Annotated in this window: 53 protein-coding genes, 1 tRNA gene, 2 pseudogenes and 1 other annotated feature (1 of these 57 running past the window's edge); of the genes and pseudogenes, 16 read left to right on the forward strand and 40 right to left on the reverse strand. The window is 60.9% G+C overall.

Features of this window, described 5'->3' with window-relative positions:
- Positions 1-478 precede the first annotated feature (478 nt).
- Positions 479-1,436, forward strand: a pseudogene (locus FHS31_RS11640) (IS3 family transposase).
- Positions 706-862: a sequence feature (AL1L pseudoknot), on the forward strand. (Overlaps the previous pseudogene by 157 nt.)
- A 73-nt stretch (positions 1,437-1,509) precedes the next feature.
- Here the strand turns inward: FHS31_RS11640 and FHS31_RS16735 are convergent.
- The 16 genes and pseudogenes from FHS31_RS16735 to FHS31_RS11720 all read right to left on the reverse strand — a co-directional run.
- Positions 1,510-1,842, reverse strand: a pseudogene (locus FHS31_RS16735) (IS6 family transposase); the annotation flags it as partial.
- 156 nt (positions 1,843-1,998) lie between these two features.
- The gene (locus FHS31_RS11650; protein ID WP_167073693.1) at positions 1,999-3,177 is read right to left on the reverse strand and encodes an acetyl-CoA C-acyltransferase family protein; all 1,179 of its coding nucleotides are present in this window, start codon (positions 3,175-3,177) and stop codon (positions 1,999-2,001) included.
- Between the two features lie 221 nt (positions 3,178-3,398).
- On the reverse strand, positions 3,399-4,241 hold the full coding sequence (locus tag FHS31_RS11655) for a sugar phosphate isomerase/epimerase family protein (RefSeq protein WP_341786348.1): 843 nt from the start codon (positions 4,239-4,241) through the stop codon (positions 3,399-3,401).
- 97 nt (positions 4,242-4,338) lie between these two features.
- A complete protein-coding gene (locus FHS31_RS11660; RefSeq protein WP_167073697.1) occupies positions 4,339-5,160 on the reverse strand; it encodes a crotonase/enoyl-CoA hydratase family protein in 822 nt (273 codons plus the stop codon).
- The gene (locus FHS31_RS11665) at positions 5,157-6,113 is read right to left on the reverse strand and encodes a PDR/VanB family oxidoreductase (RefSeq protein WP_243843436.1); all 957 of its coding nucleotides are present in this window, start codon (positions 6,111-6,113) and stop codon (positions 5,157-5,159) included. The genes FHS31_RS11660 and FHS31_RS11665 overlap by 4 nt, the downstream gene beginning before the upstream one ends.
- An 8-nt stretch (positions 6,114-6,121) precedes the next feature.
- Positions 6,122-7,387, reverse strand: a complete 1,266-nt coding sequence (locus FHS31_RS11670; protein WP_167073701.1) for a Rieske 2Fe-2S domain-containing protein — start codon at positions 7,385-7,387, stop codon at positions 6,122-6,124.
- The gene (locus FHS31_RS11675; RefSeq protein WP_167073703.1) at positions 7,374-8,297 is read right to left on the reverse strand and encodes an amidohydrolase family protein; all 924 of its coding nucleotides are present in this window, start codon (positions 8,295-8,297) and stop codon (positions 7,374-7,376) included. The genes FHS31_RS11670 and FHS31_RS11675 overlap by 14 nt, the downstream gene beginning before the upstream one ends.
- The gene (locus tag FHS31_RS11680) at positions 8,297-9,796 is read right to left on the reverse strand and encodes an AMP-binding protein (protein WP_167073705.1); all 1,500 of its coding nucleotides are present in this window, start codon (positions 9,794-9,796) and stop codon (positions 8,297-8,299) included. Before FHS31_RS11680 ends, FHS31_RS11675 begins: the two co-directional genes overlap by 1 nt.
- A complete protein-coding gene (locus FHS31_RS11685; RefSeq protein ID WP_167073707.1) occupies positions 9,793-10,935 on the reverse strand; it encodes an acyl-CoA dehydrogenase family protein in 1,143 nt (380 codons plus the stop codon). Before FHS31_RS11685 ends, FHS31_RS11680 begins: the two co-directional genes overlap by 4 nt.
- Positions 10,936-11,814: an alpha/beta fold hydrolase gene (locus FHS31_RS11690; protein ID WP_167073709.1), complete on the reverse strand. Its 879-nt coding sequence runs from the start codon at positions 11,812-11,814 to the stop codon at positions 10,936-10,938.
- Positions 11,815-11,838: 24 nt separating this feature from the next.
- A complete protein-coding gene (locus tag FHS31_RS11695) occupies positions 11,839-12,774 on the reverse strand; it encodes a VOC family protein (protein WP_167073711.1) in 936 nt (311 codons plus the stop codon).
- Positions 12,771-13,739: an NAD(P)-dependent oxidoreductase gene (locus FHS31_RS11700; protein ID WP_167073713.1), complete on the reverse strand. Its 969-nt coding sequence runs from the start codon at positions 13,737-13,739 to the stop codon at positions 12,771-12,773. The genes FHS31_RS11695 and FHS31_RS11700 overlap by 4 nt, the downstream gene beginning before the upstream one ends.
- A gap of 42 nt (positions 13,740-13,781) precedes the next feature.
- Positions 13,782-14,897, reverse strand: coding sequence for an aromatic ring-hydroxylating dioxygenase subunit alpha (locus FHS31_RS11705; RefSeq protein WP_167073715.1), 1,116 nt, complete (start codon positions 14,895-14,897; stop codon positions 13,782-13,784).
- 182 nt (positions 14,898-15,079) lie between these two features.
- Positions 15,080-15,850: a sugar phosphate isomerase/epimerase family protein gene (locus FHS31_RS11710; protein ID WP_167073716.1), complete on the reverse strand. Its 771-nt coding sequence runs from the start codon at positions 15,848-15,850 to the stop codon at positions 15,080-15,082.
- A gap of 1 nt (position 15,851) precedes the next feature.
- Positions 15,852-16,754: a LysR family transcriptional regulator gene (locus FHS31_RS11715; RefSeq protein WP_167073718.1), complete on the reverse strand. Its 903-nt coding sequence runs from the start codon at positions 16,752-16,754 to the stop codon at positions 15,852-15,854.
- Positions 16,751-17,764 carry an amidohydrolase family protein gene (locus FHS31_RS11720; protein ID WP_167073720.1) on the reverse strand — a complete coding sequence of 338 codons (1,014 nt, stop codon included), beginning with the start codon at positions 17,762-17,764 and terminating at the stop codon, positions 16,751-16,753. Before FHS31_RS11720 ends, FHS31_RS11715 begins: the two co-directional genes overlap by 4 nt.
- A 149-nt stretch (positions 17,765-17,913) precedes the next feature.
- Between FHS31_RS11720 and FHS31_RS11725 the strand changes: the two genes are divergently transcribed.
- Positions 17,914-18,570, forward strand: a complete 657-nt coding sequence (locus FHS31_RS11725) for an alpha/beta fold hydrolase (protein WP_208408696.1) — start codon at positions 17,914-17,916, stop codon at positions 18,568-18,570.
- 4 nt (positions 18,571-18,574) lie between these two features.
- Here FHS31_RS11725 and FHS31_RS11730 read toward each other — a convergent pair whose 3' ends face one another.
- Both FHS31_RS11730 and FHS31_RS11735 read right to left on the reverse strand, forming a co-directional pair.
- Entirely contained in the window at positions 18,575-19,414 is an 840-nt protein-coding gene (locus FHS31_RS11730; RefSeq protein ID WP_167073724.1) for a sugar phosphate isomerase/epimerase family protein, read from the reverse strand.
- Positions 19,415-20,161: an SDR family oxidoreductase gene (locus tag FHS31_RS11735; protein ID WP_167073726.1), complete on the reverse strand. Its 747-nt coding sequence runs from the start codon at positions 20,159-20,161 to the stop codon at positions 19,415-19,417. It lies immediately after the preceding gene.
- Positions 20,162-20,407: 246 nt separating this feature from the next.
- Here FHS31_RS11735 and FHS31_RS11740 point away from each other — a divergent pair, with 246 nt between their 5' ends.
- The 9 genes from FHS31_RS11740 to dmpG all read left to right on the forward strand — a co-directional run bounded on the left by FHS31_RS11740 (position 20,408) and on the right by dmpG (position 31,400).
- Complete coding sequence (locus FHS31_RS11740) at positions 20,408-21,637, forward strand: acyl-CoA dehydrogenase family protein (protein ID WP_167073728.1); 1,230 nt, start codon at positions 20,408-20,410, stop codon at positions 21,635-21,637.
- A 45-nt stretch (positions 21,638-21,682) separates the two neighbouring features.
- A complete protein-coding gene (locus tag FHS31_RS11745; protein WP_167073730.1) occupies positions 21,683-22,162 on the forward strand; it encodes a flavin reductase family protein in 480 nt (159 codons plus the stop codon).
- A 222-nt stretch (positions 22,163-22,384) separates the two neighbouring features.
- Complete coding sequence (locus FHS31_RS11750; protein WP_167073732.1) at positions 22,385-23,770, forward strand: FAD-dependent oxidoreductase; 1,386 nt, start codon at positions 22,385-22,387, stop codon at positions 23,768-23,770.
- A gap of 419 nt (positions 23,771-24,189) precedes the next feature.
- A complete protein-coding gene (locus tag FHS31_RS11755) occupies positions 24,190-26,364 on the forward strand; it encodes a TonB-dependent receptor (RefSeq protein ID WP_167073734.1) in 2,175 nt (724 codons plus the stop codon).
- Positions 26,365-26,394: 30 nt separating this feature from the next.
- Positions 26,395-27,657 carry a cytochrome P450 gene (locus FHS31_RS11760; RefSeq protein ID WP_167073736.1) on the forward strand — a complete coding sequence of 421 codons (1,263 nt, stop codon included), beginning with the start codon at positions 26,395-26,397 and terminating at the stop codon, positions 27,655-27,657.
- 93 nt (positions 27,658-27,750) lie between these two features.
- A complete protein-coding gene (locus FHS31_RS11765) occupies positions 27,751-28,503 on the forward strand; it encodes an SDR family NAD(P)-dependent oxidoreductase (RefSeq protein ID WP_279587902.1) in 753 nt (250 codons plus the stop codon).
- Positions 28,504-28,624: 121 nt separating this feature from the next.
- Positions 28,625-29,419, forward strand: a complete 795-nt coding sequence (locus FHS31_RS11770) for a 2-keto-4-pentenoate hydratase (RefSeq protein WP_167073740.1) — start codon at positions 28,625-28,627, stop codon at positions 29,417-29,419.
- On the forward strand, positions 29,416-30,369 hold the full coding sequence (locus FHS31_RS11775) for an acetaldehyde dehydrogenase (acetylating) (protein WP_167073742.1): 954 nt from the start codon (positions 29,416-29,418) through the stop codon (positions 30,367-30,369). Before FHS31_RS11770 ends, FHS31_RS11775 begins: the two co-directional genes overlap by 4 nt.
- Complete coding sequence (dmpG, locus tag FHS31_RS11780) at positions 30,366-31,400, forward strand: 4-hydroxy-2-oxovalerate aldolase (protein WP_167073744.1); 1,035 nt, start codon at positions 30,366-30,368, stop codon at positions 31,398-31,400. Before FHS31_RS11775 ends, dmpG begins: the two co-directional genes overlap by 4 nt.
- 178 nt (positions 31,401-31,578) lie before the next feature.
- Here dmpG and FHS31_RS11785 read toward each other — a convergent pair.
- Positions 31,579-32,729 (reverse strand): IS3 family transposase gene (locus tag FHS31_RS11785; protein WP_167073747.1). Its coding sequence is split into 2 segments (ribosomal slippage): positions 31,579-32,477 and positions 32,477-32,729, totalling 1,152 coding nucleotides; the frame shifts between segments, so codons are not numbered across the junction.
- Positions 32,730-32,831: 102 nt separating this feature from the next.
- Here FHS31_RS11785 and FHS31_RS11790 point away from each other — a divergent pair.
- Positions 32,832-34,658: an EAL domain-containing protein gene (locus tag FHS31_RS11790; RefSeq protein WP_167073749.1), complete on the forward strand. Its 1,827-nt coding sequence runs from the start codon at positions 32,832-32,834 to the stop codon at positions 34,656-34,658.
- 228 nt (positions 34,659-34,886) lie between these two features.
- On the opposite strand, the gene FHS31_RS11795 is transcribed toward FHS31_RS11790, so the two are convergent.
- A tRNA-Ser gene (locus FHS31_RS11795) sits at positions 34,887-34,976 on the reverse strand.
- Positions 34,977-35,094: 118 nt separating this feature from the next.
- Between FHS31_RS11795 and FHS31_RS11800 the strand changes: the two genes are divergently transcribed.
- Positions 35,095-35,853 carry a DUF1134 domain-containing protein gene (locus FHS31_RS11800; RefSeq protein ID WP_167073751.1) on the forward strand — a complete coding sequence of 253 codons (759 nt, stop codon included), beginning with the start codon at positions 35,095-35,097 and terminating at the stop codon, positions 35,851-35,853.
- A 60-nt stretch (positions 35,854-35,913) separates the two neighbouring features.
- Here the strand turns inward: FHS31_RS11800 and pgeF are convergent, their stop codons facing one another.
- The 10 genes from pgeF to FHS31_RS11850 form a co-directional block, all read right to left on the reverse strand.
- Positions 35,914-36,675, reverse strand: a complete 762-nt coding sequence (gene pgeF / locus FHS31_RS11805) for a peptidoglycan editing factor PgeF (protein WP_167073753.1) — start codon at positions 36,673-36,675, stop codon at positions 35,914-35,916.
- On the reverse strand, positions 36,672-37,718 hold the full coding sequence (locus tag FHS31_RS11810) for an SAM-dependent methyltransferase (RefSeq protein ID WP_167073755.1): 1,047 nt from the start codon (positions 37,716-37,718) through the stop codon (positions 36,672-36,674). The genes pgeF and FHS31_RS11810 overlap by 4 nt, the downstream gene beginning before the upstream one ends.
- A complete protein-coding gene (gene lgt, locus FHS31_RS11815; RefSeq protein WP_167073757.1) occupies positions 37,715-38,584 on the reverse strand; it encodes a prolipoprotein diacylglyceryl transferase in 870 nt (289 codons plus the stop codon). The genes FHS31_RS11810 and lgt overlap by 4 nt, the downstream gene beginning before the upstream one ends.
- A 134-nt stretch (positions 38,585-38,718) precedes the next feature.
- Positions 38,719-39,390 (reverse strand): Fe2+-dependent dioxygenase, encoded by a 672-nt coding sequence (locus FHS31_RS11820; RefSeq protein WP_167073759.1) that lies wholly within the window; start codon positions 39,388-39,390, stop codon positions 38,719-38,721.
- Positions 39,387-40,118: a tetratricopeptide repeat protein gene (locus FHS31_RS11825; protein WP_167073761.1), complete on the reverse strand. Its 732-nt coding sequence runs from the start codon at positions 40,116-40,118 to the stop codon at positions 39,387-39,389. Before FHS31_RS11825 ends, FHS31_RS11820 begins: the two co-directional genes overlap by 4 nt.
- The gene (locus tag FHS31_RS11830; RefSeq protein ID WP_167073763.1) at positions 40,115-42,634 is read right to left on the reverse strand and encodes a TonB-dependent receptor domain-containing protein; all 2,520 of its coding nucleotides are present in this window, start codon (positions 42,632-42,634) and stop codon (positions 40,115-40,117) included. Before FHS31_RS11830 ends, FHS31_RS11825 begins: the two co-directional genes overlap by 4 nt.
- A gap of 121 nt (positions 42,635-42,755) precedes the next feature.
- Entirely contained in the window at positions 42,756-43,004 is a 249-nt protein-coding gene (locus FHS31_RS11835) for a ribbon-helix-helix domain-containing protein (protein WP_167073765.1), read from the reverse strand.
- A 3-nt stretch (positions 43,005-43,007) separates the two neighbouring features.
- On the reverse strand, positions 43,008-43,730 hold the full coding sequence (gene phbB, locus FHS31_RS11840) for an acetoacetyl-CoA reductase (RefSeq protein ID WP_167073767.1): 723 nt from the start codon (positions 43,728-43,730) through the stop codon (positions 43,008-43,010).
- A gap of 44 nt (positions 43,731-43,774) precedes the next feature.
- On the reverse strand, positions 43,775-44,782 hold the full coding sequence (hemH, locus tag FHS31_RS11845; RefSeq protein WP_167073769.1) for a ferrochelatase: 1,008 nt from the start codon (positions 44,780-44,782) through the stop codon (positions 43,775-43,777).
- Entirely contained in the window at positions 44,779-46,974 is a 2,196-nt protein-coding gene (locus FHS31_RS11850; protein WP_167073771.1) for a xanthine dehydrogenase family protein molybdopterin-binding subunit, read from the reverse strand. Before FHS31_RS11850 ends, hemH begins: the two co-directional genes overlap by 4 nt.
- Positions 46,975-47,078: 104 nt before the next feature.
- Here FHS31_RS11850 and FHS31_RS11855 point away from each other — a divergent pair, with 104 nt between their 5' ends.
- Complete coding sequence (locus FHS31_RS11855) at positions 47,079-47,834, forward strand: energy transducer TonB (RefSeq protein WP_167073773.1); 756 nt, start codon at positions 47,079-47,081, stop codon at positions 47,832-47,834.
- Positions 47,835-47,874: 40 nt separating this feature from the next.
- The gene (purH, locus tag FHS31_RS11860) at positions 47,875-49,464 is read left to right on the forward strand and encodes a bifunctional phosphoribosylaminoimidazolecarboxamide formyltransferase/IMP cyclohydrolase (RefSeq protein ID WP_167073775.1); all 1,590 of its coding nucleotides are present in this window, start codon (positions 47,875-47,877) and stop codon (positions 49,462-49,464) included.
- Positions 49,465-49,489: 25 nt separating this feature from the next.
- Here the strand turns inward: purH and FHS31_RS11865 are convergent, their stop codons facing one another.
- The 7 genes from FHS31_RS11865 to FHS31_RS11895 all read right to left on the reverse strand — a co-directional run bounded on the left by FHS31_RS11865 (position 49,490) and on the right by FHS31_RS11895 (position 53,418).
- The gene (locus FHS31_RS11865; protein ID WP_167073777.1) at positions 49,490-49,867 is read right to left on the reverse strand and encodes a MerC domain-containing protein; all 378 of its coding nucleotides are present in this window, start codon (positions 49,865-49,867) and stop codon (positions 49,490-49,492) included.
- A gap of 69 nt (positions 49,868-49,936) precedes the next feature.
- Positions 49,937-50,644: a lysophospholipid acyltransferase family protein gene (locus FHS31_RS11870; protein WP_167073780.1), complete on the reverse strand. Its 708-nt coding sequence runs from the start codon at positions 50,642-50,644 to the stop codon at positions 49,937-49,939.
- A 6-nt stretch (positions 50,645-50,650) separates the two neighbouring features.
- A complete protein-coding gene (locus FHS31_RS11875) occupies positions 50,651-51,073 on the reverse strand; it encodes a Fur family transcriptional regulator (RefSeq protein ID WP_167073782.1) in 423 nt (140 codons plus the stop codon).
- 3 nt (positions 51,074-51,076) lie between these two features.
- Positions 51,077-51,613 (reverse strand): GNAT family N-acetyltransferase, encoded by a 537-nt coding sequence (locus FHS31_RS11880; protein ID WP_167073784.1) that lies wholly within the window; start codon positions 51,611-51,613, stop codon positions 51,077-51,079.
- On the reverse strand, positions 51,610-52,215 hold the full coding sequence (gene tsaB, locus FHS31_RS11885) for a tRNA (adenosine(37)-N6)-threonylcarbamoyltransferase complex dimerization subunit type 1 TsaB (RefSeq protein ID WP_167073786.1): 606 nt from the start codon (positions 52,213-52,215) through the stop codon (positions 51,610-51,612). The genes FHS31_RS11880 and tsaB overlap by 4 nt, the downstream gene beginning before the upstream one ends.
- 3 nt (positions 52,216-52,218) lie before the next feature.
- Complete coding sequence (locus tag FHS31_RS11890) at positions 52,219-52,809, reverse strand: malonic semialdehyde reductase (protein ID WP_167073788.1); 591 nt, start codon at positions 52,807-52,809, stop codon at positions 52,219-52,221.
- Between the two features lie 39 nt (positions 52,810-52,848).
- Complete coding sequence (locus FHS31_RS11895) at positions 52,849-53,418, reverse strand: NifU family protein (RefSeq protein WP_167074038.1); 570 nt, start codon at positions 53,416-53,418, stop codon at positions 52,849-52,851.
- Between the two features lie 264 nt (positions 53,419-53,682).
- Between FHS31_RS11895 and FHS31_RS11900 the strand changes: the two genes are divergently transcribed.
- Complete coding sequence (locus FHS31_RS11900) at positions 53,683-54,999, forward strand: DEAD/DEAH box helicase (RefSeq protein ID WP_167073790.1); 1,317 nt, start codon at positions 53,683-53,685, stop codon at positions 54,997-54,999.
- A gap of 165 nt (positions 55,000-55,164) precedes the next feature.
- Here the strand turns inward: FHS31_RS11900 and FHS31_RS11905 are convergent, their stop codons facing one another.
- From FHS31_RS11905 to hslU, 3 genes are all read right to left on the reverse strand, one after another.
- On the reverse strand, positions 55,165-55,809 hold the full coding sequence (locus FHS31_RS11905; RefSeq protein ID WP_167073792.1) for a DedA family protein: 645 nt from the start codon (positions 55,807-55,809) through the stop codon (positions 55,165-55,167).
- 104 nt (positions 55,810-55,913) lie between these two features.
- Positions 55,914-57,005, reverse strand: coding sequence for an alpha/beta fold hydrolase (locus FHS31_RS11910; protein WP_167073795.1), 1,092 nt, complete (start codon positions 57,003-57,005; stop codon positions 55,914-55,916).
- A gap of 20 nt (positions 57,006-57,025) precedes the next feature.
- Positions 57,026-57,050: the 3' portion of an ATP-dependent protease ATPase subunit HslU gene (gene hslU / locus FHS31_RS11915; protein ID WP_167073798.1), read on the reverse strand. The gene runs 1,274 nt beyond the window's last position; 25 of the gene's 1,299 nt are visible here — the last part of the coding sequence; the start codon falls outside the window, past its right edge — the gene reads right to left on this strand; the stop codon is at positions 57,026-57,028.

The raw sequence follows: 57,050 nt of genomic DNA on the forward strand, positions 1-57,050 counted from the left end.
CGGACCGCTTACCCGGCAGCAATGGCTCGATCCGAACCCACTGCACGTCACTCAACTCGTAGCGCTTGATACCCATGATGCCCCCGCAAATCGCGTACCTCATGAATCAGACATCACGCCAAATGGAAATCCTGAATGTCGATACAGCCTAGCTCATGAGGTTTTCCCACTCGGCCTGGGCAGCTGACCGGCGTGCCTTGTAGACGGTTCGATCGATGAGGTGACGTTCAAGAGCGAAGAGATGTGGACGTTGGCGTGACCTTATGGCGGTCTAGTCACGCTCCCTATAAAGGCGCTTATTGCGTCTTCGGTGCCCACACGACGAGCGCACAATCCCTTAAGGTAGTCCGCCGGCATCATAGATCAACGTTTGAACCGCGCCGGGTTTGTCGGAGGCTCCAACTCCTGAGAAGGTGGAGCCATGACGAGCAAGACAACGAACAAGTTTGCGCCGGAAGTCCGCGAGCGAGCGGTGCGGATGGTTTTCGATCACGAGCGGGATCACCCGTCCAGATGGGCGACCGTGGTGTCGATCGCGGAGAAGATCGGCTGCGTTCCGCAGACGCGGCATGAGTGGGTGAAGAAGGCGGAGGTCAACAGCGGCGAGCGCGCCGGTGTCCCGACCGAAGTTGCCGACAAGGTGAAGGCGCTGGAACGCGAGGTCCGTGAGTTGCGGCAAGCCAACGAGATTCTGCGCAAGGCGTCAGCATATTTTGCTCAGGCGAAGTTCGACCGCCCGTTCCGGCGATGATCGCGTTCATTGACGGTGACGAAGATAAGAAACAGCCTGGGAGGTATTTTCCTGAGGCACCGCGATGCCTATGGGGTCGAGCCGATCTGCCGCGTCCTGCCGATCGCCCCATCCACCTACCACGAGCGCGTCGCGCAGCGACAGGATCCGACACGCCTGTCGGCGCGGGCGCGGCAGGATGTGGCTCTGAAGCCGAAGATCGCATGCGTGTTCGCCGAGAACTTCGCGGTCTACGGCGGGCGCAAGGGCGGGGTTCGTCTACGTTGCCTTCGTTATCGACACCTATGCTCGGCGGATCGTCGGCTGGCGGGCCAGCCGGACGGCGCACGCCAGCTTCGTGCTGGATGCGCTCGAGCAGGCGCTGCATGATCGCCGACCGGCGCATCGCGGCGGCCTGGTGCACCACAGCGATCGCGGGTCGCAATACGTGTCTATCAAGTACACCGAGCAACTAGCCGAAGCTGGGATCGAGCCGTCGGTCGGCAGCGTCGGGGACAGCTACGACAACGCTTTAGCCGAGACGATAAACGGCCTCTACAAGGCCGAGGTCATCCATCGCCGTGGACCATGGCGATCCTTCGAAGCGGTGGAATACGCGACCCTCGAATGGGTCGACCGGTTCAACCATCGCCGCCTGCTCGAACCCATCGGCAACATCCCGCCTGCCGAAGCCGAAGATCAATAGTATGCTGCCGCGAACAACATCGATATGGCAGCGTGACTCACAACCCAACGCCTCCGGCAGACCCGGCGCAGTTCACTTCGCCCTCATGGTCGACCGCTCGCCAAAGGTAATGCATCTCACCGCCGATTTTCACGTAGACCTCGTCGAGGTGCCATCGCCAATGGCGAAAACCGCGCATCGCGCTCACACGCTGCCGACGAATGTCACCGGCGAAAAGCGGCCCAAACCTGTTCCACCAGAAGCGTATCGTCTCATGGCTGAGATCAATGCCGCGCTCGAACAGCAGGTCCTCGACGTTTCTCAGCGACAGGGGAAAGCGGACATACATCATCACCACGAGGCGGATCACCTCAGGTGATGAATTGAAGCAGCGAAACGGGCTTTGAGGTTTGCGGTGTCGGGGCATGCGCCTCGGCTAGCGCTGACATCCTAACGGCCGGTGCATTTGCTCTGACAATGCCTTGAACCGCTTGTACGGGCTGTCGGGCTTTGGCTCGTAGCGGCGCATCAGGGGCGGCTCGCAGGGCTTGAGAACCCGGGGCAACTTGCTCGGACAAAGCCCTCAGATCCGTTCGAAGATGGCGGCGATACCCTGGCCGCCGCCGATGCACATGGTGGCCAACCCATAGCGGCCGCCTGTGCGGTGCAGTTCATGGACGAGCTTGGTGGTGATGATCGCGCCTGTCGCCCCCACCGGATGACCAAGCGAGATACCGCTGCCATTGGGATTGACCTTGGCTGGATCGAAATCGAGCTCGCGCGTCACCGCGCAAGCCTGGGCTGCGAATGCTTCGTTGGATTCGATCACATCCAGGTCGGCAACAGTCAACCCGGCCTTCTTGAGCGCGCTGCGCGTCGCCGGCACCGGGCCAATGCCCATATAGGCGGGATCAACGCCCGCATGGCCGTAAGCTACAAGCCGCGCCAGAGGCTTCAACCCGCGCGACTGCACCGCTGCTGCACTGGCAAGAACAACTGCGCTCGCGCCATCGTTGATGCCAGAGGCGTTGCCTGCTGTCACCGTACCGTCCCTTTGGAAGACAGGCTTTAACGTTCCAAGATCCTCGGCCGACACATTGGCGCGAACGAACTCGTCGGTATCGAAGGCTATCGGGTTGCGACGGACCATAACCTCAACCGGGACGATCTGATCGCGAAAATATCCTTCCGCGACGGCACGGGAAGCCCGAAGCTGGCTTTCCAAGGCCAGCGCATCCTGATCCTCGCGGGAAATGCCGTAACGCGCCGCGACATTCTCGGCGGTAACGCCCATGTGGATCATCTGGAAGGGATCGGTGAGGACTCCGGTTAGGCCATCCTGCAGAGCGCCTTCGCCCATCTTCAGGCCCCAACGGGCGCCCGGAACAAAATAAGCCGCGCGACTCATGATTTCCGCGCCCGCGCCGATAGCGATCTGGACGTCGCCGAGCAGGATGGATTGTGCCGCGCTGATGATCGCTTGAAGGCCCGATCCACAAAGGCGGTTGACCGTGAGCGCGGGGCTCTCCTGAGGAAGGCCGGCACCAATAGAGGCGATTCGAGCCGCATATGCGTCGCGCGGCTCGGTATGAATGACGTTGCCGAGGACGAGCGCCTCCACGCTATCCGCGGTGATGCCTGCGCGCTGGATCGCAGCTTTGGCGATATGCGCGGCAAGTTCACCGGGCTTCTGGTCTCTAAGCGAACCACCAAAGGAGCCGATCGCGCTTCGCGCTGCGGACACAACAAAAACGTCGGTCATTTGATCTCCATTCGAATATTGGCGCGCAAACAGTCAATTCATTCATCTGCGCCGCTTGATTTATCGCAACGTCCGTGACGCGCTGGAACAATTGCTCTTGATGTTTCGCAGTCACGGCCGAGGAGGTACTTTACAACCGGTTGAATGACTGTCGGATTGGCTCAATATCCATCGCCCAATTAGCGTAACTCAGAGCACTTTGTGTGACGCTCCGGTCACCATCATGAAGGCGCAAAGCCCTCGCCGATTGGGCTGATCAAGGACCGCTCAAGAACGGATTTTGCCCCACGGATTGCTTGACGGATGCGCTCATGGGCAGAAACATTACTTTTCATGGCGGGGTGCTGAGGGACTTCCACCTCGATAGGCGTGCCTTTCGGAACGCTGCGCAACATGGCGACAAGCGGAAGATCACCGCTGCCCGGCGGCAAACGGTTCGTCAGCGACTCAACACGCAGCTGATCGGGCGCCATATGGGCTGGACCGTCGCATATCTGGACAGTGCCCAGAAGGCTGCCGTCGATCGCCGCTATCTGTTCAACGGTTACGCCGGTACGAGCGGCATGAAGGAGGTCGAGGGTAAGGACGGCGTTGCCCTCACCGGCTGTTTCGATCAGATGGAGCGCGTCCTTCAGTGACTTTATCTTTGCGGTCGACGTAAACTCCAGCGCCAGCAACAACCCATATTCGGCGCAAAGATCGCTGAAAGCCTTGAAAGCATCCCGCTGCGCTGCCGCATCCTCTATCTGAACATGCGTCGTTGCCTGACGCGCTCCAAGGCCGGCGGCTCTCGACAATCCGGGTCGATAATCTTCGAGGCAGACGCCGGTTGTTAACGGGAAATATTCCGCGTTTAGCAGCGTCAAATTTCCTGCCGTCATCCGGCTCCTAAGCGCCCTAACCGATGCTTGATCGGAGACACGGGGAAAGTCCGCCGGAAGGACGGCCGGTACGTGTGTAAATGTGGATATTGCCTGACAGCCCTGTTTCGCTGCCTCATCCGCTAATTGGCAAGCATCAAGATCGGTCGCCGTCATGTGGTGAAGTGACAGTATTTGTGTCATGTTTGACCTGCGACGAAGCTTTCTACCCGTATGTCGCAGAATATATTTGCGGATTTGCTCTGAATGGATGGATGATTGCGATATATCGTTATCACTATCACGCTCCAATGAAGGTAGGCGGCCTGCGGTCGATTAGTGCTTCAATTCCTTCCTTATGATCGGCGCTGTAGTGGGCGAGTGCCTGCGTAGTTGCGGACATTTCAAGAAGCGTGTCGAAGCTCGCAGACTGGCCTGCACGCATTAGGGACTTTGCGATCCGAAGGGCGTGTGGCGGCATTGACGCAATCTTCTGCGCCAGTCGCTCGGCTTCCGCCGTCAATCTACCGAGTGGGACGACCCGACTGACCAAGCCCCATAAGGCTGCCGTTTCCGCATCGATCGAGTCTCCCGTGAAAAAGAGTTCTGCGGCACGGCTCATTCCGATAGCCCGAGGCAACAGCCAAGCACCACCATCGCCGGGAAGCAGGCCCAGCTTCAGAAAGGGCACGGAGAAGGTCGCCGTGGCGGCCGCGATGCGAATATCCGCGAGGCAAACGATATCGCAGCCAAGACCGACGGCCGGCCCGTTTACCGCCGCGATCAACGGCATATCGAGGGCGTAAAGCGCCCGGACTATTCCATGGACATTGTTTCTATAGGCTTCCCTTAAAGCCATGCCCGATCCTGCGAACATGCCCTCTTTCGAACGCATGGCATGGATATCGCCACCCGCGGAAAAGGCGCTGCCGTCGCCGGTCAGGATTGCGCAGCGGATCGCGGGATCGCCGTTAAGTTCATCGCACATTGCTTTCGCAGCGTGGCCATCGCCGGCTAGAGCCAAGGGATTACGCCGTTCCGGCCTGTTTAACCAAATGCGCGCAATGTTTTGCTCCACCTCCCATCGAAAGGGTGGAGGCGTGGCGGATGTCCCTGCACTCATAGGTCTAGAACCAGCAGGGCGGACTCAGCGCGGGAGCAACACGGCAAAAACTGATCGTTTTTAGCCTTCTCCTCATCGGTCAAGTAAACGTCACGATGCTCCGGAATGCCGTCCAATACTCGGGTAAGGCAAGTGCCGCACACACCGCTTTCGCAGGAAATCGGGATTTCGATGCCTTCTGCCGCCAGCGCTTCGGAGACGCTTTTTTCCGCGGGAATATGAATGACGCGATTGCTCGAAGCGAGCTTGACGTCGAAACTGCCATCGGCGGATTTATCGATCACGCCGCTAGAAAAATATTCCATATGAAGGCGGGAACTGTCCCACCCCGAGCTTCGGGCTCCATCCAATATCCAGTCCATGAAGCCTTTCGGGCCGCATATATAAAGATGGGTTCCCTCGGGAACCGAAGACAGAACCTTATCGCGATCGAATCGCTGTTCAGCGGGGCCGTCATCGTGATGTAGGCTGACCTGCGCCGCAAATGGCGCTGCGGCTATCCGCGCGGCAAAGGCCGTTCGTTGGAGATTACGCGTGCAATAATGCATCTCGAAATGCGTACCGATCTGCGCAAGTCGCTCTGCCATACAAAGGATCGGCGTGATCCCGATGCCGCCCCCCAACAGCAGATAATGGGGCGCGTTTGGCATAAGCGGAAAGTGATTCCGCGGCATGCTGATCTCTAATGCGTCGCCTTCGCCAATGTCGTCAGCCAAGGCCCGGGAACCGCCCCGCGACTCTCCTTCGCGCTGGACGCACAATAGATAGCGATGACTTTCGGCAGGGTCATTACAAATGGAATATTGCCGAATCATGCCGCCCGGAAGGGCGACATCGACATGAGATCCGGCGGAAAACGGAGGTAGTGCTTCTCCAGCTCGTGAAACGAGTTCAAAGCTGAAAATATCCTCCGCTTCAACTTGCTTACGCGCGACGATCACTGGCAGACTCATGTGCTGGCTCATTCAGTCGGGACTGGATCGGTAATATTCTCGGGCGGATTGAACGCATCTATCGTCGACCAGTCTATTCCCCGATACCGCAGTGAAATTCCGCGGATATGGGCATAATCGATGCGATCGGCGGGATCCCGCGAGAGCGTGCCCTCTTCTTGTTCACGCAGCATTTCCAATAGGCGGCGGCGCGTCTGGGCGATTACGACATCGCTCGTTCCCAGATGCTCTTTCGATCGATCGACGATCGGACCCATGGATTCCGCAATGACGACATCTTCGGTCGGCACCGTTCCGGGCAGACCCGACCAATGCCCCTGTTCCATTCGCGCCCGATCTTGCCGCCACATGTTTTCGAAGCCGCCGAGACCTGCTGCGAAATTATCATAGGTTCCTGGCAGCATGGGTGCGATCGTTTCACCCTCTTCAAGAGGACGATCCGAATGATAATAGAACGTCCACAGTATATGATTATAATCATCGATGGGAACGTAACAAAAGGTCTGGCTCACCGCCCCAGGCCGCATTGGGATAAAGCTGAAAAACGGCAGCACAATTTCACGAACACGGGTATATTCCGTACCATCATTGAATCCCCGGATGGCACCTTCTTTCAGGCCGTATGGAACTCGAACGACTTTAAATACGGGAGGCATATCGAGTGTCAGTCTCAGTTCATCCATGGAGCTCACATTGGATGCCAAGATCCCACTCTTGTGCAGGATACCAAGATGTGCGGAATCCAGAACCGTCTCAAAGCCTTGTAGCCAATTTGACTTGCACTCGCCGCGGATCGCTTTGACCTGATTCGCCGGGAGCGAATTGAATTCCCAATCCGGGAATTTAGGCGTCTCACCGCCACCAAAATAGGCCCAGATAACGCCCGCCGCCTCACGCACGGGAAAATGGCGCACGGGAATATTCTTTATGAACTTTTCTCGGCGCTCGATCGGTTCGGATGGGGCATCCAGCAATTGACCTTCGACGCCGACCTTCCAACCGTGATAGAGGCAGGTGAGCGCGCAATCTCCGTTACGGGCCAACGCCATCGAAACGCCGCGATGCGGGCAGGCTTCATCGATAAGGCCAACCCGCCCATCGGTGGCGCGAAACGCGACGAAATTTTCTCCCAGAACACGGATACGTTGCGGCGCTCCGTCGGCAAGAAGCGTTTCGGAGCGCAGGAGGGGCAGCCAGTAGCTTCGCGCCAGCTTTCCCATCGGCGTCCCCGGTCCAACGCGACAAAGCAGCTCATTTTGTTCATGCGTGAGCATCGGCCTCTCCTTTGATTTCGTTGGGATCGAACCCGGCCTCGCGAGGAAGACCGTAAAGCCGGGCGGGATTCTCTACAAAGATCGCATGGAGCGCAGCATCGCTTGATGTCCATTGACCTATCAGTTCGATCAGCGCTTCTGTGCGCGGCATGAGCGACGGATCGGAAATGGCGACATGAGGCCAATCGCTGCCCCATAGAAGGGATTGGCGGTGATCTTCGATCAGAGTGGACGCGACCGGGATGGTATCGCGCCAAGGCTCCGCACACAGACGATAGGCGCCAGAAAGTTTTACATAACGATCGCGTTGATCAAGAATGGCGCGCAGCGCGGCGAACTGAGGGCCATGAATACCCATTGCCATGTCGCAGTCGCCGAAATGCGCGAGGACTACGGGGACCGGCAGAGCGTCAATGATCGGCTTCAGTTCGGCGAGCATGTGTCCGGGCACGCCAAACTCGATGTGCCAGCCATAGGGGGCGATGCGTTCGGCGAGCGCCATCGCCGCTTCCGGTGCCACGCCGCCGCGTGTCAGCGTCAGCAAACGGACCCCGCGGACGCCTGCTTCATGCATTTCGGCCAGCTTGGACTCGCGGATGTCCGGCGCGATCGCGGCGACGCCTCGGAGCCGATCCGGATGAAGACGCAGGCCTTCGAGGAGCAAATCATTGTTTGTCCCATGCACGCTCACCTGCACAAGCACGCCATATTTGAGCCCGACCTCGTCGAGCATCCCGATATAGGCGCCGATATCGGCGATCGGTGGATCGTAGTTGCGCGGCGATACCCAGGGAGCCGCCCCGACGACATGGGCATGGCAATCCCAGGCCTTTGCCGGCAGACGGAGTGCAGGTGTCCGCACAGGCCAGGGCGAAAGGCACGGTATCGGAATGTCGGTGCCGATCTGCATCAGCGAAGATCCGCCACCGATGCATCAAGCGCGGTCAATTCGCCGCGCTGGATCTTCTGTGTCGCCGTTTTCGGGATGACGTCGATGAACCTGACGTAGCGGGGTAACATATAAGGGGGGAAATGATCCGCCAGGAAGCTGCGGATAGCCGCCGGCTCGATCGGCTCGCCCGCCACGACCACCGCCTTGACCTCCTCTCCCATGACGGCGTCCGGGACGCCGACGATGGCGCAGTCTTCGACGCCGGGCATGGTTATGAGGCGCGTTTCCATCTCCACCGGTGAAATCATCTCGCCCCCCCGCCGGATCAGTTCTTTGATGCGGCCATGGAAATACAGATATCCATCGGCATCGAACGATCCGATATCGCCGGTATGAAACCAAAGATTGCGGGTCGCTTCCACAAACTTGTCGGGTTTGTTCCAATATCCGGACATGACCGCAAAAGGCTCGCGTGGGCGGGCGACGATCTCGCCGCGAACGCCTGGGGGGACAGGACGGTCCTGCGGATCGACTACGCGCAGCTCGATATCCTCCCGGACCCGTCCAACGGAGCCGAACCGCGTATCCTTGAGCGAGTTGGAAGAGGTCCACCCGCCGATCTCGGTCATGCCGTAGCTCTCGTTGATCGGAAAACCGAAACGCTCCTCGATGGCGCTCCAAACTTCGGGGGCGGCGCCTCCGCCGATACAGAAACGCAGCCGGTGATCTTTCTGCACGCCGGGATGGCGGTTGACGAGCAGGGCAAGCACCGTCCCTACGAAGGTGCAGCCCGTTGCATCGAACCGGCGGGCATCGTCAAAGAAGGTCGATGCGTTGAATTTCGGCCGGATGATGATGCTCGCGCCCACAGTGATGGCGCCCATCACCGCAAACATTTGCGGATTGACGTGGAAGAGCGGCAGGAAAACCAGAATGCGATCTTCGGAATGGAGTCCGACAAGATTAGCGGTGGCCAGCCCGGTGGCCTCATAGGCGTGATAGCTATTCATCACCCCCTTCGGCAGCCCGGTCGTTCCCGACGTATAAAGGATCGTGGCCGTATCCCATGGCTCCGGGCTCACGGCTTCGATCTGTTCAAAGGGACTCAAGCTTTCGAAAAAATCCTCATCGCTGCCGATCAGCACCAGCGGTAATTTGCGCTGATCTTCGGTAAGTTGATTGCCGAGCTTTTCATGCCATGCTCGATCCGCGACGATGATCTTACTCTCGGACTGATCGACGGTGTAGCGCAGTCCATCGGCGAGCAGCTGGTTGTTCAGCGCGACGAGAACGGCGCCCGTCATGCTGATACCGAACCAGGCGACGATATAGGCGGCGCTATTGCCCGCCAACAGCGCCACATGATCACCGCGCTGCACGCCTTTCGCTTGAAGGAGCGATCCAAATCGAGCTGCACGATCGGCGATTTCCGCATAAGTATGGGTGCCGTGATCCGTGATCAAAAACGGCCTATCGCCAAATTTCGCAAGGCGATTGAAGAGCGATTGATCACTCACTTTGGCATTCTCCCGATAAGAAATTTGGCTATCGTATTTTTAAGAATTTCCGAGGATCCGCCGCCAATTTCGTAAGTCTTGGCGTCCCGAAAGTATCGGCCGAACGGCGTGTTCACCGAAGTGCCCCAAGCCCCGCCGATCTGAATGGCCTTGCTTGCCACCTCCGTGGCCACACGGCTTGCGATGAGCTTGGCGGTGCTGGAATGACGAGCGATATCTTCGTGATCGTCCAGAGCCCGCGCAGCGCGGTATACGAGCAATCTGGCGGCATCTATGTCCGCCAGCATCTCAGCGAAATACCATTGGATGCCCTGGAAGCTCGATATCGTCTGATCGAACGCCGTCCGGCCCGTAGCCCGTGCCAACGCACCATCGAAAGCAGCGCGGCCAATTCCGACACTGATGGCGGCTGCGAAGGTGCGTGAATAATCGAGAACGGTAACCGCCTGACGAACGCCCTTGCCCTCGGTTCCGATCAAATGATCGAGCGGGAGCCGCACATCATTTAGCCGCATGTTGACATGCGGGCCGTTGCGAAGCCCGATCGTTGCCGAGAATTCGCCGACATATTTCTCGCACCCAGGCAAGCCATAGGGCAGCGCAAATGCCGAAACCCCGATGTCGGTCTCCGCAAGAATGATCAGGAACTCGGCCGCCGAGCCGGACGTGATGAAGCTCTTTTCGCCGTTTAGAATCCAGCTCTGTCCGTCGCGCACAGCTTTGGTGTCCAGCGATCGAATATCACTGCCATGGTTCGCTTCCGTCAGCGCATAAGACGCGATCAAGCCCTCGCGGTATTTGGGCCTATATTCGCTGATCAGGCTGTCCGAGCCAAAAAGGCTGAGCATCGTCAGCGACTGGAATATCGAAATGAGCGACACACCCGTCGCTGCACTGGCGTAGCCCACCTCCTCAAATAGCGCGGCGACCAGTTCGAACCTGCCCTCACCTCCGAAGTTCTTCGGTAGAAGGATTTCTATAAACCCAGCTTTGGCGAGGCCTCGAATGATGTCGACGGGATAAAAATCGTCTTTATCGATCGCGTCGGCATGCGGCAAAATCTCGCACGATACGTGATGTCGTATGCGGTTTACGAAGTCCTCATCAACTAATGGACGCCATATATCAGGAGAAGACATTTATTCGCTGCTTTTGAGGAAATCGATATGGATCCTATCGAAGAGATCCGTTTCCTCCCACTGTGGCCAGTGAGCGCTATCGTGCATCACGATGAACTTGCCATTTTCGATATAGGCCATCGCTTCCTTTGCATTGTGCGATTTCAGGCCCGGATTGTGATCTGACCAGAGAACGAGCACAGGGCAGCGGATGCGTCGAAGATCTTCTTCATTCGAATATTTCTTACGCCAGTCGGCGTCGAGGAGGCCACCGGCGGACATGAACATGATCCGACGCATGGCTTCCGCTCGAAACGGCTGCCTGTATATATTGTATCGGACGTCGACGAGTTCGTCGGTGACACTCTTGTCCGGATCGAGCATCAGCCATGCCAGTCGGCTGCGTACCGCATCCTTGGTGACTTCGCCGGTGACCTTCTTGGTACGCTCGAGAAGATCGCGGATGCCGACAAGATCTTCCTCTTTTCGATCCATGAGCATACCGGTATTCATGACAATGGCGCGCGTTCTATCCGGAAAGCGGATAGCAAAATGAGCCGCGATCATGGCGCCCAGCGACTCACCGGACAGCGAAACCTTGTCGATCCCCAAAGTATCCACAAAAGCTTTGAGATGATCGATCAACTTATCGAATGTATATTCGATATCCGGTGCATCTGTGTAACCATGACCCAGCATGTCGAGAGACATGGTTCGAAAATGCGGCATGTGCGCCCGAAAGTTGCGCGTGAAGGCTTCCGCATGGCCGCCGGTGCCGTGGAGAAATATCAGCGCTTCTTTATCAGGATCGCCGCCTTCGATAACACGAGTCCGAATGCCACCGATATCATAGAAGCTCTGACGAACATCAAGATCGGCGAAGTCAGTCCAAATCGACATTTCAGGATCCTCAAATCAATAACTTTAGTTTGTCGGGACTTCCGAAACTAATATCAGTTCTTCACTTGCAATATCCACGGGGTTAAATCGAGGTGGTGGGCAATCCCAATCGTCAATTGAGGAAGGTATCGGCTCCAATAGCCGTGGTGGGCGTGCGTTTATCTCGGGGAACTCCTCCATACCGAAGCTGTACTCACAGGTTATCCCGTCCGGATCCGTGAAATACAGGAAGATACTGTCCGATGGCGGATGGCGGCCGGGGCCAAAAACGATCGGCACATCGTTCTTCTGCATTCTCCAAAATGCACGACCGATGTCATCGATGTCGCTCACCATGAAGTTGACATGATGCAATGCGCGATTGGGCCCGAGCCCGATACCGAGCGAGTGGTGAAACGGATTGGGGAAGCAGCGCATGAACGTCGTGCGGCCATCGATCGTATCGGAAATCGGGAAATTCAAAACATCCCGAAAAAATCCCACTGCGCGTTTATAATCCGGCGTGCGCAGGACGACGTGGCCCAGGCGCTGGATCTTTGCGACGGTCGGCTCGAAAGCCATCGTATCCTGATCGCGCCGACGGCAATAGTACTCCATATGCGCCGACGTGAGCGGTTCCGTGAACCGAATGGTACGGCCTTGACCAAGGTCCTCACATTCGGCCGCGGAAACCTCCTTCACCGGGAATTGCCAGGCACGAGCGATTTCTACGATCCGATCGATGTCCCGCTCGCTCTCCATTTGCCACGCTAATCTGCGCAGGCCCGCTCGAGGCGATGGATGAAGGACGATGTTATGGTGATCCGCGCTGCATCTCAGGAAGACTTCGCCATCAGAACCAAGCCCGTTAAACTCCAACCCAAGGATTTTTTCATAAAAATTCCTTGAGCGCGTAACGTCGGTCACGTTCAGCGAGACGTAGCCAAGCTTGGAATAGCGGAGCGCCGGACCGTCCATCATGGCGCCTTGTCCGCATTCCCTGCCATGGCGGCGCTTAGTTCGGGATGCTCCTCGGCGTAGCGCTCGGCTGCCCGGCGTGCGCTCGGATGGCCTGCGTCCAGTCGCGGTGAGATCAGGTCGGCATAGATTTGCGCACCGAGCGCGGCGAGGGGCATCGGCGTGCGCTCGACCTCGGCCGCAGCGAGAGAATCCACTATGTCCTTGCGAAAATGCAAATGGACGAGCTCGTCGGAGCCGGCTCGAGTGTGGGACATCATGAGATCGTCCATGTAGCCCCAGTGACGAACCATCCAATTCGTACCGGTACTGACACGCGCGATATCAATCATCTTGAGCTCATCCACGCCGTAGGCGCGGGCGAGCGACAGTGCTTCGAGAGTGGCGAGATAAGCCATGTGGTACATCGTACCATTGACGAGCTTGCCCACCTGACCGAGGCCGACGCCGCCCATATGGAAGACGTTCGCACCCATCGTATCCCATAAGGGCTGCAGCTCTTTGATGAGCGCCTCGTCTCCACCCAATATGAAGCTGAGCGTCCCGGCGGCGGCCGCGATATTGGCACCGCTCACAGGCGCGTCGATAACGAGGACGCCGCGTTCGGCTGCTTCCTGCGCATATTTTTGAACGAGTTTGGGCGGCAGCGTACTGTGAAAGAGAAGAACGGCCCCGGGTCGGGAATGCGCCAATAGCCCTTCGTCGCCATAATAGATGCTGTCGATCTGCCGCTCGTGAACGAGAGCGATGCTAATGATGTCGCAGCTTGACCCGACCTCTGCGATCGAGCGGGCAACACTCGCCCCCTTTTCGGCGGCCTTGCTCGTCGCATCCGAGCGCAGATCGAAGACTGTCAGATCGAAGCCAGCTTCGGCCAAGTTGTTGAACATAGGCATTCCAATATTGCCTAGTCCAATGAAGCCGAGCTTCTTCCCGAAATCCCTATATTTTCCCGGTTGTGCAGGCAAGCGGGCTCTCCTTTAATATTCTGTTGAATGTAGAGTCTTGATTTAGCCGTTGACGAGCTGACCTGCCCCAAATTTGGCCTCGATCGCATCGTCGCCGGCTTCCTGCCGAGCGGCCTCGGCCACCAAACGGCGCCAACGGATCACCCCGGTATCTGTCTGAGACAAACGCTCCGGTGCAGAATAATCCTGTTTTTCAAAGACGATTTTGTCCTGGCCGATGAAGAAACGCAGGAAGATCCATGACGCGATGAAGGCATAGTATAGCCTGTAAACGAAGCCGTTGAGTCCGGTGGCATGCCGACTGGTGAACAGAAACGCACGCACATGGTCCGCGTCTACCGGCACCGCCCAGCGTACGTACATCAAATCGGAAAACCCGATCCGAACGACGCCGGGGAGACGCAATTCCGTTTTTGGATATTGCCCGGGGCGCGGCGAATTTATCTTGAAGCGTCGCCACCAGACTTGCCGCGGATATTTGCCGACAGTCTCATATTCGGCTTGGGCAGGGCCCATTTTGTCGTAGCGTATATCGACGCCCCGACCATCATCAGTCAGCGAAACACCGACCGTCGCCCAAGAGGGGAGCTTCCGGAAGAGATAGAATAGCGAGCGCCGGTGCACGAAGATATCGTGGGAATCTTGGAGATTCTCAAGGGCCGGCATCCAGCTGCAGTTCCACTCCTCAATATGAGTATGGACGATATTTGAGGTAGTCATGAGCTCCTCGGGAATATCCTCTTCAAGAGGACGTGGCTCCTTATTCCCCATATATACGAATATTACGCCGTTGATTTCGGCGGTCGGATAAGACCTGACCTTGACCCGACCCGGAATGCTGGACTGAGGCCCTTCGTTCAAAGCCGCCACGCACTCGCCGGCGGTATTGAACGTCCATCCATGGTAAAGGCAGGTCAACGTCCCCGGGAATTCGCGGCGCCCGCACGACAAGGGCAAACCGCGATGGGGGCATCGATTATAGAGCGCGTAAACCTTGCCGTCATCGCGGAAGAAGGCGATCTCTTCTCCCAGCATCTTTATCGGGACGGGCTTCTTTCCCACTTTTTTGGAAAGGAGTGCCGGATACCAGAATTCCCGTAGACCAAGGGTAGGCAGCGCTGCCTTTGAACCGGGCAAAGCTTGTTGCGGCGCGTTCATATTCTCTCCTGTTCCACGAATGGCGATGATTTCGGACGTAGACCAAGGTCTCGCCACCGCCTTAACTGGGCGGAACAGTCACCATTCGCGATATCTTCCCCGATATCGTCTCCTCAATCTTGCTGGGCAAATCCGTTTTGACGAACGATGCGTACTGTGCCGGCAAACAGCGAGGCCGGCTGTCAGGCGTCGCTGTAATGGCGCGCTAAAAAGGCGCGGGTCGCTTGAGCGACGCGGCATGCCCTCCGCAGGGGATCAGGCTCTGCCGCGTAAAGCGTCGGCGATCTGAGTTCCACGCTCAGCGGGATGCCGGGCGGTAGTGCAGAAAGAAAGTCGCCCAGTGGAAGTACTCCTTCACCGGGCAGCGCGCGATCAATAAGACCCAGTCCATCCGGACCCACCATCGCATCGCAGATTTGCGCATAGGAAAGCTTTTCCTTGGCAGTGGATTGCACGTCCGCCAGCACCCCACCTGTACGGAACAGATGATAAGGATCGAAGAGCAACGCCGCTTCCGGTTGTCGCACCTCCGCCAAGATCGCTCGCGCCTGTTCGAACGTCGAAATATCGGCAAACGGGCCGAATTCCAGGTTGATACGGATCGGTGCTCCCGCGGCGTGATCGCAGAGCTCGGCAAATTTATCCGCTGAGGCGGAGATATCAGGATCCGAGCTCACCACCAGCGCATTGGCGGCGCCGAGTCTGATGCCGATATCGACGGCGCGGCGTGCCGTATCGGGTAATCGTCCTGGTCTCAGCCAAATCGCTTCGACATCGATAAGACCAAGGCCGGTATCGCGCAGCGCTGCGGCCGCGTTCCGCTGAAGCGCCGGATCCCAATTCTGTGGCTCTATCCAAAGGCCGACGGCGTCAAAACCGGCGGCGGCGGCGGCCGAGATCGTTGCGAGCGGGTCTAATTCCGGAACGACGCCGGAAGCCATTGCGAGCGTCATATCAGCTTTCGTCCTCGTCTTTCACAAGCAGCTCATTGACGAAGTCGCGCGCAAATGCGGGGAGTGCCTTGAAGCGCCGGGCAACAATTCGCTCCGTCAGCTCCATCGCAGGCCCCTCAAGCGGTATGATGCAAATATTGGCGGACCTGGCGATCCTTCGCGCAGAAGGCTCCGGCACAAGACCGACGCCCACACCCGCTTCCACAAGGCGGCAGCAGGCATCAACATTCACCGCCCGCACACGAGTCCGGATTGGGGTATGCAGTTCGAGGGCGGTCCGATGAAGCAGCGAGTGGGTCGGACTGGTCTCATGAAAGTCGACAAAGTCATATTGGAGCGTTTCGCCCAGCGTCGTCTTTTCGATGGATGCGAGCGGGTGGTCGGGTGCGGTAATGACGACCAAAGGGATAGTCCGATGTTCGATTGTCTCGAGATCTTCCATCCGAAGCTCGCCGGAAACAATGCCGAGGTCGGCTGTACCCGCTAGCACATCGCGAACGATTTCGCCGCTGAACCGTTCGCGCAAACCTAGACTTACATCGGGGTGACGCGGGAGATATCGCGCGAGCACGGACGGCAAGAATTCCGTCATAGCGGTAGGGTTTGCCGTCAGCCGCAGATGCCCTTTGACGCTCTTGGCATATTCTTCGAGATCGCTCTTCAATTCCTCCAGTTGGCCCAATACGAGTTTAGCGTGGTGGAGGAAGGCCTGACCCGATGGAGTCAAACTAACACCCCTGCTGCTTCGCATGAGTAATTTGGTGCCCGTTCGAACTTCGAGATTGGCGATGCGCGCGCTGGCGGCCGGTGCCGAGAGACAGGCTCTTTCGGCACCCTGTCGCAGACTGTTCGCTTCCGCGATTTGCACGAACAATCTGAAATCCACCATATCAAGATGCGTCATGCCTCACCTTCCAGATCAATCCCGAGGTAGCGACGGGGATTTATACGTTCGACCATGCCGATGTCGGAAGCGGAGAGGCCCGCTCTTTCCAAGAGGCCGGTGGGATGACGTTCGTAGCCGCCGAAGGGAAAATCCGATCCCAGCATCAATCGTTCGATGCCGAACGTCTCTGCAATAAGATGAATCAAGCCTGGCTCGAAGACTGCGGAATCAAAGTAGAGGCGGCGGGCGGTCTCGATCGGGGACTCGACCAGCGTTTCGGCGAACTTCGGCAACGCCGACCAAAAATGCTGCATTCGCGCGCAAATCGCCAAGACCGATCCTCCTCCATGGCTGAAGGCGATGCGAAGCCTGGGGCGGCGCGCCAGCGTTCCGCTCGCGATGAGCCCTCCGATGGTCAACCCTATTTCGCCGGGAAATGCGATAATCTGTTCCAGCATCGGCAGCCCGATCAGCCGATCCTTGCCCACAGCGCGAATGGCGTGAACGAAGATCGGGATATCAAGCGCTTCCGCCGCCTCGAAAAATGGCTCGAAACGGGGATCTGCCAGAGGCACTCCGTTGATATTGCTGCCGATCTCTACGCCTTTTAGGCCGAAATTCTCTACCGCGTAGCGCAGTTCGGTGACGGCCTTGCCGACATCTTGAAGGGGAATTGCGGCCAGTCCGATCATGCGATCAGGCGCCGCGGAGACCATGACCGCAATCTCGGCGTTCACATGGCGTAATAAATCGACCGCGGCGGCCGTCGGCAGCCAGTAAGACAGCAACTCCGGCATCGGTGAAATGACCTGAATATGGGTCTGCATTTCCTCCATGGCGGCCAGGCGGCAGCCGACGTCCCACGCCGCTTGTTGAACAGTCCGGAATGGCTTTCCGGCAATGTTGATCATGGCGTGCCCGCAGCCGTCATGGACCATCTGCGGCCAAGGAACATCCGCGATCGTACCGGAATAAGCCGGGAACGACCCCGGCACGATGTGGGTGTGAACGTCTATCGAGCCTATCATCTAAATATACCACTTGACGTTGAAGATAAGCTTTTCCAGGCCTGTGTCATCATCGTGCCTTGTGAAGGAGTCTAGAAGTGCCATACCATCAAAGAGGCGATATAAGCATATATTATGAAATTCACGGTAGTGGATATCCATTGCTATTGATGCCGCCGGGAGGAATGGATGCAACGATAGACTTTTGGCAGCGTACCGCCTTCAATCCCGTTTCTATCTTCTCCGAAGACTTCCGTGTCATAGCAATTGATCAACGTAATTCCGGTAAATCAAAAGGTCCTATAAACGAAAACGACCCTTGGGCTGATTATCTGAGCGACCATATTAAACTTCTTGATCATCTAGGGATTGATCGATGTCTTCTGTTGGGATGTTGTATCGGCGCCTCTTATGCTCTGCGCCTGATGGTGTCTGCTCCGGAGCGAGTGGCCGCGGCTGTTCTGGAGCAGCCTGTGGGTGTGGATGAATCCAATCGCAAGTCGATGCCGAACAACTGGGAACCTTGGGCCAAGGCGCTCTCGGATACCCGTTCCGACCTCGATCCTGAGAGCTTGGCGGCCTACGGTCGGAGAATGTGGGAAAAAGACTTTGTCCTGAGCGTGAGCCGCGAGGATGTGGCGGCATGCAGCGTGCCGATGCTCGTGCTGCCGGGCATCGATAGCTTGCATCCGACGGAGATCGGGAACGAAATCGCCGCGCTTGCGCCACATTCTCAACTCCTCAGCCCATGGAAAGAACCAACAGAATTGGTGCCAAAGACTGTAAAACGAATTCGGGAGTTTCTACTGCACCACGCTTCAAATTGATGATTCAGAGGCATGCGTCGAAATCGCGCAAGGCTTGCAGGGCCGCTTTCTCGCCTTCAATACCTGGTTTGCTCGGGAATATCTCATATTCGATCAAACCAGGAAATCTTTGGTCAGAAAAATGCCGGAGCACGGTTCGCCAGTTCACCTCACCAATTCCGATCTCGGTTCGATTAGGAACGTCGGCGATCTGAGCGATGGCGACATTATCCCAGACCTGAGAGAGATTATAAAGGATGTTGCCATCCATCATCTGGACATGAAACACATCGAGCAGAAGCTTCACCGCTGGGCTGTCAACTGCCAAGGCGATGGTGTTCGCATCGGCGATATGATGGAGCAACTGACCCGGTAAACGCGGTTCGCTCGTCATCTCGATGCACAGGATCATACCTTCGCGCTCAGCCAGCGGGGCGAGCCGTCGCATATGCTTGATCAGCGCCGCCATTTGATACGACACAGGAGCTCGAAGGTCGCGGGGAGGCGCAACGACGATATAACGTCCGCCCGCTCGCTTCACAGCCTCGATCGAGCATGCGATTTCGGCATCGACCGCGGCGCATGCTTCCGCATCATCACGGATCCAGGCGGTATTCGGTACGACCGAACTCAAGACGCACCCAAGTTCAAGACCGAAGCGTGCGAACGCATCTCCCATTCGGCTCTGCTCGCTGGGATCCCGGGTCTTGAAAAAATTATCTTCGACGCCTGCGAAGCCCTGCTCAGCCGCAAAGGCAATATGGTCGATCGGGTCGAGGCTGCCGACAGTGGCGGCAAACAAAGGTTCGTGCGTGCCGCGGATGCCGAGATGGGAGGCGTAGCGTAACTTGAATCGACCGCCCATTTACCGTCCCTCGACAGGGGGACCCACCAAGCCATAACCGCCGTTTGCCTGCAAAATCTCGCCGGTGATGAAGCAATCGTCACTTGCCAGGTAGGCAACCGCCGAGGCGATCTCGTCCGTCCGCGCCAGCCTCCGCATCGGACTACGCTGGGCCGCGCGATCCAGCAGCGTCTCGAGGCCGACCATCATCGGCGTCGGCGTCGGTCCGGGTGCGACGGCATTCACGCGAATGCCCCGCGATCCGAATTCAGCAGCAAGGCAGCGAACAATCTGGTCGATACCCGCTTTGGTGCCTTGGTACACGGCATGATCGTTGATCACGATTTTGGCGGTAACCGAACTCAAAGTGATGATCGAGCCGCCATCCTTCATGGCGGCGATCATCGTCTGAAAAAAATAGATCGGACCGATGAACTGGAGGCGGACTATTCGCTCGATGTCCTCAACGCTGTTGTTGAGAAACTTTTCCAAATATCCTTCGCCGGTTGATTGCACCGCGATGTCGATTTTACCGAACTCGCGAAGCGCCTCGTCCGCCAGCGCGGCAACGGATCCTTTTTGGCTAATATCGCATGCCGCGGCGGTAGCGCCGATCTCTTCGGCGAAAGCAGTCACTCGTTCTTTCGATCGCGCGGTGACCATAACGTGCGCGCCTTCGGCGCGTAGCCGCCGTGCAATCGCTCGGCCGATATTCCCATCGCCGCCGCATCCCAAAACTAGTGCGGCCTTTCCTTGCAGTGAAGGCATCGATGATCCTCTCCGGCAGTTTATCTTTCGTTCTTGACCGGATTAGCTTACCGTCAATGCGCTGCTCCAGCGTTCAAAACTGCAATACACGCTGTTCGATCGCGCTGTTCTGCCGTTTCACGCGATCGCACGCCGCATTCCGAACTTTGGAATTGAGCCCCGGCGGCGCTTGGCGCACCATCATCAAAATTCCTGCCGATGGCATAAAGCAAATTGCGCACAGGGCAGGCTGCTGGAGAGATCTGAATGAGTATAGCATCGTCCGCGCATCTGCTACAGGACAACACGCTGGCAGATCTTCCAAATTCGCCCGATGAGGCGGTTGCGCGTGCAGCTTATCTGCACGCCGGCATCGCGAAACGAACTGTTGAGAATGAGACTCAACGCCTTGTCTCGCCCGATTCCATTTCCGAGCTTATGAGCGCCGGCCTGTTCGGGGTTATGGGCGCGCGCCGTTATGGCGGCAGCGACCTCGGGCTGGAAGCGCTGGTGCGGACGACGATCGAGATCGCAACCGCGTGCGGCTCCACCGGCTGGGTGTACGGTGTGCTGGCGGGCCATAGCTGGATGTTGAATCTCTTTCCCGCCGAAGCGCAGGAAGAGGTCGCGAGCGACCCTCAGGCGTTAACCGCTACGGTGTTTCGTTTAGGCGGCGACATCGTGCCGGTCGACGGTGGCTATCGGCTTACTGGCGGCACCGGGAAGTTCTGCAGCGGCATTGACCACTCCAAATGGATCATCGCCGGTAACGCCGTCCAGCGGGAAGGCGAGCCGCCGGAGCCGAGATTCTTTCTAATTCCGAGAGAAGATGTCGAAATCGTCGACGATTGGTTCACCGTCGGCATGCGCGCGACGGGCAGCCGGTCGGTTCGCGTGGATGACGCCTTCATCCCGGAATACCGTACCGTGCGCGTCGCAGATATGCTCGCGGGTACGTCGCCGGGCGCCAAGCATCACGGCGCGCCATTCCTGCGAATGAATTTCTATGAGATCACTCCCTATTCGATCGTTGGTGCTCCCTTGGGAATGGCTCGCGCCGCCGTCAGCCTTTTCACCGCCGATTATCGGAAGGCTATCCAGGCGGGCGCCAGTGACACTGAGGCGAATTTGCTGCGTCTGACCAAGGCGGCCACAGCTATCGAAGCTGGTATTGCACTCGTGCTGTCGGACGTGCGTCGCATAGACTATCTGGGCGCCCCCGAACGGTTTTCTTTGGCAGATCGCAAGGAATGGGTGAGAAATTGGTGTTGGGCGGTGCAAACCGCTCGAAATGCCGTCAACTCGATTTACGAGATCGCCGGTGGATCTACGATATACAATTCGTCGTCCATTCAGCGGATTTGGCGTGATATCAATTCGGCCGCACAGCATTTTGCCCTTACCGAAGATAAGGCGATGCTGGACTATGGTCGTGCGCTTATGGGGCTGGATACCGCGACCTTCAATATCAAAAAGCCGACACCTCTGCCGAAGTGAGGCATGCCGAACGGTCCAACAATTTGACTGTCTCATTGTTTCGATATGATCTCTGATCCGGCCACCTTCCGCCATGTCTTGGGGCATTATCCAACGGGTGTCTGCGTGGTCACGGCGCGCGAGGCGGATGGCTGCCAGATCGGCATGACCGTAGGCTCTTTCACGTCGGTTTCCCTTGATCCGCCGCTTGTCGGCTTTCTGCCAAGCGCGCGGTCACATCGGTGGGCACGGATTTCAAGCGTCGGGAAGTTCTGTGTGAATGTCCTCGCCCATGATCAAGTCCTGATCTCCCGCGCATTGGCGGCAGCGGGCGAGCTGGACGATCTCAGTACAGGCAGTTCGCCGGCAGGATCGCCAATCCTGGAAGGGGTTGTGGCATGGATCGATTGTGATCTGCACGGGACGCACCCGGCCGGAGACCATATCTTCGTGACGGGCCTGGTTCGCGCAATGGAGGTGGAACGACCGCACGGGCCGCTTCTTTTCCTTCAGGGAGATTATGGCACGTTCGCCCCACCTTCATAGCAGCCTTTGGACCGGAGGGACGATGGCGGAGGCAGCGGCAGTGGGCTGTTGCTGCCTTTAGTTTGAGATGGCGTAGCTCGCTCGATCTTGTTCAGGAACGAAGACTGGTTCTGACAATATCTGAGACCTTACGGCCTCGATTTTGTCCTTTTCGCATCAAACTAGCAAATATCAACGCCTGCCGGAGGCTAGACTGGAGCCTACGATTAATCGGGGTAAATCATGAGGGACATATCAGACAAGGACTATGACGTCATAGTCGTTGGCGGTGGCGGCGCCGGCCTCGCTGTGGCCAATGAAGCCAGTAGCCGCGGCAGGTCTGTTCTCTTGTTGGAAGCGGCGGACCGGATCGGAGGATCGACCGCATTATCACATGGCGTTTTCTATGCTGCCGGATCGCATGTTCAGGCGGCGGCAGGCATCGACGATAATGGCGACGCCATGTTCCGATACGCCATGGCGCTCAATCAATGCAGAATGGAATCGGCGGTTGTACACCGTTATTGCAAGTCTTGCGGAAGTGCTCTTGATTGGCTTAGCCAATTGGGCGTCGAATTCCCGCGATTGGCGTGCGTGGACGTATCGGGGGTCGCGCGATCCCACTTCGCCGAGGGGCGAGGCGTTGCTATCGTAGATGCGCTGCATGCGGCCTTATCAGGTAGAGAAGTCGATATTGCCGTCCGGTCTCGGGTCGACGGATTATGCGTTGAGGACGGCCAGGTTACAGGCGTGCGCGTGGGTGGCGAAACCGTCTCTGCTCATTCCGTTGTGATCACCACCGGCGGCTTTGGTGGGAACCCAGATTTGGTAGATACTCTGATTCCATCCACGCGCCGTAAGCGAGACCGATTATGGTATATCGGCGCCAAGCAATGCGTCGGTGACGGTTTGCTGATGGCTCAGCAAGCCGGCGCGGCAATCGCGGGCTTTGATCGGGCGCTTTTTCAACCCACGCCCGGCTTCCAGCAAATCCTCGAGCAACCGCCGGCATGGCTGATTTTGGTCAACAAGGACGGGCGCCGGTTTTGTGACGAATCGGTCGCCTATTGTGTTTTGGACAGCCTCATCGGATCACAGCCCGATCAAGAGGCCTACGGCATCTTCGACGCCGATACGTTTGCAAATCCCCCGCGCGATTTGAGATACGCCGCAGCAATAGCGGCGGGCCACTCTTCGACAGCCTGGACCAACGATGTTTTGCGATCGGAGGTCAATGGAGAACGGTTGAAGTCAGCTTCCACAATTGAAGAGTTGGCCGAAAATCTCGGAATAAACAAGGAAGCTCTCAGATTTACCATTGAACAACAGAACATCTGGTGTGAGAAAAAGCAAGACAGGTCTTTTGGAAAACCCGGCGAGTATTTGCGAGCGATAACACAGCTGCCTTTCTTTGGCGCCATCTTCCGCAACGAGACCCTGTGCATCACTTTGACAGGCCTTAAAATAGACGAGAGCTGCCGTGTGCTGCAAAACGATGGCAGGGCAATCCCCGGCCTTTTTGCAGCTGGAGAAGTGACCGGCAGCGTGATGGGCGAGCGCTATATCGGCTCGGGAAATTCGATCTCGCAGGGTATCACCATGGGCCGCATCGCCGGCCAAATCGTTTGATTGCTTGCCATGCGGCGTCTGGATTTGCGCTCCGGATTGAGTCTCTGCTTCCTGACCAATCGCCCGGTAAGACATACCGTTTCGATGCGGGGTCTGGTGAGACGGCGCTTGTGATGGCCCCAGGACAGAGGGTACGAACCAATCTCTCGGCCACATTGCGCAAGCTCGACGTCAAGTTCCCACGCGACACTCCGCAACGGGAGAGATAAGTCGGCAATATAATGCAGAAATGAACGCGCTTTGGCGCCGACGATGTGAAGCACTGTTTGGAAGTGCCGAACGCGCCATTCGGGTAAATTCGATTGTGAAGAGACCGGAAGCCCATCATCAGCGAACATAAGAACCGAAAGTGTTCTAGCTGTTAGAGGGAGGGGTTTATGATCTCGCAAAAGGGTATACTGTTGTGCTGCACGGCATCGATGGCGACGATGGCTACGTCTGCGCTTGCGCAAGCTAGTCCACCGTCCGATCCGCCATCGGCCCAAGCAGGTGCAGCCGTCTCCGCCACATCAAAGCCCGGCGTAAATGATACCTCCGCTCTTGAGGATATTATCGTAACTGCACAGCGGCGTTCCGAGAACGTCCAAAAAGTCCCGATCTCTATCACAACGCTGAGCGCCAAGACGCTCTCTGTCGCTGGAGTGGCGTCAACCGATGCTTTGGTCACGGTCACACCCGGCCTTACCTTCACGCAACAGATCAGGGGATCGGCTCCCTACATCCGCGGCGTCGGGTCTCCGACCGCTCAGCCAGGCCTAGAGAGCCCTGTCGCCGTATACGTCGACGGCGTATATTATCCCTCGCCCACCGGATTGATTTTTCAGTTCAACAATATCGAGCGCGTAGAGGTGATTAAGGGGCCGCAAGGCACGTTGTTCGGCCGCAACGCCACCGGCGGTCTTATCAGCGTCGTTACACGGACACCTAAGGCAGACCCTTCAATCGAGGGATCGATCTCATACGGCAACTACAAGACGGTCGATGGTTCGCTCTACGCCACAGGAGGTAACGACAAGATAAAGGCCGATATTTCGCTTAAATATACTAAGCAGAACGATGGCTATGGGATAAACCTGAATTCAGGAGCGGATGTCAATCGGCAGAATACGTGGGGCGTTCGTTCGAAGTTGCTATGGACCCCAAGCAGCCTGGATACCTTCACGCTCGGTTTTGATTATGTCAAAGACCGTTCCGATTTGGGTGTCTCACGAAACGTGGTCAACGGATCGAAGCTCCTCGGGGGGGTAACCTTTAAAGGCACGATTTATGACACGCAGGCAGGAAGCAACCCGGACGTCAATCACGACAGCTATGGCGCAAATTTGCGGTATGAACGTGATCTTGGCGACGCGCGGCTGTCATCTTTGACCGCTTTTAGGTCTCAAAACCTTTATACCTTCTTTGATCAGGACAATACCCCGGCAAGGATTGTCGATGTCACCTTGACGGAAAAATACCGCAGCCTGCAGCAGGAAATTGTACTCGTCGGAAAAACAGGACGATTGGATTACACGGCGGGCGTCTTTTACCTGGACATCAGCGCCAAATACGATCCATCGTTCATCGGTAGTTCGGTAATACCTGCTCAGAACTACGAAAGACAGGCCGATCAGGAAACACAGTCTTATGCAGGCTTCGCGCAAGGCACCTATGCGCTGACCAATTCGACAAAATTCACGGCGGGCTTACGGTATACCGTGGACAAGCGCAATTTCAGTGGCCTTCAGACGGCAACCGCGGGAAATTCCGTACCTGTGGGTACGATATTGATAAATGCCTATGGGTCACGGACGTACCCAAAGCTGACTTGGAGATTTGCTTTGGATCAGCAAATCACTTCAAGCATATTGGCTTACGCAAGCTACAATCGAGGCTTTAAGAGCGGATCGTTCAACAGCGCCAACATTAATCAGGCACCCGTCAACCCCGAAGTGATCGATGCTTACGAAGCGGGCGTCAAGTCCGAGCTCTTCGATCGTCTTGTTCGCATCAATGTGGCGGGATTTCATTACAATTACTCAGGCATTCAGTTGACTAGGCTGGACGGCCCAACCGCAATTCTTTTCAATGCCGCGAAGGGCCGCGTTAACGGTGCGGAAGCGGAGATCCAAGTCGCCCCCCGGCTCGGCACGGGAGAGCTGCATCTGGGCAGCGGACTGGCGTATACCGACGCCAAATATGTCAGCTTTCCCAATGGTCCGATTTCCGTTCCTTCGGCGGCCGGCGGAAATGCGTCGGTGCCGGGCGATCTCGCCGGCAATCGTATGATCCGGACTCCAAAGTTCACCATTTCCGCCACAGCTGATTATGCCGTTCCCGTAGGTGCCAACGAGTTGGAGCTCAGCGCCACTTATTATCACAACAGCGGCTTTTACTGGGATCCGGATAACAGGTTGAAGCAGACCCCTTACGGCCTGCTAAGTGCGCAAGCCTCTCTGCACTTTGGACGGCTGCACAATTATACGGTGCGCGCGTTCGGCAAGAATCTGACCAATCAGCACTACTTTTCTTACGTGACCGCCGGCTCGCTCGGCGATGTTGCTGCCGCCGCTCCCCCGCGGACCTACGGCGTGGCTTTTGATTTCAAGTTTTAGGATGATGAAAAGCCCTTGCGGAGACCCAAGATGAACGCGCCGGTCCAAATAAATCCTGATCTCTTCTCAGACGAAATATTGTCGGAGCCTAATCCCTTTTATAGCGAGACCATTCCGCACTCGCCGGTCGTTTATGTGCCGTCGCGGCAGTTATATGCGGTGCTTTCTTACGATCTTGTCGTTCAGGTGGCTGACGACCATATCAACTTCTCAAGCCAGTTCGGCGAGCTTCTGAAGGGATTAGGCGCGACCGACCCGGAGATCATGGCGGTTTTGAGCGAGGGCTGGCCTCTCACCGACTCCCTCATTTCAAATGATCCACCGCTTCATGGCCGGTTTCGCCGCCTCGTCAGCCGGGCCTTCACGATGCCGCGTGTCGCGGCGATGGAAGCGGAAATCCGTAACACCGCCCGTGAGCTGGTTGACGCAATCGAGCGGAGAGGGGCCTGCGATTTCGTAACGAACTTCGCTATTCCCCTGCCGATCCTCGTCATATCCCGGCTTTTGGGCAGCGGTGAAGTGCCTGTTCAGACCGTTAAGGAATGGTCGGATGCTTTTGTCCATTTGTTTGGTGGTAAGGCGTCGCGGGATGTCCAGCTTGCGAGCGCTCACCTCATAGTGGCCTTTCAGCGTCACTTCATCGGAAAGATCGCAGAGCGCCGGGCGGATCGCACGATCGAAGATATCATCGCCAGCTTGGTGCACGCCCGAACAGAAGATGACGAGCCATTGTCGGACGCTGAAATTCTTTCGGTGATCCAGGCTCTGCTTATTGCGGGAAATGAAACGACGACGAGTACGCTTGCGGAAGGGATGAAGCTTTTCATCGAGCATCCGCAGCAGGTTGAGAAGGTACTCCGCAATCCAAAACTTTTCGGCGACATGGTGGAGGAAATCCTCAGGCTAACGTCGCCGGCGGCAGGGCTTTGGCGCATCGCTGCGAACGATACTCAGCTGGGGGAAGTCGCCATACCCAAAGGCGCACTGCTCAATCTGCGTTTTGCTGCAGCCAATCGCGATCCAGGCCATTTCCCGGATCCCAACAAGTTCGACGTCGAGCGGCCGAACGCAAGAACCCATCTCGCGTTCGGACGCGGCATCCATATGTGCATCGGCAATATGTTGGCCCGCAAGGAACTGGTTATCGGGTTTGAAGAACTGCTCACTCGGTTGACCGATTTCCGGATAACTGATCGAGCGGCCTTAAACTACCCACCTAATATGGTGACGCGAGGCTTATCAGCCTTGCCAATCAGCTTCCGGCGCCAGTTAGAGCGTGCCGATGCACTCTAGTATCGTAGAGCGTGCGACGATTACGGCTAATCCCGGCTTTTAAGCAATCACCGAGCCATCGACCACGATCGTATCGGTTGAAGAGGACATAATATGAGTAGATTGCGCGGCAGAGTCGCGATCGTTACCGGATCTGCGGCGGGCCTCGGGAAAGCGATGGCCGTGCGGTTCGCGGCTGAAGGCGCCTCTCTGGTATTGGCCGATCGCGACGATGCAGGTTCCGTCGTAGAAACGATCGAAGCCAGTGGCGGCGTTGCAATAGCTACGCGCACCGACGTTTCCCGTCCTGAAGACGTCGATTCTATGATCGAAACCGCCATGCAGCGGTTCGGCAAGATCGACATCTTGGTAAATAATGCCGCGATAGCAAGCACTCTTGTCCCGCGGCCTTTTGAGGAAATTGACCTTTCAGAGTGGAACCGCGTTCTTAACGTCAACATCATGGGGACCGTGCTGCCGTGCCGAGCAGTGTCACCCATCATGCGCGGTCAGGGTTACGGCCGTATCCTAAACTTCGGTTCCAACACCGCAGTGCGTGGCGCACCCAATCTTCTTCAATATGTTGCGAGCAAAGGTGCGGTCCAGGCCCTTTCGATGTCGCTGGCGCAGGAATTGGGCGGCGACGGCATAACGGTAAATGTTATTGCGCCCGGTTATATTGAAACCGATAACAATTTGGCCAACTCGGCCATGGTCGACAATATCCGCGAATTGGCGGCGCGCCGCCGTGCAATATCGCGGGCGGCGGTTCCGGAAGATGTCGTAGAAACTGCGCTCTTTTTGATATCCGAAGGTGCGGGTTTTGTATCGAGCCAAGTGATTGTTGTTAATGGTGGACCAGCTTGAGCTCCGGAGTATCCGCCGGTCATTCTGACATGGCTGCGCGATACCGTCTCGGATGGCTGCGGCGTTCCATTGGCGAAGTCGCGACATGGTTATCCTCAAACCGAGCATTGGACGATCATCGATGACCCGGACGACGCACGAGCAGCTCGCGCGTCGCCTGCGCGACGCTTACTCGCGTGGGCCGGTGTCCCCGTTGCGCGACGGGCTCGATCCTCTTGATGCCGACGGCGCCTATGCGGTGCAGATGATCAACAATCGCTATTGGGAAGCGCAAGGTCGTCGGATGGTCGGCCGCAAGGCGGGGCTGACGGCAAAGGCGGTCCAGGCCCAACTCGGTGTCGATCAGCCCGATTTCGGCGTGCTGTTTGCCGACATGGAGATTGCCGACGGTGGCCGGCTTGATCCCCACCGCGTGCTTCAACCCAAGGCGGAGGCTGAGATCGCCTTCGTGCTCGGTGCCGACCTGCCCGATCCCGATACTTCGCCGGAACAAGCCGCCGCCGCCGTCAAGACCGTGCATGCCGCTATCGAAATCGTCGACAGCCGGATCGCCGATTGGAAGATAACCTTCGCCGACACAGTCGCGGACAACGGATCATCGGCTTTTTTTGTTCTCGCCGAAACGGGGAGGCCGCTTGACGGAATTGATCTCGAAGGCGCCGCGATGACGATGCGGTTCAACAACGAAACGGTTTCGACGGGCGTCGGCGCGGCGGCGCTCGGAAACCCGCTCAATGCAGCGGCCTGGCTCGCGCGGACACTGGCCGGACGCGGCGAACCGCTGAAGGCTGGTGATGTGCTGCTTGCCGGTGCGCTGGGGCCGATGGTCGCGCTGAAGGCCGGGGACAATGTTCGCGCCTCGATCGACGGGATCGGTGAAGTTGGCTTTGCTTACGCGGAGGTATCAGAGGCATGAGTAAAACGCGCGTCGCCATTATCGGATCTGGCAACATCGGCACAGACTTGATGATCAAGATCATGCGGCTCTCCAATATTCTAGAGATGGGCGCGTTCGTCGGGATCGATCCCGATAGTGACGGACTCAAGCGCGCCGCGAGGATGGGAGTGGCGACCACGGCCGAAGGTGTGGAAGGGCTGATCAAGTTACGGGAATTCGCCGACATCTCAATTGTCTTCGACGCCACCTCTGCCGGAGCCCACAAGCGCCACGATGCGCTGCTGCGGCAGCATGGAAAGCGCGTGATCGATCTTACCCCTGCCGCGATTGGTCCATACACTGTGCCGCCGGTTAACGGCGATGCGAACCTAGATGCAGCAAACGTCAATATGGTGACATGCGGCGGCCAGGCGACAATCCCCATCGTGGCAGCCGTCGCCCGCGTGACGAAGGTGCATTATGGCGAGATCGTTGCTTCGATCGCCTCAAAAAGCGCCGGTCCCGGGACGCGCGCGAATATCGACGAGTTCACCGAGACAACCAGCCGTGCGATCGTTGAAGTGGGCGGCGCTTCTCGCGGCAAAGCGATCATCGTCCTCAATCCGGCCGAGCCGCCGCTGATCATGCGTGATACCGTATATTGCTTGGCCAACGACGCGGACCGCGAGGCTATCCGACGTAGTATCGAAGACATGGTGGCCGAGGTGCAGACCTACGTTCCGGGCTATCGTCTGAAGCAGGCGGTGCAGTTCGAGGCGATTGGCGACAACAATCCGTTGCACATTCCCGAAATGGCCGACTTGGGCGAAACCCGATTCACGGGGCTGAAAGTGACGGTCCTCCTGGAGGTGGAGGGTGCCGCCCATTATTTGCCTGCTTATGCCGGCAACCTCGACATAATGACTTCTGCGGCCCTTCGGACCGCAGAGAAGATGGCGGTCCGGATGCTCAAAAAGGAAGCGGCATGACCTTCGATCCGACGAGCACCAAGCTCTACATTCAAGACGTAACGCTCCGCGATGGTATGCACGCGATCCGGCACCAGTACGGCCTGGACCATGTCCAGCAAATCGCGCGCGCACTCGATCGGGCGAAGGTCGATGCAATAGAGGTCGCTCATGGCGATGGCTTGCAGGGATCGTCTTTCAACTACGGCTTTGGTGCCCACCGCGATGTGGATTGGATCGCGGCAGTGGCCGAGGTTCTCGAACATTCGGTACTCACCACGCTTCTGCTGCCCGGCATTGGAACAGTGCATGATCTCAAGCATGCGTATGAGTTAGGGGTGCGATCGGTAAGAATTGCGACCCACTGCACCGAAGCGGACGTCTCGAAGCAGCATATCGAAGCGGCGCGCGGTTTGGGCATGGATGTGTCGGGCTTCCTGATGATGAGCCACATGAACACGCCGGAGGGGCTCGCCCAGCAGGCGAAGCTGATGGAGAGCTATGGGGCCCATTGCGTCTATGTCACCGACAGCGGCGGCGCGATGAGCATGGAGGACTATGCGGCGCGACTTCGTGCCTATGATCGGGTGCTGAAGCCCGAAACGCAACGCGGCGTGCATGCCCATCATAATCTGTCCCTCGGCGTCGCCAACTCGATCGTCGCGGTGCAAAATGGTGCGGTTCGGGTTGATGCGAGCTTGGCCGGCATGGGGGCTGGCGCCGGGAATGCACCTCTTGAAGTCTTTATCGCTGCGGCGGACCGCTACGGGTGGAACCATGGCTGCGATCTTTATGCCTTGATGGACGCCGCTGAAGACCTGGTCCGCCCGCTGCAAGATCGTCCGGTGCGCGTTGATCGCGAGACACTAACCCTCGGCTACGCCGGGGTGTATTCGAGTTTTTTACGGCATGCCGAAAAGGCGGCCAAAGATTACGGTATCGACACAAGATCGATCCTTGCCGAGGTCGGACGCCGAAAGATGGTTGGCGGGCAAGAGGATATGATCATCGACGTCGCACTCGATCTGCAAGCGACCCACAGGCGGCGATAATAGCCGAAGTTCAGCGAGCTTTGACTGAAATCACCTGCTTCGGTCATTGTCCTTAAGCAGAGCGCTGCTTTCGAACGCGATCAAGCTACGCTCAGGACTTATTGCTTGATCCAGAGGATGATGGTTGCGGCGATTCAGATGCGGACATGAAGTGACGTGCTCCCCTGATTGTTACCAGTCAGAGGTAGAGTCCGGCTCCTTCATGATGATTGGTTGAGGTGATGCCAACCTGTCTGGGGGCATGCCCCCAGACAGGTTGGCCGGCGATCTCGGCGGGGGTTCTCCCGCCCAGTTTCGAGTGTGGTCTGACGTGGTTGTAGTCGTGTCGCCAGGCATCGAGCACGAAGCGGGCGTGCGGCAGCGACGTGAACAGCGTCTCGTTGAGGCATTCATCCCGCAGGCGCCCGTTGAAGCTCTCGACAAAGCCATTCTGCATTGGCTTGCCCGGTGCGATGTAATGCCACTCGACCCGCCGCTCCTGCGACCAGCGCAGGATGGCCGACGAGGTCAGTTCGGTGCCGTTATCGCTGACCACCATATGCGGCTTGCCGCGTATCCCGATCAGCCGCGTCAGTTCCCGCGCGACCCGCATGCCCGATAGCGACGTGTCCGCCACCAGCGCTAGGCATTCTCGCGTATAGTCGTCCACCACGCACAGGATGCGGAACCGCCGGCTGCACGTCAGGGTGTCGGAGACGAAGTCGAGCGACCAGCGCTGGTTCGGGCCATCGGGCAACACCATCGGCGTCCGTGTGCCCAGGGCGCGCTTGCGGCCACCGCGACGACGGACCCGCAAGTTCTCCTCGCGATAGACCCGCAGCAGCTTCTTGTGGTTGGGCGTCATGCCCTCCCGCGCCAACAGATAGCCAAGGCGTCGGTAGCCGAACCGCCGACGTTCAGCTGCCAGCTCGCGCAGTCGTTGCCGCAGCGGACCATCGTCTGGCCGCGACGATCGATACCGGATCACTCGCCGGCTCACGCCGACCAGGTTACACGCCCGACGCTCGCTCAAGCCGTGATGCTCACGGGCATGGGCGACGGCATCCCGCTTAGCGCCGGGCGTCACCATTTTTTTGATGCCAGATCCTTCAGCACCACGTTATCGAGCATCGCCTCGGCCAGCAGCTTCTTCAGCCGGCTGTTCTCTTCCTCGAGCGTGCGCAGGCGCCGGGCCTCGGACACCTCCAGGCCGCCATACCTCGACTTCCACTTGTAGAACGTCGCCGAGCTGATCCCGTGGCGGCGGCACACATCCGCCGTCGCCATCCCGGCCTCCTGCTCCTTCAAGATCGCGATGATCTGCTCTTCGCTGAACCTGCTCCGCTTCATCTTCGTCCGACTCCTTCGCGTCGGACTCTACTTAAAATCGGTCACATTTCAGGGGAGCACGTCAGGACCGATCACCAGATATTCGCCACTGGAAAATCTGTGGTGACCGACGAGATCATTCCCATCCGTGGCGAACCACGGCTTTTCCAGACCGTAAAAGTACCTTGGGTTGTCGGCGGAGACATCCGCGGCGTGATTGGCGTATCGCGCGACATTACAGCTCGGAAGGCAGAAGAAGATCGCGTTCGCGAGAGCGAGATGCTCTACCGCAGCGTATTGGAGGCAAGCGCCGATTGCATCGTGGTTATATCTCTCGACGGGCGGCTGGAACTCATCAATCAGCCCGGCTGCAACATCATGGGGATTGGCAATCCGGACGTCGGGCGTGGCAGACAATGGACTGATTTCTGGCCAAAGCGGGTTAGATCAAAGATTGCCTCGGCCCTTGATGCAGCGCGTTCCGGCCAAGCCGCGCGCTTTAGCGCAAAGCGGCCGGGAAACGGCGGCGAAGCGAAGTGGTGGGACGTCTTGGTCACACCGATCAAGGATCGGCAGGGCCGCGTATCGCGTATTCTGTCAATCTGTCGCGATATCACCGAAAGCAAGGCTGCCGCCAATCGGTTGAAATGGACAAGTGAGCATGATGCGCTCACAACCCTGGCCAACCGCAGTGCGTTTCAGGCGCATTTAGAGTCCGCCACTATTCGATCAAAGCGGACGGGCGTGCCTTTCGGACTGCTTCTGCTCGACCTTGATCATTTCAAGCACGTCAACGATACACTCGGCCACGCCGCGGGCGATCAACTGCTACAGGCGGTCGCCCATCGTCTGCAGATCGGCACTCGACCAACCGACTTTACCGCGCGGTTGGGAGGGGACGAATTCGCGATCATCGTTGAACAGTCATGTGACGAGAGCGTGTTGCGAACAACAGGGGATGCTATCGCTGGCCGCCTCAATCAACCGGTCGCCATAGGTAAACGGCTTATAAGCGCTGGTGTGAGCATCGGCGGAGCCCTGTTCCCGCGCGATGGGGCAACCGCGCTCGAAGTCTTCAATAACGCCGATACTGCTCTGTACGCGCTCAAGACGTCGGGACGCGGCGGTTTGAGCGTGTTCCGCAACGAATTGCGGCAACAGGCTCAGCGTACGGCGTCTCAGTTGAGCCTCGCTCGCGTGGCTCTCCACCAGGACAGCGTGGTTCCTCATTATCAACCTAAGATCGATCTGCGGACGGGGCAGATCATTGGGTATGAGGCTCTTTTGCGATGGATACATCCTACGCGAGGCCTTCAGGGGCCGGACACAGTGTCGGAAGCCTTCAAGGACTATGAGCTAGCTTCCAAAATCGGAGACCTTGTCCGACGTCATGTCATCGACGACGTCCGCGGCTGGCTTGATCGAGGCGTAACGTTCGGGCGTGTTGCGGTCAACGCGGCCCCCGTCGAGTTCCTGCGCGACGACTATGCGGAACGCCTGTTGGGTCAGGCTGCTGTTGTCAGTGTCCCACCTTCGTGCCTAGAAGTTGAGGTTACCGAGCATGTATTTTGCGAGCGTGGGGCCGACTATGTCGTCCGGGCGCTGAGCCTACTCAACCGCGCAGGGGTCAGCATCGCGCTTGACGACTTTGGAACGGGGTACTCATCGCTCGCACATCTCCGCGACTTCCCCGTGAACGTCGTCAAGATCGATCGTTCCTTCGTCCAACGCATGACGAAGGATGCGGAAATCTCAGCAATCATTGGCCTAGCCAAAAGTCTCTCATTGGATGTCGTTGCTGAAGGCGTGGAAACCGAGACCCAGCGCCAAGTCTTGCTGCAGAAAGGGTGCAGCCACGGGCAAGGCTATTTGTTCGGCGCAGCGGCCGACCGCGAGTCAGTGATCCGTGCCGGATATGGCTCGACAATCAATAAGCGAGCAATCACGTGAAACCCAGGCCAGCGCTCTTGCTGGGCAGTCGGAGATTCGAAATCTGGATACTGTTTTGATGCAAATTCCGATTCCGTACTGGCTGAAGTATCTCCGGAGAATATGCCAAGAATAAATGGCAAATATAGGTCCAGGATATTCTCTGCAGTACCAAGTAAATAATGAAAGGTGCGGCTCCGCGCCAAATAACCCCGAAGGGTTTTACTTCTCTTTTATTTTGGAAATACTTGGCGGAGACGGAGAGATTCGAACTCTCGGTACGGTTGCCCGTACGACGCTTTAGCAAAGCGTTGGTTTCAGCCACTCACCCACGTCTCCGGGAAAGGCCGTTGGGGCAGGCTATAGCGAGGCCGTCAGGGCGGATCAATCGTTCCGGGCGCTATTCATCGGCAGGAAAGGGCGAATTGCGCTAGAGAGGCGTGAACGGGAGGATGATATGGCGGGCGTGAAGCAGATTTCGGGTTGGGCGGCGGCGCTGCTGCTGGCGGGGGCGGCGAGCGCGCAGGTCGAGACGATCGATCCGAACACGGCGGCATCCCGCGCGAGTCAGGCGCCCGCGCGGCCCGCGCCGCATCCCGCCGAAAGCGGGCCGCCGCCGGCCGGCAATGGCCAGGCTCCGATCGCATCGTCGACGACCACGACAACCACCACAACCGTCACCGCACCTCAACAGGACGCCGCCGCGCTCGCCAGTCAGGCGTCTTCCAACACCGGCACCTATCAGCAGGATGACGTGCTCGCCGCTGCCGAAGGCGTGTTCGGGCGCGGGGCGGAGGGGCTCGCCAAGGTCATCGAGAATACATTCAAGAAGAACGGCCGCCCCGATGGTTATATCGTCGGGCGCGAGGCGGGTGGGGCGATCGTCGCGGGCGTGCGCTATGGATCGGGGACTTTGTTTCACAAGGTGGAGGGGCAGCGGCCGGTGTTCTGGCAGGGGCCCTCGGTGGGCTTCGATCTCGGCGCCAACGGCTCCAAGACCTTCATCCTCGTCTACCATCTCTACGATACGCAGGAACTCTACAAGCGCTTCCCGGCGGTGGAGGGCAGCGCTTATGTGATCGGCGGCTTCACGGCTTCCTATCTACGCTGGCATGATGTCGTGCTGGTGCCGATCCGGCTGGGCGTCGGCTGGCGGCTGGGCGCGAACCTCGGCTACATGCGGTTCACCGAGAAGCGGAAGTGGTCGCCGTTTTAGGATTGGCGTAGCCGGCTCTGGTGACAACGTGGCACAGCATGCCATGCGTCCGTTAGCAGCCTACGCGGTTATCCCGATCAGCGAGAACTGCCGCCCATACCCCGGCTCGCCGCGATGCGTGGCGCGGCGGAAGCTGAAGAAATCGGGTTCGTTGGCGTAGGTGTCGAGGCCGAGCAGTTCCACCTGCGCCACGCCCGCGGCGGCGAGGCGGGCGGCGACATAGCCCTCGATATCGAACTGGTAGTGGCCGGGGCGGCCGTCGGTGAAGAAGCGGTCGTTTTCCGGATCGGCTTTGGCGAAGCGGCGGAAGAAAGCTTCGTCCACTTCGTAGGAGGTGCGCGCTATGCAGGGGCCGATTGCGGCGACTATTGCCTCGCGGTTGGCACCCAATTCCTCCATCCGCGCGACGGCCGCATCCGTGACGCCGCCGATCGCGCCCTTCCAGCCGGCGTGCGCCGCGCCGACGACGCCCGCCGCCTTGTCCGCCAGCAAGACGGGTACGCAATCGGCGGTGAGGATGCCGATCAGTGTGCCTGGACGATCGGTGACGATGGCATCGGCGTGGGGGCGCTGATCGTCGGGCCAGATGTCCGCGATCACGGCGTCGGCGGAATGGACCTGGTGGAGCGAGGCGAGGGTGGCGCCGGGCAGCACGGCCTCTACCGCCAGCCGCCGGTTTTCGAGAATCGCCGCGCGATCGTCATCAGAGCCGAGGCCGACGTTGAGGCCGGCATACAGCCCGGTCGAGACGCCGCCCTTCCGCCCAAGAAAGCCGTGCGGCACGCCGTCGAGCAGCCCCGATCGGAAGGGGCGGACGCTCAAAACCCCGCCAGGCGGGGCCAGCTGGAGGCGTGAATGCCGAGCACCTTGAACAATTCGCCCATCTCCTCCGCGTCGGTCAACCTCCGATAGGCGGCGCGTATCTCCTCCGCGCGATGCGGCGCACCGCGGGTCAGTGCCGCCGCGCGATCCGAGATGCCGAGGCGCACCAGCCATTGCCCCTGCTCGATCGGCCCTGAGAGATGCGCGCCGCCCTTGCGCGCTGCCTTCGCCAGCGCGGTGAAATCGACGTGCGCGGAAAGATCGCTGCTGCCCGGCCGCGCGAAGGGATCGGCGTAGGCATGGGCGTGGAGCGCCTGCAGCGTATCGCCCGCTTCATGCCCATGGTGGCCATAATCGATCGCCAGCATCGCGCCGCCCTGGGCCGCCAGCCGCGCGCCGAGCGCCTTCATGATCGCCGCCGCCGTCGGGTTGCGTTCGACGATGCCGCCGGGATCGCCGTCGACGAGATGGTCGGGGATCTGCTTTTCCATCGGCTCATCGCCGGCCGTCGCCGCAAAACCCTCGGCGCCCCAGCCCACCATTCGCTCGCGCCAGCCCGAAAAGGTGCGGATGAACTGGCGCAGCGGCAGCGCATCGAAGAATTCGTTGGCGACGATCAGCAGCGGCAGATCGGTGGGCAGCGTCTCGATCGTCTCGTGCCATAAGGCGTTCGGTACGGCCCTGGCCTGCTTGTCGCGCAGCAGTGGGCTCGTTTCGATGAAATGCACCGGCGGCGCGAGGCCCGCCACCTCCATCGCCCTCAGTGCATCCTCGGCCAGCGTCCCGCGCCCCGGCCCCAGCTCGACATAAACGCAGTCCGGGCGCCCCGCCCGCTGCCAGGTATCGGCCAGCGCCAACCCGACGATCTCGCCGAACATCTGGCTGATCTCGGGCGCGGTGATGAAATCGCCCTTTTGCCCCAGCGGATCGCGCGTGGCATAATAACGGGCGTTGGCGAGCGCCATGAAGCGCTCGACCGTCATCGGCCCCTCCGCCTGGATCAGGCTGGCGATCTCGGCGGCAATGTCAGACGACGGGGTCACTCCGTGAAAGGCTCGATCCGGACCTTTCGCTTATATGCAGTTAAAATGAAATAAACGCCGGCGATGACCATCGGCGCGGAGAGCGTCTGCCCCATGCTCAGGCCCCAGGGCAGGATGCCGAGCTGAACATCAGGTTCGCGCACGAATTCCAGCGCGAAACGGATCAGACCATAGCCGAGCAGGAAGGTGCCGAGCAGCAGGCCGGGCTTGTACCGGGCGTCGGTCCGCCAGAAGAGCCAGTTGAGCACCGCGAACAGCAGCAGGCCCTCCAGCGCGGCCTCGTAAAGCTGGCTCGGGTGGCGGGGGTAGGGGCCCGCATCGGCGCCGGGGAAGACGATCGCCCAGTGCACATCGGTGATCCGCCCCCATAGCTCGCCATTGATGAAATTGGCGATCCGCACGAAAAACAGGCCGAAGGGCGCGCAGCACACCGAATAATCGCAGAAGCGCAACACCGAGAGTCCGTTGCGCCGCGCCACCCAGAACACCGCCAGCAACGATCCCACTGCGCCGCCGTGGAAGCTCATGCCGCCGTCCCACAGCCGGAAGGCCTGCAGCGGATCCTTGAGCATCCAGGGATCGTAGAACAGCACATATCCGATGCGTCCGCCGAGGATGATGCCGAGCGTGAGATAGAAAACGAAATCGTCGGCATGGCGCTTGGCCATCGGCGCGCCGGGCTGATCGAGCATCCTGGTCAGCCACCACCAGCCGAGCAGGATGCCGCCGATATAGCCGAGCGAATACCAGCGCACCTGAAGCGGGCCGACATGGAAGGCCACCGGCGAGAGGCCGAGATTGACGAAATGGGTATAGCCCGCGCCGGGCGCTGCGGTGACGAGGCTGGCGAGGGCGAGGAGGCTCATGCGCGTCCACTAGCGGAGCGGGGGAGGGGCGGCAATTCGGCGAAATCCTGTGCTCCGGCGAAGGCCGGAGCGTTGGCGGCTATGTCGCGCTCTATCCGCCAGCGCTCCGGCCTTCGCCGGAGCACGGGGTCATTTTATAGCTCGGCCCATTGCCGCAGCAGATTGTGATACACTCCGGTCAGCCGGATGATGGCCTGATCGTCCTGGCCTTGCGCGCCCGCCAGCGCCTGGATCGATTGATCGAGGTCGAACAGGATCGCTCGTTTTCCCTCATCGCGCACCATCGACTGAATCCAGAAGAAGCAGGCCACCCGCTCGCCGCGCGTGATCGGGCTGACGTGGTGCAGCGTCGTCGCAGGGTAGAGGATCATGTCGCCCATGCCGAGCTTCACCGGCGCGCGCCCTTCGGCGACCAGTTCGCCGCCATCGTAACTCTCGGGATCGGAGAGGAAGAGCGTCGCGGAAAGATCGGTGCGGATGCGGAAATCGCTGCCCCGGCGGTGACGGACCGCACCGTCGATATGCGTATCGAAGGCGTCGCCGGGCCCGTAGCGGTTGAACAGGGGCGGAAAGACCTTGAACGGCAGCGCCGCCGCCACGAACACGGGCGATCGGCCGAGCGCGTCGAGCACTTTGCCGCCCAGTTCGATCGCCAGCGGAGCATCCTCCGGCAATTGGCGGTTGCGCTTGGCCAGTGCCGATTGGTGGCCCGAAGTGGCGTTGCCGTCGATCCAGTCTGCCGCGTCGAGCGCCGCGCGCATCGCCGATGCCTCTTCGGGGCTGAGCAGGGCGGGAATGACGATCATCGCTCGATCGATCCTGATGCCATGAGGGTGGGCTGCGCCTGCAGCCACTGCTGGACCTGCGCCCTGAAACGCGGATTGCCCGCTTCGATCGCGCGGTCAATCCACGGCTTTGCGTCCTCAAGGCGGCCCGCATCGATCAGCATCCGCGCGTGATTGAACATCCCCCGAAAATCCCCGCCCTCCGCCGCCTGCGCATAGCAGCGCGCCGCCTCCGCCATGTCGCGCTCCACCACCCAGCCATCCTCGTGAAAGCTGCCGATGAAGTTGATCGCCTTGGGATTGCCGGTGAGGTCCACCGCCTTGCGGAACAGCGCCAGCGCCGCAGGCCGATCCTCGGCCACGCCATGCCCCAGCGCCAGCAGGGTGCCGAGATTGTACATCGCCCAATCGAGGCCCCTATCGGCGGCGGCGCGATACCATTCGGCGGCGCGCGCCTTATCCACCGCCACGCCCCAACCGAGATCATAGCAGCGCCCGATCATGTTGATCGCCATGACGTGGCCCTGATTGGCGGCCTTCCAGAACCAGCCGACGGCAGCCTGCTCGTCCTTCAATACGCCGTCGCCATCCAGAAGCATCTGGCCGTAGATTGCCTGCGCCTCTGACAGACCCGCTTTCGCCGCCGCCAACACAAAGGCGGCCCGCTGGTGAGGCGGGCCGCTAAGCCGGCGGGCGATTTCGTCCGCCGGCAGGGCATCGAGTGCGTCTAGGGAGGGGTCTGCACTCAATAGTGGAAGCTCAGCGTCGCGAAGGCCGAGCGGCCCGGCGCCTCGGTCGCATAGTGCGAGCTGTAGGCCTGGCTGAAGTAGCGTTTGTTGGCCAGATTGTTGATGTTGACGCTGAGATCGAGCTGCTTGGTGAGCTTGGCGCCGACGCGGGCATCGAAGCGCCAGTAGCCGGGGACCGATCGCGCGATCGTGCTGGTGGCGGGCGTCACGGTGATCACCCCGGCGGGGGTCTGCGATGCCTTGGTGTTGTTCGCATAGCCGCCATAGACGCGGCTGGTGTAGAAGGCGCCGCCGCCCAGGCTGAAGCGCTTGGTCAGCTGATAATTGGTCCAGATCGTGAAATTGTGCTTGGCGGTCTGCGGGAATTGCTTGCCGGTATTGACCGAGGGCACCGCGATCGTGGTCGCCGCCGCAGCGCCGTTGGCGGCAACGGTCAGCGAGGTGAAGCCGCCGTCACGGATCTTGGCGTCCAGATAGGAATAGCCGCCGAAGATCGCCCAATCCCTGGTGACGTTGCCGTTGAAGCCGATCTCGAAACCCTGGCTGCGGCGCTTGCCGATGAAGGCGACGGTGTTGGCGTCGATGGTGACGCGCGCATTGGTCGTCTCGGTGCGGAAGATAGCGGTGTTGAGCGCGAGGGCGTTGTCGAGCAATTCGATCTTGCCGCCGGCCTCCAGCGTCTTGCTCCGCTCCACCTTGAGCGAGTTGAAGATCGCCAGCGCGGTGGCCGTCGTCGTCGTGCCCAGGCTGTTCTGCTCCTGGCCTTCACCCACCAGACTGTTCGGCGGCGTCGCAGAGGTAGCGTAGGTCACATAGAGGCTGCTGTTCCTGGTCGGCTTGAAGATACCCGCAGTCTGATAGGTCCAGAAATCGTCCTTGCGCGCGAGGAAGATCGGCGCCGAGGTCAGTGTGCCGCCGGTCTTCACGCTCGATCGGAAATTATCGTAGCGCAGCCCCAGGTTGAGAATGAATTTCTCGCCAAACTCGATCGAATCGAAGGCATAAGCGGCCTTGGTCGTGCCCTTCGTGGTCGTATCGGCATAGTTGGGGCTCTTCACGATCGGCGTGGTCACCGTCGAGGTGTCGCTCGTGTAGTTCACCCAGGGATCGTCGGGATTCGGGTTGAACACGCTCGTGCAATAATAGCGCGCGATCGTAGTGGTGTTGCAGCGCGGGCTGATCGTGGAGCCGGTCGCCAGCACATAGGTGCCGCGCCGCGCGGTCTCCTGATTATATTCCAGCCCGGCGGCGATGCTGTGGCGGGCGATGCCGGTCTTGAACTTGGCGGTCAGGTCGATCGCATCGGCCAGCGTATCGGTCTTGCCCTGGCGCGTGTTGGCGCGCCGCCAGACATAGCCGCCATTGGTGAAGTTGGTCACGCCAGCGGTGGTCGTGTTGGTGGCCGTGGTGCCGGTGACGTTGCCCTGGCTGTCATCGGGCTGGGTGTAACTGTAGCCCTGCCAGGTGTGATCGAAGCGCGCGGTGTTGCGGATCGTGATGCGGTTGGTGATGTCATGCTCGATGCGCAGCGTCGCCTGATCCTGATTGGATTTGCGGAAATCGCGATCCTTCAGGCCATAGAAGGTGTTGGGCGAGACCTTGCCCGTCACCCCGCCCAGCGTGGTGAGCGTGCCCACCGTCGCCGGCTGGCTGTAGCTGTATCCGGCAGGTGCGTTGCAGACGGTCGCCGAGCAGACTGTGGCATAGGGCATGCCGCTATCGGGCAGTTCATTGCTGTGCAGGTGATAGTAAGAGGCGGTCAGCCGAGTCGGCGTATCGAGGCCCACGGTGATCGAGGGCGATACGCCCCAGCGCCTCTGCCAGATCGCATCGCGGCCGGCGACGTCCTGATCGTGAACCATCGCCGCCAACCGCACGCCGACCGTCGGCGCGATTAGCTGGTTCACGTCGAGCGTGGCGCGCTTGTAATCGGCGGTGCCGAAGCTGCCGTCGGCCTTGTAGAAATTTCCGGTCAAGGGCAGCTTGCTGACGATGTTGATCGTGCCGCCAGCCGAGCCGCGGCCGCCCAGCGTCGAATCCGAGCCGCGCACGACCTGGATCTGGTCGACTGCGAACACCTCGCGCGTCTGCGCGCCGATCGATCGGACGCCGTCGACATAGGTCGATCCCTGGCTGTCGAAGCCGCGGATGAAAGGGCGGTCGCCGATCGGATTGCCCCCCTCGGCCGCGCCGAAGGTGATGCCGGGCACGGTGCGCAGCGCATCGACCAGGCTGGCGGATCCGGTCTCCTTGATCACCTGCTCGCCGATCACGACGATCGAACGCGGCGTATCGATCAGTGGCGCGACGAACTTCGGATTGACCGCCTCGGCCTTGTAGCCGCTGGTATCGATCGCCGTGTCGGTCACGGTAACGCCCTGAAGCTCCACCTCTTTCTTGGCGGGTTCGGTCTGCGGCGCGGTCTGCGCCAGGCCGGGTGCCGAGGCGATGAATCCGATGCAGGATAGCGCAAGCAAGCTGGCGCCGCTCTGGGCGGCTACGGCACGGTCTTCCACGTCTTCCCCTTGAATATGTCAGGTCTGAATTGTTCGTGGAGCCGCTATTGCAAGTCATTCTCATTAGTGTCAACCCCGCCGAGCCGACTTTGTCATCGCGATATGGGCGACCTTACTGAAGTTATCGGGGAGGGTGCTCGTCCCGCGCTTTTTCGAACAGCCAGACGCGAAGCGCGCTTGCCAGATTGGCGGGCTCGGGATCCAATATCCGCTCGGCGTCGATCCGCGCGACCAGCGCACTCAAGGGCAGCCGCTCGGTCTCGGCCGCCGTGCGCAATGCGTCCCAGAAGATCGGCTCAAGGCTGATCGATGTGGCATGGCCCGCGATCATCACCGATCGCTTGATCGGTCCGTTGCGCGCCGCCGCCATCGATCAATACATGTGCTGGCCGCCGTTGATCGACAGCGTCGATCCGGTGACGAAACCGGCATTCTCCGAGCACAGGAAGGCGACGCCGCGTGCGATCTCATGCGCCTGCCCCAGCCGGCCAACCGGCACGCGCGCGACGATCTTTTCCAGCACCTCGGGCGGCACCGCGGCGACCATATCGGTGTCGATATAGCCCGGCGCGATCGCGTTGACCGTCACGCCGAACTTCGCGCCCTCCTGCGCCAGCGCCTTTGTGAAACCGTGGATGCCGGATTTGGCGGCGGCATAATTGACCTGGCCATATTGGCCCGCCTGTCCGTTGATTGATCCGATATTGACGATCCGCCCCCATTTGCGCTCGCGCATCCCCGCAAAGGTTGCCTTGGCCATGTTGAAGCAGCCGCCGAGATTGGTGTCGATTACCGCCTTCCAATCGGCATAGCTCATCTTCATCATCACCGCGTCGCGGGTGATGCCGGCGTTGTTGACGACGATGTCGATCGGCCCAAGCTCGGCTTCCACCTTCGCTACGCCGGCCTGGACCGCGTCGGGATCGGCCACATCCCATTTGAACGCGGCGATGCCCGTGCGATCGGTGAAGGCCCGCGCCTTCTCGTCATTGCCCGCATAATTAGCGGCGACCGAGACGCCCTGCTCCTTCAGCGCCATGCTGATCGCCTCGCCAATGCCCCGCGTGCCGCCGGTGACGATTGCTACTCGTGTCATTTACCCTCTCCCGTTGGCCGTTGCGCAAGGCTCAGCGCCTATGCCTAAGGAGCCGCGATCCAGCCTGCAAGCTCCCGGCGCAACAGCGTCTCGATCATCGCGATCCCTGTTGCGCCGTCGTTGAGGCACGGGAGGTAGGCAAAGCGTTGCCCGCCTGCGTCCAGGAAGCTCTCCTTTCCGCGGATCGCCAGCTCTTCGAGCGTCTCCAGGCAATCGGCGGAGAAGCCGGGCGCGACGATCGCGATATCGCGGATCCCGCTTTCGGCCAGCGCGGCCAGCGTTTTGTCGGTCGGGGGCTCCAGCCACTTTGCGCGGCCGAAGCGCGATTGGAAGGTAACGGTCACTTCACGCCCCAGCGCCTCGCCGAGCAGCCGCGCGGTTTTCTGGCAATGGCAATGATAGGGATCACCCAGCTCGAGTGTCCGCTGCGGCATACCGTGGAAGCTGAGGATCAGCGTCTCGGGCGCGAAATCGAGCGTGGCGAGCGAAGCCTCGATACTCTCTTTGAGGGCCGTGATGTAGGCGGGATCGTCATAATAAGGCGGGAACGTACGGATCGCCGGCTGCCAGCGCATTCCTGCCAGAACCGCGAACGCGGCATCATTGGCGGTGGCGGTCGTCGCCGCGCAATAGTGCGGATAGAGCGGCGCGATCAGGATGCGCTCGCACCCGGCCGCCTTCATCGCGGCCAGCCGATCGGGGATCGCCGGCGATCCGTAGCGCATCGCATGATCGACGATCACGCCGTCGCCCGCGAGCCGCTCCGCTAATGCTACGGCCTGCGCACGGGTGATCGCGGCGAGCGGCGAGCCGTCCTCGCGCCAGACCTGCGCATAGGCGTGCGCCGATTTCTTGGGCCGGGTGTTCAGGATGATCCCGCGCAGGATCGGCTGCCAGAGCAGATCGGGGATTTCGACCACGCGCTTGTCCGACAGAAACTCGCCCAGATAGCGCCGCACCGCCTTGGGGCTGGCATCGTCCGGCGTGCCGAGGTTGATCAGCAGCACGCCGATCTTTGGTGCGGGGACGATGGGATGATCGGCGGGCTTCATCCGAGCCTCAGGGGCAGGCTGCGTAGCCGCTTGCCCGTTGCCGAGGCGATGGCGTTGGCGATGGCCGGGGCCACGGCGGGGACGCCGAGCTCGGCGACGCCGCCCGGCGCCTCGCCGCTTGGGATGATCTCGACCGTGATCTCGGGGCAGTCGGCCAAGAGCGGCAAAGCCAGATCCTTGAGGGTGCGCTGGTCGATCACGCCGCGCGTATAGCTGACCGCATCGCCCAGCGCAGCCGCCATTCCCCAGATCAACCCACCTTCGATCTGTTGGCGGACGATGTCGGGGTTGATCACCCGCCCGCAATCGATCGCCGCAGTAAGCTTGCTCACCTTGACGGCGTCTCCTTCCGCCGCCGCCTCGGCCAGCACCGCGACATGGCTGCCGAAGGCCGAATGGACCGCTATGCCCTGGCCCGCGCCCGCTTCACCGCTCCAGCCGCCGATGGCGGGGACGCGGGTAAGGCACCGCGCGAGGCGGGGGGCCTGCCCGAGCTGGGTCATACGGAACGAGAGGGGATCGGCGCCCGACTTGGCTGCCAGTTCATCGATGAAGCTTTCGGTGAAGAAACAGGTGTAGCTGTGCGCCATCGCTTTCCACAGCCCGGTCGCGATGTCGATATCCGCCGGCGCGTGCGCAAGCGAGACGGCGGGAATCGCGTAGGGCGGCAATGCGCCCTCGATCGCGGCATGTTCGGCACCTGAGCCGCCGCGCCCGATCAGCCTTTGTTCCAGTTCGCCCATCGTCGCGGGCGCGGCGATCACCGCTTGCCAGCCCGTGATGCGCTGCCCTTCGAGGCGGGCGGAGAGCTTCGCCTTGGCCGGGGGGCGATGCGGTGCGCGCTGCATCTCCTCGGCCCGGCTCCACATCAGGCTAACCGGGCGCTTCGATCGGACTGCCAACACCGCCGCCTCGATCGCCGCGTCATTCTCAATCTTGCGCCCGAAGCCGCCACCGACCTGCATCGGATAGACGGTCACCCGGCCAGTTGACATGCCGGTCGCGGCCGCCACCGCCGCGCGGGTCAGGCTCGGCGCCTGTGTCGGCACCCACACTTCCAGCCGATCGCCGTTGACGTGCGCGGCCGCCACCAGCGGCTCGATCGCGGCATGCGCGGCGAGCGGCACGGCATAGTCCGCGGTCAGAGTCGGCGTGCCGATCGCACCGCCCTGGCTGAACAGCGTCTTGCCGCCGCCGGCCAGCGCTGCATCCAGCGCCTTGTCGACCAAAGCCGCGTCCGGCAGCGCGCCATCGGTGGCGAAGCGCGGCGCAATGACATCGAGCGCACGATCCGCCGCCCACCAAGTGTTCGCCAGCACCGCTATCCACGCGGGATCCTCGATCACCGCGATCACGCCCGGCACCTGCTCCGCTTTCGCCTTGTCGCTGCCCGCCAGCCTGGTCTCGCCGAGCGGCCCGTGGCGGATCGAGGCGAAGACGATGCCCGGCAGGCGCACGTCGCCCGCATAGCGTGTGCTGCCATCGACCTTGGCGGGGAGATCGAGCCGCGGCAGCGCTTGCCCTGATAGACCACCCTCGCCGGGCTTGCGCAGAGGAGGCGGGGAGGGCGGCGCGAAGCCCGCCGCGTCCGCCGCGAGATCGCCGAAGCGCAATTTGTCGTTACCGCGGACGACGAAGCCCTGTGCGGTATCACACGCCCGCCAGTCCGCGCCGATCCGCTTGCCCGCCGCCATGCACAGCAGCGCCCGCGCCGTCGCCCCGGCATCGCGGAAGCGCTGCTCGAATGCGCGGATCGAGGTGGAGCCTGCCGTGACCATCAGCGACTCGCGGGTCGCAAATTCATGCGTTGCCCAGCGACCGACGCCGCCGAGAAATGCCGGCCATCGGTTAATCTCCGCCTCCTCCGCCAAAAGCCTATTGGCATAGAGAGGGCCGATCGGCGCGGGCTCGACCGCGATCTGCCGCCAGTCGGCGCCTAGCTCGTCGGCGAGGATCTGCGGCAGTGCCGTCCAGACACCTTGGCCCATCTCGATCTGGGGCACGACGACGGTGACGTGACCGTCCTCGCCGATTTTGAGGAAGGCGTTGAGCACCGTCTCGCCCGGCGCGGCGGCGAGATTCGGCGCGTAGGCGCGAGGCCACAGGCCCCAGGCGAGGATCAGGCCCGCGCCCGCGCCGCCGCCGATCAGAATCGAACGGCGAGAGAGGCGGTGCGGCGGGTCGGCGATCATTTTCCGGCTCTAAGCCGGAGAAGACCGTCCGTCCACGATAGCCATGATTTGCGATTGCCTCGCAATAACATTTCGCTTAGGCAATAGCGCGGAAAGGTCGATGGATGTTCGAAGCGCAAACCGCCGAGCCCTTTACTGATGATCTGATCGGCTATGAGGAGCCGCGTCGGCCGCTATCCGGCCAGCCGGCTTCGGAAGCCGCCGTCGAGGCGGCTTACACGCCATCGCACTACGCAGCCAAGGGCAACCGCAGCCTGCTTTGGCTGGTGATCGCCGGACATGTTTTGGCCTTTTGGGCGATCGTCCAATTCGATGTCGTCGGCCATCATCGCCCCCGTCAGCGTCTCGAGGTCCAGCTGGTGCCGCTCGATGTCGTGCCGCCACCGAAAATAGCCCCCCCGCCAGAGGCTGCGGACGTCAAGGTGCAGACCCCGATCGTCGCGCCGCCGCCGATCGTGCAGCAGCCGGTAGCGATCCAGCAGCCGGTGATCAGCGCACCGATCCCGGTTACGTCCGCCCCGCCGCCGGTCACCGCCGCGCCGGCTGCGCCGATCGTGGCGGAGGCTGCGCCGATCATTCCGCCCGATGGCATGGCCGCCACCCTCGGCAATCCCGCACCCCGTTACCCAATGGAATCGCGGCGCAATCATGAGGAGGGCACGGTGCGGCTGCGCGTGCTGATCTCCTCCCAGGGGACGGTCGAGGACATAAAGGTCGCCAAGTCGAGCGGTTTCGATCGGCTGGACGATGCGGCGTTGTCGGCGGTGCGCAAATGGCGTTTCCGGCCCGGAACGCAGGCGGGCGTGCCCGTCGAGGCGGTGGGCTTCCTTTCGATACCGTTCAAGCTCACGCGATCGTAACGGGTAGCGAATCCCGCCGCTTTGGGCCAAGGCCCGCGCCATGACCGATATCAAGATTCGCCGCGCGCTGCTTTCCGTTTCCGATAAGGCAGGGCTGGTCGAGTTCGGCCGGGCTCTGGCCGGCTACGGCGTCGAGCTCGTGTCAACCGGCGGCACCGCCAAAGCCTTGCGCGAAGCGGGACTTGAGGTGCGCGATGTCTCGGATCTCACCGGCTTTCCGGAGATGATGGACGGCCGCGTCAAGACCTTACACCCGATGGTGCACGGCGGTCTGCTATGCGTCCGCGACGATCCCGAGCATGCCAAGGCGATGGCCGATCACGGGATTGGCGCGATCGATCTCGTTGTCGTCAATCTCTATCCCTTCGCCGCGACCGTCGCCAAGGGCGCGGAGCGCGACGAGGTGGTTGAGAATATTGATATCGGTGGACCCTCGATGGTGCGCTCGGCGGCGAAGAACCACGCTTATGTGGCGATCGTCACGGATGCCGCCGATTACGCCGTGCTAACCGCCGAACTCGCCGAAACCGGCGGCGCCACCCGCATCGAAACCCGCAAGCGCCTCGCCGCCAAGGCCTTTGCGCTGACCGCCGAATATGATGCGACAATCGCCAGCTGGTTCGCCTTCGCCGATCAGGGCGAACGCTTTCCGGCAGCGCTGTCGGTGCCGCTCAAGCGCGCCGAGGAATTGCGGTATGGTGAGAATCCGCATCAGGCGGCGGCGCTCTATCTCCCCGCTGGCCCCGGCGCGCGCGGCATCGCGCAGGCGAAGCAGATCCAGGGCAAAGAACTCAGCTACAACAATTACAACGATGCCGATGCCGCGCTGGAGTTGGTCAGCGAGTTTCGCGACGGGCCGCCGACCGTGGTGATCGTCAAGCACGCCAACCCGTGCGGCGTGGCAACGGCGGACACATTAATCGAGGCTTATCAGGCGGCTCTGGCCTGTGACAGCGTCTCGGCATTCGGCGGCATCATCGCGGTCAACCGCCCGCTCGATGGCCCGACCGCCGAGGCGATCAGCACCATCTTCACCGAAGTCGTCGCCGCGCCCGATGCCGATGATGCCGCGAAAGCGGTGTTCGCCAGGAAGAAGAACCTCCGCCTCCTGCTGACCGGTGATTTGCCCGATCCGAAGCGACCGGGCCTCTCGCTCAAGTCGATCGCGGGCGGGATGCTGGTGCAATCCCGCGACAATGGCGCGATCTCCAGCGGCGATCTCAAGGTCGTGACTAAGCGCGCGCCCAGCGAACAGGAGCTTGCCGATTGCCTGTTTGCGTGGACGGTCGCCAAGCATGTCAAATCCAACGCGATTGTCTACGCCAAGGGCGGCGCGACTGCCGGCGTCGGCGCGGGCCAGATGAACCGCCTCGAGAGCGCGCGCATCGCCGCCTGGAAGGCGAGGGATGCCGCCGAGAAAGCCGGCTGGGAGCAACCGCGCACGATCGGCTCGGCGGTCGCATCGGACGCTTTCTTCCCCTTCGCCGATGGATTGCTGACCGCAGTCGAGGCGGGCGCCACGGCGGTGATCCAGCCCGGCGGCTCAATTCGCGACGAGGAAGTGATCGCCGCTGCCGATCAGGCCGGGCTGGCGATGGTGTTCACGGGAATGCGCCACTTCCGGCATTGATCCTCCCTTTTTGCAGGGAAGGGAGTCAGCCCGCGCAGATACGGCGGTGGCGCCAGTTGATAAGATGGGCGGCGGCGATGGTAAGACTACCCGCGATGGTCAGCGGCACTTCGGCGCGCGTTTCGCCGTAAGTCAGCACACCGATTGCCAGCAAGGCCAGTCCACAGAGACCTGCCAACAACGGCTGCCAGGTGCCGTGGTGCCGGTAGCCGATAATCAGCGCGAACAAAGTTGTCGGGACGGCGAACAGCAACAGCATGATGTGAAATTCGGTCGGGATCGGCACCACGCTTGCCAGCGCGGGGAGGGCGGCGATCACCAGGGGCAGCGCCAGACAATGCGCGAGGCAAGCCACCGCACCCGCGATCGCCATGCTCTCGATAAGGTCAGAGGTGCGCGCCATCGATCGCCAGATGGGACGGGCGCCGGCAAAGTGCAATGATATATTATTTCATTGCGACCAAAAAGAACGTCAGCTCAACGCCCCGACCACCGCGCCATGCGCCTCCACAGCAAGCGCCTTGCGGTCCAGCGTTCCGGCATCGAGCGGTGGCAAAAAGCGGATCGTCACCGGCAGCTTCCCATGCCGATTGATCAGCCGTTTGGCCTCGGGCCCGAAGCTTTGGCCGCTCGGCCAGGCAAGCCGTCCGCGGTTCGGTCCGTAATCGATCGCCACCGGCTGCACCGCCGCACCGGCCTCCACCGCGGAGGCGAACAGTGAAGCGCGGAAGGGTGTGACGGTGACACCGTCGCCTGTGCCGCCCTCGGCGAACAGCACCACCGGGTGCGGCTCGTGCAGCGCTGTGGTGACGGCATCGGCCTGCGCGCGCGCCGCGCTCCGCCGGTCGCGGGCCACGAACACCGCCCTGCCGAGCGCGGCCAGCCAGCCGACCAGCGGCCAGCGCGCGATCTCCGATTTGGCGATGAAGCGGCACGGCACCTCGCCGCCCAACGCCAGGATATCGAGCCAGCTGATGTGATTGGCGACGATCAGCACCGCGCCGCGCACCGGAACACCTTCGGTCCGCACGCGCAAACCGAGAAGACGGCCGAGACTTCCGAGAAACGACATAACCACCATTTGCTCGCGACCGAACAGGCGGGCGATGGCCCAGAAAAGCAGATGGACGATCAAAAGTGGTGCGGCCGCGATCAGCCGCAGGATGCCGCGCAGCGTCATGGGACTTTAATGATCGCGGTTGAGTGGCACGCCGTAGAGCTCCATCCGATGATCGACGAGGCGGAAGCCCAGCCGTTCGGCGATCTTCTTCTGCAGCGCCTCGATCTCCGCGTCGATGAACTCGATCACGCGGCCCGTTTCGACGTCGATCAGATGATCGTGATGTCCCTCGGCAGCCGCCTCATAGCGCGCGCGCCCGTCGCCGAAGTCGTGCCGCTCCAGGATGCCCGCATCCTCGAACAGGCGTACCGTGCGATAGACGGTGGCGATCGAGATGCCGCTATCGATGGCCGAAGCACGCTCGTGCAGCGCCTCGACATCGGGATGGTCCTCGGATTCGGAGAGCACACGCGCGATCACCCGGCGCTGCTCGGTAATTCGCAGGCCCTTCTCCGCGCAGAGGGCTTCGATATCGATCTTGCGATTCATCGGTCAGCTCGCCTGTGATTTCGGCTGTTGTAGGAGCTCGCTCGCCGCGAAGGAAGCATCCTCGGCGACGGAGCGCAATGAGCGGCGCATCGTCAGCGCGTCGTGCAATCGCCCATCGCGTCCGCGATAATAGGCCTTGCGGCGGCCCACCACGGTGAAGCCGCTATGCTCGTAGAGGCGGCCCGCCGAATTACCCTCGCGCATTTCCAGGATCAGTTTGGTCGCGCGCCGCGATCGGGCATCGGCGGCGCAGCGCTCGACAAGCTCGCGGCCGATCCCCTGGCCACGCGAGACGGGCTCGACCGCCAGCAGCAGAAGCTCGGCCTCGTCTTCCGCGCGGCGCGCCAGCGTGAAGCCGCAAACATGGCCGTCAGCTAGCCTGGCGAGCGTGAGCCAGACGTCGGGAAGCGACAGGATGCCTAGACACTGGCCGCGCGTCCAAGCCTCGCCGAACGCCGGATCGAAGGCGCTGTCCATTACGGGCATCAGGCTTTCGACGTCCGCGGCCGCGCCGGGTGCAAGGACGAGGCCCTCGGTCATCCCGGCAGCCGCGCATCCGGCGCGCGGCCGTAGATTGGGCGGGGCGGGAGGTTTGCCGCATCGGCCGGCAACCAGCGCGCCGCGGCGGCATCGGGCAGCAAAGGGACGGCGGTACCGCCGCCGCGCGCCGTGGTGAGAGCCGCGGCGCCCTCCCCGAATACCGGGTCTTCGTGAACGAAACGCGCCGCTTCGGCCGGGGCGAGAGAGACCAGCGGCCCCAACGGCGTCACCGGATCCATGAAGCGCTGCACGAAAAGTTCGCCATGACCGCCCGGGATTGCCACGGCACGCGGCCCTTGGCCAGCCGCCATGCGGGCGAGCAGCACCAGCGAGCTATAGCCCTTGACCGGCACGCTCCACGCCAGCCCAAACGCCCGTGCCGCTGCCAGCCCGACGCGGACGCCGGTAAAGCTGCCTGGCCCGACATCGACGAGCACCGCATCCGGCCGCTCGCGCCGCTCGATCAGTTCGCCGATCATCGGCACCAGCCGCTCGGCATGTCCGCGCCCGACGATCTCGTGGATATTGGCGAGCAGCCGATCGCTCTCGATCAGCGCGACCGAGCAGGCGGCCGTCGCCGTATCGATGACCAGTGTCGCCATCCGCTATAGGATCTGGTTGGCCTCTTCGAAGGCGAAGCGCGGCAGGCGATCGAAGATCGTCGCCGGATCGCCATAGCCCAAAGTGGAGATGAAATTGGAGCGGATCGTGGTGCCCGCGAAGAAATCCGCATCCACCTTGGCGTTATCGAAGCCCGACATCGGCCCGGTATCGAGGCCCAGCGCGCGCGCCGCGAGGATGAAATAGGCGCCCTGCAGGCTGCTGTTACGCAGCGCCGCCGGCTCGCGCCCCGCCTGATCGGGATACCAGGCCTTCACGCCGGGGTTGTGCGGGAAGAGGAAATCGAACTTCTCATGAAAGTCCACGTCCATGCCTAGGATGGCGGTAACGGGCGCCTTCACGATCTTGGCCGCGTTGGTGCTGCTGGCGTGGCCCGCGATACGCGCCTTGGCTTCGTCGCTGACGCACCAAACGATGCGCGCGGGCGACATGTTGGCCGACGTCGGCCCCCACTTCATCAGATCATAGATGGCATGAAGCTGATCCTCGCCAACAGGTTTGTCGAGGAAACCATTATAAGAGCGCGCGGTGCGGAAAAGCTGATCGAGCGCGGCATCGTCGAGCGGGGCGGCCATGGCGGGTCTTTCGTCGGTCGTGGAGCAGGAAGGGCGCCGTCAGGCGGCGCGGACTTCGGTGACTTCGGGCACGTAATGCTTGAGCAATTGCTCGATGCCTTGCTTCAGCGTCGCGGTGGAGGAGGGGCAGCCCGCGCAGGCGCCGTGCATTGCCAGATAGACCGTACCCGCACGAAAGCCGCGATAGACGATATCGCCGCCATCGTTCGCCACCGCCGGGCGGATGCGCGTCTCGATGAGATCCTTGATCTGGTCGACGATCTCGGCATCGGCGGGATCGTCGCCGAAATCCTCCTCATCGACGTGGATGCCGTCCGCGCTGCCCGGGTTGAACAGCGGCGCATGCGCGGCGAAATGATCGTGGAGGATGCCGAGCACATTGGGCTTGGCCTGCCGCCAGTCCGCGCCCTCGCCGATCGTCACCGAGATGAAATCGCGACCGTAGAAAACGCCTTCGACATCGCCCAGCGAGAACAGCGCCGAGGCCAGCGGCGAGGCCTCCGCCTCCTCCGGATTGGCGAAATCGCGCGTACCCGCCTCCATCACCGCCTGTCCCGGCAGGAACTTGAGCGTGGCGGGATTGGGGGTGGATTCTGTCTCGATTAGCATGGTTGCCATGTGGGCCGAACAGACCCTTGGATCAAGGCTTAGCCTCCCACCTTGATTATTCCGCGGAGATCGACGATATGGCCGTCAGGCGCGATGCTTTGAGCATTGGGCCGGACAGCGTGAACTCTCGCGGCTTGTAGGCTGCGGTCGTGTCCGGCAGAGGCGCTTTAGCCCCAGGCTTCCCTTTTCACGCGGGTCGTCTTTACGAACCCGCTTGCCCCGGCATGCGCAAAGCGCTGCCGTGCGAGCATCTGAAAGCATATCATGACTCAATTCAATCAACTCGGCCTGGCCGAGCCGATCCTGCAGGCGTTGACCGCCAAGGGATATACCGTGCCGACGCCGATCCAGGCGCAGGCCATTCCGCCCGTTCTCCAGGGCCGCGATCTGTGCGGCATTGCGCAGACGGGCACTGGCAAGACCGCCGCCTTCGCGCTGCCCTCGCTGACCCGCCTCGCCGCCGATGCCAAGATCCGCAAGCCCAAGAGCTGCCGGATGCTGGTTCTGGCGCCGACGCGCGAGCTCGCCAGCCAGATCGCCGAGAGCTTCGTCCAATATGGCAAGGGCCTGCGCCTCTCCGTGCTGACCATCTTCGGCGGCGTGCCGATCCCGCGCCAGATCCGCGCGATGCAGGCGGGCGTCGATATCGTCGTCGCCACGCCGGGCCGTCTGCTCGATCTGATCGATCAGCATGCCATGACGCTGCGCGATATCGAGATCCTCGTCCTCGATGAGGCCGATCAGATGCTCGATCTCGGCTTCATCCATGCGCTGAAGCGAATCCATCGCCTCGTGCCGCAGAAGCGCCAGACCTTGTTCTTTTCGGCGACGATGCCGAAGACGATCGCGGAGCTGGGCAACGCTTTCCTTACCGACGCTGTCCAGGTTTCGGTGGCACCGCCGTCGACCACCGCAGAGCGCGTCGATCAGCGCGTCATCTTCGTCAATCAGGCGGAGAAGCAGGCGCTGCTGACGATGAAGCTGAAATCCGAGGTCGTTGATCGTGCTTTGGTGTTCAGCCGCACCAAGCATGGCGCTGACCGCGTCGTTAAGAACCTCATCGCCGCCGGCATCGGTGCCAACGCGATCCATGGCAACAAGAGCCAGCCGCAGCGCGAGCGCGCGCTCGCTGAGTTCCGCTCCGGCCAGTCGCCGATCCTCGTCGCCACCGATATCGCCGCGCGCGGCATCGATGTCGGCGGTGTCAGCCACGTCTTCAATTTCGAGCTGCCCAACGTCGCCGAGCAATATGTCCACCGCATCGGCCGCACCGCGCGCGCCGGCAAGACGGGCATCGCAATCAGCTTCGTCAGCGATGGTGACGAGAAGAATTACCTGCGCCAGATCGAGAAGCTGACCCGCGTGAAGCTCGGTGTCGATCCGCTGCCGGAGAACTTCCTGGCCGAAGCGGCGAAGATGCCGAAGCCCGCACCGGAAACGCGCAGCGAGCGTCCCTCGCATGGCCGTCGCCATGATGGCGAGCGTCCCGCTGGCAGCCCACCCAAGCGCCGCTTCCCGCAGCGCAAGCCCGGCGGCGTCGGCGCGCACAAGAGCGCGGTCCGCCGGACCGGCGGGCGGTAAAAAGCACCTCGCCTCCCTGCGTGCGGGGAGGGGATCAAGGGGTGGGTGCGCGCGTCTGCGCGCCCAAAAGACTCCGACCGCACCTCGGAAGCTACGCTCAGGGGCATCGAGCCCCTTCGCTTCGCAACCCACCCCTAACCCCTCCCTTGCAGGGAGGGGAATTGGTCAAGCGCGCCGCTTCTTGCGCTGGTGGAGCACGAACCACACGAACGCCGCCGCCAGGGCCAAGACAACTACCGCATCGCCATAGTGGAGGATATGCCCGAGGCGCGGATCGGTCCGCCACGCCGCGCCCAGCTTCATCCCCACCCAAGCCAGCGCAAAGCACCACGGCCACGAGCCGATGAAGGTGTAGAGGTGGAAGCGGACAAGGTTCATCCGCGCCACGCCCGCCGGGAAGGCGATGAAGCTGCGCACCAGCGGCAATAACCGACAGACCAGCACGGTGATGCTGCCAAACCGCGCGAAGAACGCTTCGGCGCGATCAAGATCGTGCAGGTTGAGCAGCACATATTTGCCGAACCGCTCGACGAACGGCCGCCCGCCGCGCTTGCCCACTTCATAAGCGACGATCGATCCGAGGTTGCAGCCGATCGCGCCCGCGGTCGCCACAGCAAAGAGATTGAAGCGCCCGATCGAAACGAGATAGCCCGCGAAGGGCATGATGATCTCGCTCGGCAGCGGGATGCACGCGCTTTCGATCGCCATCAGCAAGGCGACACCGCCATAGCCCACGGCAGAAATGACCGCGATGATCCAGGCGGCGACGGGCGCGAGCAGCTGCTCAGTGAAGGAGACATGCGGCGTCATTGGGCGATCGCCATCCGCACCAAACCGATCAATCCCTGCACGTGCGTCTCTCCGATGAAGCAAAGCGGATGCCACGGCGGCGCGCGGATCGCCAGCCGTTGCTTTCAGGCACCCAGCAGCACCCTTCGACCGATGGAGGGTGCGAGGCGATCAAGCCGCAGGCGTCGCCTCAGGGCCAGGATGCGGAGCTTGCGCCGCAGCTGCGGGGAGCGCGGGTAGCGGCGCAGGCCTTCGCGAGCGATGCGCTCCGCTTCGCCTTCCTGGCCGAGCGCGACATGGTGCGCCATCAGGTTCCAGAAGGCGGCAGGGTTCGGATCGGGATGCGCGCAGGCAAGACGGTGAATCGCCAAGGCTTCGCTGTGCCGGCCGCACTGGTCCAGCAAGGCAGCATAATGGCTCTGATAGACGGGGACGCCCGTGTCGCTTGCCAGCTTTGCCACGGCGAGTTTGGAGCGGAGCCTGCGCATCGGAATCCGCCGCGCCAGCCCGAACAGATATTGGCCCGAGCTTCTCCGTCCGGCGCGCAGCCGGGCGATCATCTCGGCGGCCAGATGGGAATCATCGTCGTCTGTCACCAGCCGGTCGATAAGCGCCCGCAGCACGCCCGTCTCGTTGAGGAACGCGCCGACGGGATGGCCGCCGTGGCGCGCCGGGATCAGCACGGTCGGGGAGCGATCGGCGAACAGCGCGGCATGGCGTGCGTCGGCGGCATCGGCGGGATCGAAGGCGATGAACTGGCGGGGCAGGGGCGGGGCGCGATCGGGCTTGAGGAAGCGGATGCGTCTGATGTCGGCGCGCCAGCGGCTTTCGAACGGCGCCACTTTGGGGTCGACCGAATATTGCGGCGAGAGCGCAAGGCCGATGTGCGCGCCGAGCAGGCTGCCATAAGCGAGCGCCGCGAACCCGCCCATGCTCGATCCGTAGACGACGACCTTTCGGTAGCCGGCCAGATGCGGGCGGAGCGCCGCGAGCGCTTCAGGCAGCTCGGGATGCTGGAACCAGTGGTTGCGGCGGTGGAGGATATGGAAGGCGGGGATGCCGAGCGCCTCGAAAAAGACCTCTCCGAAACCCGGGCGATCGACCGTGTCTTGCTCGGTGTAGCAATCGAACGAAACGAAGGCCACGTCACCCCCGCCCGCGACGCCGCGGATGAGTAGATCGGGGGAGCGGAAAATGGCGTCGCTTCGCTCTATCACGCGGAGAGCCTGACCGCTGCCTAGAGGACGTATTTCGATAGATCG

Source organism: Sphingomonas vulcanisoli (assembly GCF_011761305.1).
GTDB lineage: Bacteria > Pseudomonadota > Alphaproteobacteria > Sphingomonadales > Sphingomonadaceae > Sphingomonas_I > Sphingomonas_I vulcanisoli.

Bases quoted from the DNA above. Each gene is read 5' to 3' on its own strand.
- FHS31_RS11650 (WP_167073693.1), bottom strand. From the start codon at position 3,177: ATGACCGACGTTTTTGTTGTGTCCGCAGCGCGAAGCGCGATCGGCTCC.
- FHS31_RS11655 (WP_341786348.1), bottom strand. From the start codon at position 4,241: ATGACACAAATACTGTCACTTCACCACATGACGGCGACCGATCTTGAT.
- FHS31_RS11660 (WP_167073697.1), bottom strand. From the start codon at position 5,160: ATGAGTGCAGGGACATCCGCCACGCCTCCACCCTTTCGATGGGAGGTG.
- FHS31_RS11665 (WP_243843436.1), bottom strand. From the start codon at position 6,113: ATGAGTCTGCCAGTGATCGTCGCGCGTAAGCAAGTTGAAGCGGAGGAT.
- FHS31_RS11670 (WP_167073701.1), bottom strand. From the start codon at position 7,387: ATGCTCACGCATGAACAAAATGAGCTGCTTTGTCGCGTTGGACCGGGG.
- FHS31_RS11675 (WP_167073703.1), bottom strand. From the start codon at position 8,297: ATGCAGATCGGCACCGACATTCCGATACCGTGCCTTTCGCCCTGGCCT.
- FHS31_RS11685 (WP_167073707.1), bottom strand. From the start codon at position 10,935: ATGTCTTCTCCTGATATATGGCGTCCATTAGTTGATGAGGACTTCGTA.
- FHS31_RS11690 (WP_167073709.1), bottom strand. From the start codon at position 11,814: ATGTCGATTTGGACTGACTTCGCCGATCTTGATGTTCGTCAGAGCTTC.
- FHS31_RS11695 (WP_167073711.1), bottom strand. From the start codon at position 12,774: ATGATGGACGGTCCGGCGCTCCGCTATTCCAAGCTTGGCTACGTCTCG.
- FHS31_RS11705 (WP_167073715.1), bottom strand. From the start codon at position 14,897: ATGAACGCGCCGCAACAAGCTTTGCCCGGTTCAAAGGCAGCGCTGCCT.
- FHS31_RS11710 (WP_167073716.1), bottom strand. From the start codon at position 15,850: ATGACGCTCGCAATGGCTTCCGGCGTCGTTCCGGAATTAGACCCGCTC.
- FHS31_RS11715 (WP_167073718.1), bottom strand. From the start codon at position 16,754: ATGACGCATCTTGATATGGTGGATTTCAGATTGTTCGTGCAAATCGCG.
- FHS31_RS11720 (WP_167073720.1), bottom strand. From the start codon at position 17,764: ATGATAGGCTCGATAGACGTTCACACCCACATCGTGCCGGGGTCGTTC.
- FHS31_RS11725 (WP_208408696.1), top strand. From the start codon at position 17,914: ATGCCGCCGGGAGGAATGGATGCAACGATAGACTTTTGGCAGCGTACC.
- FHS31_RS11730 (WP_167073724.1), bottom strand. From the start codon at position 19,414: ATGGGCGGTCGATTCAAGTTACGCTACGCCTCCCATCTCGGCATCCGC.
- FHS31_RS11735 (WP_167073726.1), bottom strand. From the start codon at position 20,161: ATGCCTTCACTGCAAGGAAAGGCCGCACTAGTTTTGGGATGCGGCGGC.
- FHS31_RS11740 (WP_167073728.1), top strand. From the start codon at position 20,408: ATGAGTATAGCATCGTCCGCGCATCTGCTACAGGACAACACGCTGGCA.
- FHS31_RS11745 (WP_167073730.1), top strand. From the start codon at position 21,683: ATGATCTCTGATCCGGCCACCTTCCGCCATGTCTTGGGGCATTATCCA.
- FHS31_RS11750 (WP_167073732.1), top strand. From the start codon at position 22,385: ATGAGGGACATATCAGACAAGGACTATGACGTCATAGTCGTTGGCGGT.
- FHS31_RS11755 (WP_167073734.1), top strand. From the start codon at position 24,190: ATGGCGACGATGGCTACGTCTGCGCTTGCGCAAGCTAGTCCACCGTCC.
- FHS31_RS11760 (WP_167073736.1), top strand. From the start codon at position 26,395: ATGAACGCGCCGGTCCAAATAAATCCTGATCTCTTCTCAGACGAAATA.
- FHS31_RS11765 (WP_279587902.1), top strand. From the start codon at position 27,751: ATGAGTAGATTGCGCGGCAGAGTCGCGATCGTTACCGGATCTGCGGCG.
- FHS31_RS11770 (WP_167073740.1), top strand. From the start codon at position 28,625: ATGACCCGGACGACGCACGAGCAGCTCGCGCGTCGCCTGCGCGACGCT.
- FHS31_RS11775 (WP_167073742.1), top strand. From the start codon at position 29,416: ATGAGTAAAACGCGCGTCGCCATTATCGGATCTGGCAACATCGGCACA.
- dmpG (WP_167073744.1), top strand. From the start codon at position 30,366: ATGACCTTCGATCCGACGAGCACCAAGCTCTACATTCAAGACGTAACG.
- FHS31_RS11800 (WP_167073751.1), top strand. From the start codon at position 35,095: ATGGCGGGCGTGAAGCAGATTTCGGGTTGGGCGGCGGCGCTGCTGCTG.
- lgt (WP_167073757.1), bottom strand. From the start codon at position 38,584: ATGAGCCTCCTCGCCCTCGCCAGCCTCGTCACCGCAGCGCCCGGCGCG.
- FHS31_RS11820 (WP_167073759.1), bottom strand. From the start codon at position 39,390: ATGATCGTCATTCCCGCCCTGCTCAGCCCCGAAGAGGCATCGGCGATG.
- FHS31_RS11835 (WP_167073765.1), bottom strand. From the start codon at position 43,004: ATGGCGGCGGCGCGCAACGGACCGATCAAGCGATCGGTGATGATCGCG.
- phbB (WP_167073767.1), bottom strand. From the start codon at position 43,730: ATGACACGAGTAGCAATCGTCACCGGCGGCACGCGGGGCATTGGCGAG.
- hemH (WP_167073769.1), bottom strand. From the start codon at position 44,782: ATGAAGCCCGCCGATCATCCCATCGTCCCCGCACCAAAGATCGGCGTG.
- FHS31_RS11850 (WP_167073771.1), bottom strand. From the start codon at position 46,974: ATGATCGCCGACCCGCCGCACCGCCTCTCTCGCCGTTCGATTCTGATC.
- FHS31_RS11855 (WP_167073773.1), top strand. From the start codon at position 47,079: ATGTTCGAAGCGCAAACCGCCGAGCCCTTTACTGATGATCTGATCGGC.
- purH (WP_167073775.1), top strand. From the start codon at position 47,875: ATGACCGATATCAAGATTCGCCGCGCGCTGCTTTCCGTTTCCGATAAG.
- FHS31_RS11865 (WP_167073777.1), bottom strand. From the start codon at position 49,867: ATGGCGCGCACCTCTGACCTTATCGAGAGCATGGCGATCGCGGGTGCG.
- FHS31_RS11870 (WP_167073780.1), bottom strand. From the start codon at position 50,644: ATGACGCTGCGCGGCATCCTGCGGCTGATCGCGGCCGCACCACTTTTG.
- FHS31_RS11875 (WP_167073782.1), bottom strand. From the start codon at position 51,073: ATGAATCGCAAGATCGATATCGAAGCCCTCTGCGCGGAGAAGGGCCTG.
- FHS31_RS11880 (WP_167073784.1), bottom strand. From the start codon at position 51,613: ATGACCGAGGGCCTCGTCCTTGCACCCGGCGCGGCCGCGGACGTCGAA.
- tsaB (WP_167073786.1), bottom strand. From the start codon at position 52,215: ATGGCGACACTGGTCATCGATACGGCGACGGCCGCCTGCTCGGTCGCG.
- FHS31_RS11890 (WP_167073788.1), bottom strand. From the start codon at position 52,809: ATGGCCGCCCCGCTCGACGATGCCGCGCTCGATCAGCTTTTCCGCACC.
- FHS31_RS11895 (WP_167074038.1), bottom strand. From the start codon at position 53,418: ATGCTAATCGAGACAGAATCCACCCCCAATCCCGCCACGCTCAAGTTC.
- FHS31_RS11900 (WP_167073790.1), top strand. From the start codon at position 53,683: ATGACTCAATTCAATCAACTCGGCCTGGCCGAGCCGATCCTGCAGGCG.
- FHS31_RS11905 (WP_167073792.1), bottom strand. From the start codon at position 55,809: ATGACGCCGCATGTCTCCTTCACTGAGCAGCTGCTCGCGCCCGTCGCC.